General features: G+C 70.0%; 47 protein-coding genes. 20 read left to right on the forward strand and 27 right to left on the reverse strand.

From position 1 onward, the window contains the following. Positions 1 to 69: 69 nt before the first annotated feature. A complete protein-coding gene (locus tag E1202_RS21345) occupies positions 70 to 2,100 on the forward strand; it encodes a PhoX family protein (protein WP_132684925.1) in 2,031 nt (676 codons plus the stop codon). A gap of 103 nt (positions 2,101 to 2,203) precedes the next feature. Here E1202_RS21345 and E1202_RS21350 read toward each other — a convergent pair whose 3' ends face one another. Next, positions 2,204 to 2,938, reverse strand: coding sequence for a ribosomal RNA small subunit methyltransferase A (locus E1202_RS21350; protein ID WP_132684926.1), 735 nt, complete (start codon positions 2,936 to 2,938; stop codon positions 2,204 to 2,206). A gap of 505 nt (positions 2,939 to 3,443) precedes the next feature. Between E1202_RS21350 and E1202_RS21355 the strand changes: the two genes are divergently transcribed. Further along, the gene (locus tag E1202_RS21355) at positions 3,444 to 5,501 is read left to right on the forward strand and encodes a PhoX family protein (RefSeq protein ID WP_235878808.1); all 2,058 of its coding nucleotides are present in this window, start codon (positions 3,444 to 3,446) and stop codon (positions 5,499 to 5,501) included. A 193-nt stretch (positions 5,502 to 5,694) separates the two neighbouring features. Here E1202_RS21355 and E1202_RS21360 read toward each other — a convergent pair whose 3' ends face one another. Further along, positions 5,695 to 6,996, reverse strand: a complete 1,302-nt coding sequence (locus E1202_RS21360; RefSeq protein ID WP_207918847.1) for an MFS transporter — start codon at positions 6,994 to 6,996, stop codon at positions 5,695 to 5,697. Positions 6,997 to 7,127: 131 nt separating this feature from the next. Here E1202_RS21360 and E1202_RS21365 point away from each other — a divergent pair, with 131 nt between their 5' ends. Beyond that, complete coding sequence (locus E1202_RS21365; protein ID WP_132684929.1) at positions 7,128 to 7,820, forward strand: SDR family oxidoreductase; 693 nt, start codon at positions 7,128 to 7,130, stop codon at positions 7,818 to 7,820. Positions 7,821 to 7,868: 48 nt separating this feature from the next. Here E1202_RS21365 and E1202_RS21370 read toward each other — a convergent pair whose 3' ends face one another. The 4 genes from E1202_RS21370 to E1202_RS21385 form a co-directional block, all read right to left on the reverse strand. Further along, on the reverse strand, positions 7,869 to 9,200 hold the full coding sequence (locus E1202_RS21370; protein WP_132684930.1) for an amidohydrolase family protein: 1,332 nt from the start codon (positions 9,198 to 9,200) through the stop codon (positions 7,869 to 7,871). Between the two features lie 449 nt (positions 9,201 to 9,649). Then, positions 9,650 to 10,858 (reverse strand): nitric oxide synthase oxygenase, encoded by a 1,209-nt coding sequence (locus E1202_RS21375; protein ID WP_132684931.1) that lies wholly within the window; start codon positions 10,856 to 10,858, stop codon positions 9,650 to 9,652. A gap of 186 nt (positions 10,859 to 11,044) precedes the next feature. Next, entirely contained in the window at positions 11,045 to 11,689 is a 645-nt protein-coding gene (gene trmB, locus E1202_RS21380; RefSeq protein ID WP_408007017.1) for a tRNA (guanosine(46)-N7)-methyltransferase TrmB, read from the reverse strand. 128 nt (positions 11,690 to 11,817) lie between these two features. Continuing rightward, positions 11,818 to 12,411 carry a hypothetical protein gene (locus tag E1202_RS21385; protein ID WP_235878810.1) on the reverse strand — a complete coding sequence of 198 codons (594 nt, stop codon included), beginning with the start codon at positions 12,409 to 12,411 and terminating at the stop codon, positions 11,818 to 11,820. A gap of 233 nt (positions 12,412 to 12,644) precedes the next feature. Here E1202_RS21385 and E1202_RS21390 point away from each other — a divergent pair, with 233 nt between their 5' ends. Next, positions 12,645 to 13,112, forward strand: a complete 468-nt coding sequence (locus tag E1202_RS21390) for a universal stress protein (RefSeq protein WP_235878812.1) — start codon at positions 12,645 to 12,647, stop codon at positions 13,110 to 13,112. Between the two features lie 590 nt (positions 13,113 to 13,702). Here the strand turns inward: E1202_RS21390 and E1202_RS21395 are convergent. From E1202_RS21395 to E1202_RS21405, 3 genes are all read right to left on the reverse strand, one after another. Further along, on the reverse strand, positions 13,703 to 14,428 hold the full coding sequence (locus tag E1202_RS21395; protein ID WP_132684933.1) for an ABC transporter permease: 726 nt from the start codon (positions 14,426 to 14,428) through the stop codon (positions 13,703 to 13,705). Next, positions 14,425 to 15,369 (reverse strand): ABC transporter ATP-binding protein, encoded by a 945-nt coding sequence (locus E1202_RS21400; protein ID WP_132684934.1) that lies wholly within the window; start codon positions 15,367 to 15,369, stop codon positions 14,425 to 14,427. The genes E1202_RS21395 and E1202_RS21400 overlap by 4 nt, the downstream gene beginning before the upstream one ends. A 174-nt stretch (positions 15,370 to 15,543) precedes the next feature. Continuing rightward, positions 15,544 to 16,341 carry an HAD hydrolase family protein gene (locus E1202_RS21405; RefSeq protein ID WP_132684935.1) on the reverse strand — a complete coding sequence of 266 codons (798 nt, stop codon included), beginning with the start codon at positions 16,339 to 16,341 and terminating at the stop codon, positions 15,544 to 15,546. A 320-nt stretch (positions 16,342 to 16,661) separates the two neighbouring features. Between E1202_RS21405 and E1202_RS21410 the strand changes: the two genes are divergently transcribed. The 6 genes from E1202_RS21410 (at position 16,662) to E1202_RS31525 (ending at position 24,351) form a co-directional block, all read left to right on the forward strand. Next, positions 16,662 to 18,185 carry a dynamin family protein gene (locus E1202_RS21410; RefSeq protein WP_132684936.1) on the forward strand — a complete coding sequence of 508 codons (1,524 nt, stop codon included), beginning with the start codon at positions 16,662 to 16,664 and terminating at the stop codon, positions 18,183 to 18,185. After that, positions 18,185 to 18,649 (forward strand): nucleotide exchange factor GrpE, encoded by a 465-nt coding sequence (locus tag E1202_RS33015; RefSeq protein ID WP_408007019.1) that lies wholly within the window; start codon positions 18,185 to 18,187, stop codon positions 18,647 to 18,649. Before E1202_RS21410 ends, E1202_RS33015 begins: the two co-directional genes overlap by 1 nt. A gap of 77 nt (positions 18,650 to 18,726) precedes the next feature. Then, complete coding sequence (locus E1202_RS21420; RefSeq protein ID WP_132684937.1) at positions 18,727 to 20,580, forward strand: dynamin family protein; 1,854 nt, start codon at positions 18,727 to 18,729, stop codon at positions 20,578 to 20,580. Positions 20,581 to 20,997: 417 nt separating this feature from the next. After that, positions 20,998 to 21,738: a DUF6802 family protein gene (locus E1202_RS21425; RefSeq protein ID WP_207918842.1), complete on the forward strand. Its 741-nt coding sequence runs from the start codon at positions 20,998 to 21,000 to the stop codon at positions 21,736 to 21,738. 434 nt (positions 21,739 to 22,172) lie between these two features. Beyond that, positions 22,173 to 23,990: a phosphoenolpyruvate carboxykinase (GTP) gene (locus E1202_RS21430; RefSeq protein ID WP_132684938.1), complete on the forward strand. Its 1,818-nt coding sequence runs from the start codon at positions 22,173 to 22,175 to the stop codon at positions 23,988 to 23,990. A gap of 223 nt (positions 23,991 to 24,213) precedes the next feature. Then, a complete protein-coding gene (locus E1202_RS31525) occupies positions 24,214 to 24,351 on the forward strand; it encodes a hypothetical protein (RefSeq protein WP_165943930.1) in 138 nt (45 codons plus the stop codon). A gap of 51 nt (positions 24,352 to 24,402) precedes the next feature. Here the strand turns inward: E1202_RS31525 and E1202_RS21435 are convergent, their stop codons facing one another. The 3 genes from E1202_RS21435 to E1202_RS21445 are packed head-to-tail and all read right to left on the reverse strand — an operon-like array spanning position 24,403 to position 27,454. Next, positions 24,403 to 25,242: a carbohydrate ABC transporter permease gene (locus E1202_RS21435; protein ID WP_132684939.1), complete on the reverse strand. Its 840-nt coding sequence runs from the start codon at positions 25,240 to 25,242 to the stop codon at positions 24,403 to 24,405. Next, positions 25,242 to 26,108, reverse strand: a complete 867-nt coding sequence (locus tag E1202_RS21440; protein ID WP_235878814.1) for a carbohydrate ABC transporter permease — start codon at positions 26,106 to 26,108, stop codon at positions 25,242 to 25,244. The genes E1202_RS21435 and E1202_RS21440 overlap by 1 nt, the downstream gene beginning before the upstream one ends. 11 nt (positions 26,109 to 26,119) lie before the next feature. Then, positions 26,120 to 27,454, reverse strand: a complete 1,335-nt coding sequence (locus E1202_RS21445; protein WP_132684940.1) for an extracellular solute-binding protein — start codon at positions 27,452 to 27,454, stop codon at positions 26,120 to 26,122. A gap of 121 nt (positions 27,455 to 27,575) precedes the next feature. On the opposite strand from E1202_RS21445, the gene E1202_RS21450 reads away from it, so the two are divergent. Continuing rightward, the gene (locus E1202_RS21450) at positions 27,576 to 28,790 is read left to right on the forward strand and encodes an ROK family transcriptional regulator (protein ID WP_132684941.1); all 1,215 of its coding nucleotides are present in this window, start codon (positions 27,576 to 27,578) and stop codon (positions 28,788 to 28,790) included. A 22-nt stretch (positions 28,791 to 28,812) separates the two neighbouring features. On the opposite strand, the gene E1202_RS21455 is transcribed toward E1202_RS21450, so the two are convergent. The 8 genes from E1202_RS21455 to E1202_RS21490 all read right to left on the reverse strand — a co-directional run bounded on the left by E1202_RS21455 (position 28,813) and on the right by E1202_RS21490 (position 40,145). After that, positions 28,813 to 29,691 (reverse strand): SGNH/GDSL hydrolase family protein, encoded by an 879-nt coding sequence (locus E1202_RS21455; RefSeq protein WP_235878816.1) that lies wholly within the window; start codon positions 29,689 to 29,691, stop codon positions 28,813 to 28,815. Positions 29,692 to 29,857: 166 nt separating this feature from the next. Then, complete coding sequence (locus E1202_RS21460; protein WP_132684942.1) at positions 29,858 to 32,134, reverse strand: translocation/assembly module TamB domain-containing protein; 2,277 nt, start codon at positions 32,132 to 32,134, stop codon at positions 29,858 to 29,860. 388 nt (positions 32,135 to 32,522) lie between these two features. Further along, positions 32,523 to 33,275 (reverse strand): amino acid ABC transporter ATP-binding protein, encoded by a 753-nt coding sequence (locus E1202_RS21465; RefSeq protein ID WP_132684943.1) that lies wholly within the window; start codon positions 33,273 to 33,275, stop codon positions 32,523 to 32,525. Further along, entirely contained in the window at positions 33,272 to 34,102 is an 831-nt protein-coding gene (locus tag E1202_RS21470) for an amino acid ABC transporter permease (protein WP_235878818.1), read from the reverse strand. Before E1202_RS21470 ends, E1202_RS21465 begins: the two co-directional genes overlap by 4 nt. 111 nt (positions 34,103 to 34,213) lie before the next feature. Beyond that, positions 34,214 to 35,032 (reverse strand): basic amino acid ABC transporter substrate-binding protein, encoded by an 819-nt coding sequence (locus tag E1202_RS21475; RefSeq protein WP_132684944.1) that lies wholly within the window; start codon positions 35,030 to 35,032, stop codon positions 34,214 to 34,216. 518 nt (positions 35,033 to 35,550) lie between these two features. Then, a complete protein-coding gene (locus tag E1202_RS21480) occupies positions 35,551 to 37,638 on the reverse strand; it encodes a VanW family protein (RefSeq protein WP_132684945.1) in 2,088 nt (695 codons plus the stop codon). 88 nt (positions 37,639 to 37,726) lie between these two features. Further along, the gene (locus E1202_RS21485; protein ID WP_132672051.1) at positions 37,727 to 38,047 is read right to left on the reverse strand and encodes a GroES family chaperonin; all 321 of its coding nucleotides are present in this window, start codon (positions 38,045 to 38,047) and stop codon (positions 37,727 to 37,729) included. A gap of 205 nt (positions 38,048 to 38,252) precedes the next feature. Then, positions 38,253 to 40,145, reverse strand: coding sequence for an NHL domain-containing thioredoxin family protein (locus E1202_RS21490; RefSeq protein ID WP_207918844.1), 1,893 nt, complete (start codon positions 40,143 to 40,145; stop codon positions 38,253 to 38,255). Positions 40,146 to 40,275: 130 nt separating this feature from the next. On the opposite strand from E1202_RS21490, the gene E1202_RS21495 reads away from it, so the two are divergent. Beyond that, complete coding sequence (locus E1202_RS21495) at positions 40,276 to 42,150, forward strand: arabinofuranosyltransferase (RefSeq protein ID WP_165943931.1); 1,875 nt, start codon at positions 40,276 to 40,278, stop codon at positions 42,148 to 42,150. A 2-nt stretch (positions 42,151 to 42,152) separates the two neighbouring features. Here E1202_RS21495 and E1202_RS21500 read toward each other — a convergent pair whose 3' ends face one another. After that, positions 42,153 to 43,064, reverse strand: coding sequence for a LysR family transcriptional regulator (locus E1202_RS21500; protein ID WP_132684948.1), 912 nt, complete (start codon positions 43,062 to 43,064; stop codon positions 42,153 to 42,155). Positions 43,065 to 43,136: 72 nt separating this feature from the next. Between E1202_RS21500 and E1202_RS21505 the strand changes: the two genes are divergently transcribed. The 3 genes from E1202_RS21505 to E1202_RS21515 all read left to right on the forward strand — a co-directional run bounded on the left by E1202_RS21505 (position 43,137) and on the right by E1202_RS21515 (position 45,706). After that, on the forward strand, positions 43,137 to 44,570 hold the full coding sequence (locus E1202_RS21505; protein ID WP_328591006.1) for an MFS transporter: 1,434 nt from the start codon (positions 43,137 to 43,139) through the stop codon (positions 44,568 to 44,570). Then, the gene (locus E1202_RS21510) at positions 44,567 to 45,244 is read left to right on the forward strand and encodes a phosphotransferase family protein (protein WP_328591007.1); all 678 of its coding nucleotides are present in this window, start codon (positions 44,567 to 44,569) and stop codon (positions 45,242 to 45,244) included. Before E1202_RS21505 ends, E1202_RS21510 begins: the two co-directional genes overlap by 4 nt. Before the next feature lie 141 nt (positions 45,245 to 45,385). Continuing rightward, positions 45,386 to 45,706, forward strand: coding sequence for a hypothetical protein (locus E1202_RS21515; RefSeq protein ID WP_132684949.1), 321 nt, complete (start codon positions 45,386 to 45,388; stop codon positions 45,704 to 45,706). Positions 45,707 to 46,098: 392 nt separating this feature from the next. Here E1202_RS21515 and E1202_RS21520 read toward each other — a convergent pair whose 3' ends face one another. Together E1202_RS21520 and E1202_RS21525 are read right to left on the reverse strand one after the other, a co-directional pair. Then, on the reverse strand, positions 46,099 to 47,289 hold the full coding sequence (locus E1202_RS21520) for an ATP-binding protein (protein WP_132684950.1): 1,191 nt from the start codon (positions 47,287 to 47,289) through the stop codon (positions 46,099 to 46,101). Between the two features lie 314 nt (positions 47,290 to 47,603). After that, a complete protein-coding gene (locus tag E1202_RS21525; RefSeq protein WP_132684951.1) occupies positions 47,604 to 48,881 on the reverse strand; it encodes an acetyl-CoA C-acetyltransferase in 1,278 nt (425 codons plus the stop codon). Between the two features lie 126 nt (positions 48,882 to 49,007). On the opposite strand from E1202_RS21525, the gene E1202_RS21530 reads away from it, so the two are divergent. Both E1202_RS21530 and E1202_RS21535 read left to right on the forward strand, forming a co-directional pair. Beyond that, positions 49,008 to 50,339: a 3-oxoacyl-ACP reductase gene (locus E1202_RS21530; RefSeq protein ID WP_132684952.1), complete on the forward strand. Its 1,332-nt coding sequence runs from the start codon at positions 49,008 to 49,010 to the stop codon at positions 50,337 to 50,339. A 14-nt stretch (positions 50,340 to 50,353) separates the two neighbouring features. Beyond that, positions 50,354 to 51,190 carry a MaoC/PaaZ C-terminal domain-containing protein gene (locus E1202_RS21535; protein ID WP_132684953.1) on the forward strand — a complete coding sequence of 279 codons (837 nt, stop codon included), beginning with the start codon at positions 50,354 to 50,356 and terminating at the stop codon, positions 51,188 to 51,190. Between the two features lie 48 nt (positions 51,191 to 51,238). Here E1202_RS21535 and E1202_RS21540 read toward each other — a convergent pair whose 3' ends face one another. Then, positions 51,239 to 51,916 carry a TetR/AcrR family transcriptional regulator gene (locus E1202_RS21540; RefSeq protein ID WP_132684954.1) on the reverse strand — a complete coding sequence of 226 codons (678 nt, stop codon included), beginning with the start codon at positions 51,914 to 51,916 and terminating at the stop codon, positions 51,239 to 51,241. A 119-nt stretch (positions 51,917 to 52,035) separates the two neighbouring features. On the opposite strand from E1202_RS21540, the gene E1202_RS21545 reads away from it, so the two are divergent. The 3 genes from E1202_RS21545 to E1202_RS21555 all read left to right on the forward strand — a co-directional run bounded on the left by E1202_RS21545 (position 52,036) and on the right by E1202_RS21555 (position 53,917). Next, complete coding sequence (locus E1202_RS21545; RefSeq protein ID WP_132684955.1) at positions 52,036 to 52,590, forward strand: SCP2 sterol-binding domain-containing protein; 555 nt, start codon at positions 52,036 to 52,038, stop codon at positions 52,588 to 52,590. Between the two features lie 474 nt (positions 52,591 to 53,064). After that, positions 53,065 to 53,346 carry a hypothetical protein gene (locus tag E1202_RS21550; protein WP_207918846.1) on the forward strand — a complete coding sequence of 94 codons (282 nt, stop codon included), beginning with the start codon at positions 53,065 to 53,067 and terminating at the stop codon, positions 53,344 to 53,346. 100 nt (positions 53,347 to 53,446) lie between these two features. Beyond that, a complete protein-coding gene (locus E1202_RS21555) occupies positions 53,447 to 53,917 on the forward strand; it encodes a pyridoxamine 5'-phosphate oxidase family protein (protein ID WP_132684956.1) in 471 nt (156 codons plus the stop codon). A 43-nt stretch (positions 53,918 to 53,960) separates the two neighbouring features. Here the strand turns inward: E1202_RS21555 and E1202_RS21560 are convergent, their stop codons facing one another. The 3 genes from E1202_RS21560 to pdhA are packed head-to-tail and all read right to left on the reverse strand — an operon-like array spanning position 53,961 to position 57,575. Beyond that, positions 53,961 to 55,304 (reverse strand): dihydrolipoamide acetyltransferase family protein, encoded by a 1,344-nt coding sequence (locus E1202_RS21560; RefSeq protein ID WP_132684957.1) that lies wholly within the window; start codon positions 55,302 to 55,304, stop codon positions 53,961 to 53,963. Between the two features lie 13 nt (positions 55,305 to 55,317). Further along, positions 55,318 to 56,334, reverse strand: coding sequence for an alpha-ketoacid dehydrogenase subunit beta (locus E1202_RS21565; protein WP_132684958.1), 1,017 nt, complete (start codon positions 56,332 to 56,334; stop codon positions 55,318 to 55,320). Then, positions 56,334 to 57,575: a pyruvate dehydrogenase (acetyl-transferring) E1 component subunit alpha gene (pdhA, locus tag E1202_RS21570; protein ID WP_132684959.1), complete on the reverse strand. Its 1,242-nt coding sequence runs from the start codon at positions 57,573 to 57,575 to the stop codon at positions 56,334 to 56,336. The genes E1202_RS21565 and pdhA overlap by 1 nt, the downstream gene beginning before the upstream one ends. Positions 57,576 to 57,671: the final 96 nt, after the last annotated feature.

The following is a 57,671-nucleotide window of genomic DNA, read 5'->3' on the forward strand; positions in this document are numbered from 1 at the left end:
GGTCTGATCGAACGACTACGGAGGGGCGCGCGGATCTAGATCCGCGCGCCCCTCCGTAGTCGTCGCCCAATGTTCGCCAAGCCCTTGCACAACGTTGACGTTCGCTTACGCTCCAAGCCGTTCTCGAACAGCTTGGAGGTCCCGGTGGCTCCCGAACGTCGACTCCTGCCGCTGCTCACGGGCGGACGTGCCCGCGTCACGTGCCGCTACCGATGCGGCGACCAGTGCTCCCAACACCCGCCGAACACCTCGGACAACGCCTACTTCGGGCAGGTCCTGGACCAGGTGCTCAGCCGCCGCGGCCTGCTCAAGGCCGGAGCGGTGGCCACGGCCGCGCTCGCGGTTCCCGCGCTCGCCTCCCGCGAAGCGGCCGCCGCGACCGGTCTGGACTTCGTGCCGATCCGGCCCAACACCGAGGACGCGGTGGTGATCCCGGACGGCTTCCAGCAGCAGATCGTGATCCGCTGGGGCGACCCGATCCTGCCCGGCGCACCGGAGTTCGACTTCGACGCCCAGTCACCCGAGGCACAAGAAGGCCAGTTCGGCTACAACAACGACTTCTGCGCGCTGCTGCCGCTGCCCGACGGCCGCAGGCTGATGGTCAACAACCACGAGTACGTCACCGAGGAGTTCGTCTTCCGCGGCTACGACTCGGAGAACCCCACCGAGCAGCAGGCCCGCATCTCCTGGGCGGCCCACGGGCTTTCGGTCGTGGTGCTGGAGGACAAGAAGCCGGTGATCGACCCGCTGAACCGGCGCATCACCCTCACCACCCCCTTCGAGCTGCGCGGACCCGCAGCAGGCAGCGAGTGGCTGAAAACCCCTGCCGATCCGACGGGAACGCGCTCGCTGGGCACCATGAACAACTGCTCCGGCGGTGTCACACCGTGGGGCACGATCCTGTCCGGCGAGGAGAACTTCCACCAGTACTTCGCCAACGCCGACACCGTCACCGACCCGGTCGCCGCGGAACGCCTTGCGCGCTACGGGATCTCCGGCGGGGCGACCGACCGCAAGTGGGAGCGCTTCGACTCCCGCTGGGACCTCGCCCAGCAGCCCAACGAACCCAACCGGTTCGGCTGGATCATCGAGCTGGACCCGAACGACCCGTCCTCCACCCCGATCAAGCACACCGCGCTCGGCCGCCTCAAGCACGAAGGCGCCAACATCCGCGTCCTCGACGACGGCCGCGTCGCCGCCTACATGGGCGATGACGAGAAGTTCGAGTACATGTACCGGTTCGTCTCCGACGGGAAGATGAAGCCGGGCAGCAGCGGGCACGCCCGCAGGCACAACACGTCGCTGCTGGACTCGGGCACCCTCTACGTCGCGAAGTTCACCGGCGACAACCCCGCCGAGATCGACGGCACCGGGACACTGCCCTCCGACGGGGAGTTCGACGGCGTCGGCGAGTGGATCCCGCTGGCGCACAACGACACCAGCTTCGTCGACGGCATGAGCGCCGACGAGGTCTACGTCTTCACCCGCCAGGCCGCCGACAAGGCCGACGCCACCAAGATGGACCGGCCCGAGGACGTCCAGCCGCACCCCGACACGGGACGCGTCTACGCGGCGCTGACCAACAACTCCGATCGCGGCACCGACGGCAAGGCACCCGCCGACGAGCCGAACCCGCGCGACACCAACAAGCACGGCCAGGTCATGGAGCTCGACGACGACCCGGCGGGCATCCTGTTCACCTGGCGACTGCTGCTGGTCTGCGGCGACCCGGCCGACCCGTCGACCTACTTCGCCGGATACGACAAGTCGCAGGTCAGCCCGATCACCTGCCCGGACAACGTCGCCTTCGACAGCCGGGGCAACCTGTGGATCACCACCGACTCCAGCGGCGCGCTCGGCTTCAACGACGGCCTCTACGCCGTCCCGCTGGAAGGCCCGGAACGCGGCCACGTCAAGGCGTTCCTCAGCGTCCCGCGCGGCGCCGAAGCCTGCGGTCCGGTCATCGAGGACGACCTCGTCCTCGTCTCCGCCCAGCACCCGGGCGAGCTGGACGGCGCCGACGCCGACAACCCCGCCAGCCACTGGCCCGACGGCGGCACCGCCCAGCCCCGGCCCTCGGTGGTCGCGGTCTGGCGCTGATCAGCTCTCGAAGGGTGAAGTTCAGGCACCGCGAGACCGGCACTCGGCCATGCCGGTCTCGCGGTGGCCGGTGTCCCGGATCCGCCGAACCCACGCCTCCCGATCAGCTCCTGATCCGCCGGTAGAGCCGCACCCACGCCTGCGGTGTCAGGTCTTTCGGCAACGGCGGTAGGCCGTGGTGGCGGTGGCCGGTGACGTTGCGGATCATCTCCGCGAGCGATCGGCCCCTCGCCTGGTAGACGGCTTGGACGAAGGCCTGGTAGTCGTTCCTGCGCTCCACCGGGAGGAGCTGCCGCCTGGTGATGTGGAGGATTCCGCCGCTGCACGCCGGGATCGGCCGGAAGTCCTGCGCCGGAATCTCGCCCAGCAGCCGGAATTCGAACCAGGGCGCCCACTGGGCGTTGAGCTGGCTGCCGCCCCTCGCCCGCTTGCCCGCCACCTCGTGCTGGATCAGCAGCACCGCTTCGGTCCAGTTCTGGGTGGTGAGCAGGGTGCGGGTCATCGTCGTGGTGATGCCGAACGGCAGGTTGCCGACCACGGCGTGCGGCCTGGCCGGGAACCGGAACTCGCGCATGTCGCCGTGGTGGAGGCGCACCTGCGGGAGTTCGGCGCTCAGGCGCTCGACGCAGCGCCGGTCGAGCTCGACCGCGATCAGCGGGCGGCCGAGGTGGACGAGCTCCCGGGTCAGCGCGCCGCGGCCCGCTCCGAGTTCGACGACGGGGTCCTGCGACTGCGTCAGGGCGCGGGCCATGCGGCGGGCCGCGCGGGGGTTGATCAGGAAGTTCTGGCCGAGTTCGCGGCGCGCGCGATCGCGCGCCGTCCTGCGGCGGAAAGACATGGGGACTGCTCCTGCACTCGCGAGCCGGATGGGAACCGGGTCTCGCGCGCACAGGCCGGCGGGTGAACGTCCGCAGCATCGACCGCGCGTCGGGGAACGAGACCCGGACGCGAACGGCGACGCGATCTACCGGCCGCGCCGCCTAGGCGGAACGCAGCCGGATGAAGAAGGCAGCGGAACAAAGTCCCATGTCGACAAAGCTACAAGCCTCCACCCCGGCCCGAAACCGATTTTTCGCAGCGCCCGGCTCCGGCACCCGGCTCGGCGTCGAGGGGGGACAGGGGAGTTCTGGTCCGAACCGACCAGATGAAAGGGATGTCGATCACGGGCGGTTCGGGCCAGAACTCCCCCCGTGGTGACGCCGGACACTCGGCGGAAGAGCAGGGGAGCGCGGTGTCGGCGACTCTGCGTCGCTTGTTTGGCTTCTGTTCACCCAGATGTACCGAGTACATCGCCCGATCTGTCTAACGTTCGGGTGTTCCAAACCAATCCCATGGAGGTCCGCTTGTCTTCCCGACCGGACAGCGGGCGGGTCATCCCGCTCCCTCTCATCTCCCACCACAGCGCCAGCCGTTCCTCGGTCACCTGCAAGTACCGCTGCGGCAACGCCTGCCAGCACGAGGCGCCGAACACCTCCGGCAACGCCTACTTCGGTGACATCGTCGAGGCCGTGCTCAGCCGTCGTGGCGCTCTGAAGGCCACCGGCGCGCTCGCGCTGACCGTCGGCGGCGCCGCCGTGCTCAACGGCACCGCCGCTGCCGCGCCCCAGCCCGCCCCGGCCCGAGGCGCCGTGCCCGGCACCGACTTCGCGCCGGTCGCGCCGAACACGCAGGACGCCGTGGTCGTCGCGGACGGCTACCAGCAGGGCGTCGTGATCCGCTGGGGTGACCCGGTCGTCGAAGGCGCGCCCGAGTTCGACTTCGCCAACCAGAGCGCCGCCGCGCAGGAGAAGCAGTTCGGCTACAACAACGACTTCGCCGAGCTCATCGCGCTCGACCGGACCGGTGCCGAAAGCCTCCTGGTGTGCAACCACGAGTACACCACCGAGGAGCACATGTTCCTCGACTACGACGAGAACAACCCCACCGAGGAGCAGGCCCGCATCGCCTGGGCCGCCCACGGTCTGTCCGTGGTGATGGTCAAGCGCCAAGACGACGGCAGCCTCAAGCCGGCGCCGAGCCGCTACAACCGGCGCATCACGCTCAACACCCCGTTCGAGCTGCGCGGACCCGCAGCGGGCAGCGACCTGCTGAAGACCTCCGCCGACCCGACCGGCACGACCGTCTTCGGCACCCAGAACAACTGCGCGGGCAGCCTCACCCCGTGGGGCACGATCCTGTCCGGCGAGGAGAACTTCAACCAGTACTTCGCCAACGCCGACAGCGTCACCGACCCGGTCGCCAAGGAGCGCCTCGGCCGCTACGGCTTCGAAGGGACCGCCAGCACCCGCAAGTGGGAGCGGTTCGACAAGCGCTGGGACCTCGCGCAGGAGCCCAACGAGGCCAACCGCTTCGGCTGGACCGTCGAGATCGACCCGAACGACCCGTCCTCGACCCCGGTCAAGCACACCGCGCTGGGCCGCTTCAAGCACGAGGGCGCCGCGGTCCAGATCGCCGACGACGGCCGCGTCGTGGCCTACAGCGGTGACGACGAGCGCTTCGACTACATCTACAAGTTCGTCTCCAACGGCAAGGTCAAGCAGGGCACCAGCGCGCTGGCCCGCCGGCACAACATGACCCTGCTCGACGACGGCACGCTCTACGTCGCGAAGTTCACCGGCAACAGCCCCGCCGACGAGATCGACGGCACCGGGAAGCTGCCCGCCGACGGCAAGTTCGACGGCATCGGCGAGTGGATCGCGCTGGCCAGCGGCAAGGAGTCCTTCGTCCCCGGCTTCACCGCCGAGGAGGTCTACGTCTTCACGCGCCTGGCCGCCGACGCGGTGGGCGCCACCAAGATGGACCGGCCCGAGGACATCCAGCCCAACACGGTCAACGGCAAGGTCTACTGCGCGCTGACCAACAACAGCAACCGCGGCAGCGAGGGCAACGCGGCTCCGGACGAGGCCAACCCGCGCGTCGGCAACAAGCACGGTCACGTGCTGGAGATCGACGACGACACCACGGGCACCCGCTTCGGCTGGAACCTGCTGCTGGTGTGCGGCGACCCGAACGACGCGGGCACCTACTTCGGCGGGTTCGACAAGAGCAAGGTCAGCCCGATCTCGTGCCCCGACAACGTGGCCTTCGACCGCCACGGCAACCTGTGGATCTCCACCGACGGCAACGCCCTGGACTCCAACGACGGCCTGTTCGCGGTGCCCGTCGAGGGACCGGAGCGCGGCTTCGTCAAGCAGTTCCTGACCGTGCCCAACGGTGCTGAGACCTGCGGTCCCGTGGTGCGCGACAAGCTGGTGACCGTGTCGGTGCAGCACCCGGGCGAGATCGACGGCCACAACGCGGGCAACCCGGCATCGCACTGGCCGGACGGCGGCACCTCGCAGCCGCGTCCGTCGGTCGTGGCGATCTGGCGTGAAGACGGCGGTGAGATCGGCCGCGGCTGATCCACCTTGCGAGCGCGGGGGTCCCCGGCCGAAAGGCCAGGGACCCTCGTTGCGTCTTCACCCCCGGCCCGAGCTCCGGCCATCCCGAGCAGCCGCTCCCCTCACATGACCGGATTTCCACTGAAACCGGGTTCCCGACTTCCACTGAAATCGAGGGTCTGAGTTCCACTGAGATCCGGTCGGGTGGACGGGGTCAGTCTTGGGAGGTGGGGGATTCCTTGGGGACTGCGCGGAGGGCGATGACCGTGAAGGCCGCAGCGATCATGATCACGCCCACTACCCAGAGGCCGGAGCGTTGGGAGCCCGTGACGTCGGCGAGGGCTCCGGTGATGTAGGGCGCCGCGAAACCGCTGATGTTGCCCAGCGAGTTGATCAGCGCGATGCCGCCCGCCGCTGCGGCACCGGCGAGGAAGTTGCTGGGGAGCGCCCAGAACGTGGGCAGGGCGGCGCAGACGCCGACCGCGCAGATCGTCACCGCGACCATGGCCATGAACGGGTTGCCCAGGTACAGCGCGACCGGGATGGACACGCCGCCGATCAGCATCGGCAGCGCCACGTGCCAGACCCGCTCGCGGGTGCGGTCGCCGTGCGCGGCCCAGAGGACCATCGCCACCGCGCCGATCACGTACGGAACCGCCGTCACCAGGCCGGCTTCCATCGTGGACAGCTCCGTGCCGTACTGCTGCTCGAAGCCCTTGACGATCGTGGGCAGGAAGAAGCCCAGCGCGTACAGGCCGTAGGCGATGCCGAAGTAGACGAAAGCCAGCGCCAGGATCCGCGGATGCGTCAGGGCCTTGCGCAGCGGCCACGCGTGCGCGGCCTCGGTTTCGGCGCGCTCGGCCTCCAGCTGACCGGACAGCCACTCGCGTTCCTCGTCTTCGAGCCACTTGGCCTGCTCGGGCCGGTCGGTCAGGTAGAACCAGGTCGCCACCGCCAGCAGGATCGCCGGCACGCCTTCCACCAGGAACATGAACCGCCAGCCGGACAGGCCGAAAACGCCGTGCCCGCTGCTGATCAGCGCGCTCGACACGGTCGCGCCGATGGCGCTGGAGACCGGGACCGCGGCCATGAACAGCGCGACCGCCTTGGCCCGCTGCACCGCCGGGAACCAGTACGTCAGGTACAGGATGATGCCCGGGAAGAACCCTGCCTCGGCGACGCCCAGCAGGAACCGCAGCACCACCAGCGTCGTCGCGTTCGGCACGAACGCCATCACGGTCGCGACGATGCCCCAGGTGATCATGATCCGGGCCAGCCACTTGCGGGCGCCGAAGCGGTGCAGGGCGAGGTTGCTCGGCACCTCCAGCACCAGGTAGCCGAGGAAGAAGATGCCCGAGGCGAACCCGAAGACCGTTGCGGTCATGCCCAGTTCGTCGTTCATCCCGTTCGGGCCGGCGAAGCCGATGTTGACCCGGTCCAGGTAGTTGACGAAGTACAGGAGGCACAGGAAGGGCATCAACCGGATCGCGACCTTGCGCAGGATCCGGTTCTGCATCTCCGCAGAAGCTACGTTGGCGCTGCTCACCGGATGGGCATACGCGCAGCCCGCCCACCAGGTCAAGACCCGACCGGAGGATGGGACGGCCGGTAGCTCCGGTGAAATATGCCACCTGTAGCGTGACAGACATGCCCGAACGCCCGATTGCCCTGGTCACCGGCGCCTCACGAGGCATCGGTGCCGCGGTCGCGCGTGAGCTGTCCAACACTCATGACCTGTTGTTGGGCGGCCGCGACACCGACGCCATCCGGACCCTGATCGACGAACTGCCCGGCGCCGCCCGCGAGTGGCCGGTGGAACTCACCGACCACGCCGCGCTGGCCGACGCCGCGACCGACATCGAGCGAGTCGACGTCCTGGTGCACTGCGCCGGACTCGTCGAGCTCGGCACCATCGCCGACGCCACCGGCGATTCCTGGCGGCGCACCTTCGAGGTCAACCTCTTCGCCGTCACCGAGCTCACCCGCCTGCTGCTGCCCCAGCTCCGCGCCGCGCAGGGCCACGTCGTGCTGGTCAACTCGGGCGCGGGCCTGAGCGCCAAGCCGAACTGGGGTGCCTACGCGGCCAGCAAGTTCGCGCTGCGCGCGTTCGCCGACGTGCTGCGCGCCGAGGAAGCCGCCAACGGCGTGCGCGTGACCTCGGTGTTCCCCGGCCGGACCGCGACGGACATGCAGCGTTCCGTCCGCGAGCAGGAAGGCGGGACCTTCGAGGCCGACCGCTACCTGCGTCCCGAGTCCGTGGCCAAGCCGATCATCTCGGCCGTCAACGCCACGCCGGACTCGCACCTCACCGAGATCATCGTGCGCCCCGCCGCTGCTTGATCTCCCACATCGAGCCCCGGGCCCGCGCGGTCCGGGGCTCCGTCGTGCTCAGCCCCGGACGTGCTGGGCGGCGGTGCGGGCCGCGGCCTGGACCGTGCGGCGGTCGACCCGGGTGGGTTCGCGGTCGTTGAGGACCTCCTCGCCGGCGACCCACACGTCGCGCACGCTGCGCGAACCGGCCGCCCACACCACGTTCGACATCACCTGCTCGTCGGGTGCGTCCAGGCCCGTTGCGAAAGCGGGGTTGTCGACGTCGAGGTGCACGATGTCGGCCCAGCGGCCCGGTTCCAGCGCACCGATGTCGTCGCGGTGCAGCGCCTCGGCACCACCGCGGGTCGCGGCCAGCAGCGCGGCCCGCGCGCTCAGCGCCGTCGCGTCGCCGGTGACCGTGCGCGCGAACAGGCCCGCGAGCTGCACCTCTTCCCACAGGTCGAGGTCGTCGTTGCTGGAGGGCCCGTCGGTGCCCAGCCCCACCGGGACGCCCGCCGCCAGCAGCTCGACCAGCCGAGCGGTGCCGGAGGCGAGCTTGGCGTTGGAGCCCGGGCAGTGCGCGACACCGACACCGCGCCGCGCGAACAGCTCGATGTCCTCGTCGCTGAGGTGCACGCCGTGCGCCGCGACGACCCGGCCTTCGAGCACGCCGAGCTTGTCCAGCAGCGCCGGGACCGAGCCGTACTCCTCCCGCTGGGCGGTGTCCTCGGCGAGGGTTTCCGCGACGTGGGTGTGGACCAGGGCGTTGCGCTGCTGCGCGGACTCACCGATCGTCTGCAGCGCTTCCGGCGGCAGCAGGTAGGCCGAGTGCGGGCCGTAGGCCAGCTCGATGCGCTCACCGGGACCGAAGCGCAGGCCGTCGGCGTCGATCCAGCGGTCGATGACCTCGACCGCGCCGCGCCACCCCCCGAGCGCCTCCAGTGCCGGGGTGTCGATCACGGCGGAGGCCAGCACCGCGCGGGAACCGACCGCCAGCGTCGCCTCGACCATGGACTCTGCGATGAAGTACATCTCCGCGCTGGTGGTGATGCCCGCTCGCAGCATCTCCACGCATCCCAGCTCCATGCCCGCGCGCACGTCGGACGGGCGGAGCCTGGCCTCGGCCGGGAAGATCACCTCGTTGAGCCAGCGCAGCAGCGGCAGGTCCGCGCCCATGCCGCGCAGCAGCGTCATCGGGCTGTGGGCGTGGGCGTTGATGAGGCCGGGCAGCAGGATTCCGCCGCATTCGCGGACGATCACGTCGTTGGGCCGTTCCGGTGCGCCCTGGCGAGGCCCGCAGTAGCTGATGCGGCCGGTGTCGTCGACGTCCACGACCGCGTCCCGGACGACCGAGCAGGTCGCGTCGCAGGGCAGGGCCATCGGTGCGTGCAGGCGGAGTGCGGTCGGCATGACCGCATTCTGCCGCACCGCGATCCGCAACCGGACGGCCTCGTTCCCCGGCGGGCGCGACCTTGGCCGAAAGGTCAACACGACCTGGCCGATCGGCCGACCTGAGCGGCTCGATCCCTGGCCTGCAGGCCGATACCGGTTTTCGCGCCGATGCCCGAATCTTGAACCAGGCCGCACCGAGGACCCGCCCTTAGGGGCAGAGCCCTGATGGGCCAACCGAATGATCAGGGAAAACATCCCCAGCTGGCCGATCCGCACGAGGCATCGCAGGAGCCACGCTGGGAGCGACGAACCCGAGTCGGGGAGGTTCACCATGTTCGAGACCACGATGACCGCCATCGCCGCCGCCATCGCGATGATCGCGCTGCTGCTGATGGCGCTGAGCTCCGTGCTGCAGGACCTGCTGGAGAGCTACGGCGGTGGCGAGCGCAAGCGCCGCGAGAACGGCTTCACTCCTGGGGCAGGTCCGTGCCCAGACAACGGCGGCTCATCCGGGCAAGAACGTCGTAGCGGGGGCGATTTCGCTCTTCTGGAGACGCGTCCCGCTCAGCTGCGGCCGGTTCCCGGCGGCCGGTTACCCGCGCCTCCGGCGCTGGTCGATCGTCCGATCCGCTTCTGGCTCGGCGGGCCGCGGCCTTGCTGACCGTGAACGCCGGTGCCGATCCGCCGGGACGGCGTCCCGAGCGCAGCCATTCGAGCCGGTGCAGCGCTTCGCTGTGGTGATCGGTGATGGTGACGCGAGCGGCGTCGAAGGAGTGCAGCACGGCGCGGTTGATCTCGACGATCGCCCGATCCCGCCACAGGCTGCGCTCGGTGGAGGTGTCCATGCCCAGCCGTTCGGCGATCTGGCGGGTCAGGCCGTAGGCCTGGTCGTCGGCGAGACCGCGGGTGCCGATCTCGGTGCCCACGAACCAGGTGTTGAACGGCGCGGCCGGGTAGCGGATCCCGCCGATGAGCAGCTCCATGTTGCTGATCAGCGGGACGCTGTGCCAGCGCAGCCCGAGTTCGCCGAACCAGCGGTGGTCGGGGTGCTCCAGCGGGACTTCCTGGACGACGTCGCGCGGCACCGCGGCGAGCGTGACGCCCTCGTGCTCGGTCTCGACGACCAGCGGTAAGTGGTCGAAGCGGCCTCGCTCCGGCGGGGGTTGCCAGCCGAGGTTCTGCGCTGTGGCGGTGAAGCCCTGGTAGCGGGCGTCGCCGAGGACACCGCCGTCGGCCAGCGAGTACCCGGCGTAGCGGACGACCTGCTCGTTCCAGATCCGGGGGCCGGACGACTCGGGGGAGTCCGGGGCGAGAACGGTGATCAACGGCTGGATGCGGCCGGCGTTGGTGGCCAGCCGCAGGTGCTCGAAGCACTCGCCGGCGATGGCCGAGGCGTTGCGCAGGCCGCGCAGGTCGCGCACCTTGAGGCGGCGCCAGGGCAGGCCGCTGGTGCACCAGCCGCTGTCGCGGAGCGCGACGCGGGCTCCGTAGGAGAGTTCGGCGGTGGTGTGCCGGTAGGTGCCGGTCTCGGCGATGCTGCGCCGCACTTCGGCGAGCCGTTCGCGCAGGGAACCGGCTTCGGGGTGGGCGGAGTGGAAGGAGCGCAGGAAGTCCTCGGCGGCGGTTTCCGACGGGCTCGTCTGGCTCGGGATGAGTTCCTCGCGAATAGCCGTCACGCCGTGCGAACGTAGTCGCGAAACCTGCTGCCTGGGCAGCTCAGAGCCGTTCTCTTTCCGGTGATCTTGAGCCGCCACGAACAGGTCGCCGTTAACGCGATGTAACTAGTTTCGACGCGTTTGACGGAACCCTTGATCGACCATTCGAGTGAACATCTCGGCCGATCAAGGATCGCCCATCAGGAGTCAGACCCGCTCGTAGATCAAGTCGTGGATCTCGCGGCCCTCGTCGTGCGCGCGGTTCTCGAACTTCGTGACCGGACGCCAGTCGGGACGCGGAGCCCAGCCGCCGGGCTCGTCGGCGCAGCGGTTGCGCAGCTGCGACTGGGCCTCGCAGACCTCGCGCATCTGCTCGGCGTAGTTCTCCCAGTCGGTGGCCAGGTGCAGCACGCCCCCGGGACGCAACCGCGAGGTGATCAGCTCGACCGACTCCGGCTGGACCAGGCGGCGCTTGTGGTGGCGCTTCTTCGGCCACGGGTCCGGGAAGTAAATCCGCACCTCGTCCAGCGATCCCGGCTCGACGTGCTCGCGCAGGAGCACGATCGCGTCGCCGCGCAGCAGGCGGAGGTTGGAGACCTCCAGCTTCTCCGCGCGCAGCATCAGCTGGGCCAGACCGGGCTTGTAGACCTCGACCGCCAGGTAGTTGACGTCCGGCTGCGCCGCGACGAGCTGCGCGGTCGTCTCGCCCATGCCCGAGCCGATCTCCAGCACCACCGGCGCGGAACGGCCGAACCAGGACTCCACGTCCAACGGGCCCTCGGGCAGCTCGGTGACGTCGGAGCCGAGCTCCGCCCAGTGGCGATCCCAGGCCCGCTGCTGGCCCACGGTCATCCGCTCGCCTCGCTGGACGTAGCTGACGACGGTGCGGCGGAACGGAACCTGCTGGTCAGAGGAATTCACGAGGAAGAATTATCGCAAACCGACTGCGGCCCCCGAGCACCGCGTGTTCGGCTACCGGCTCACCACACCTCGACCTGCGGGAGCAGGGAGAGCAGCTTGGTCGTGCTGGTCGGCACGGGCAGCGGTTCCTCGTCGCCGTAGGCGGGGACGACGTTGACCCAGCCCTCGTGCTCGTCGGTCAGGACGACGGTGGTGGGCATCTTCACCGAGCCGCGGTCGGACGGGGCGTACTCCCAGTACCCGGCCTCGCTGATGCCGACCCAGGGGACGAAGACCCAGCCGGGTCGGGCCGAGAGCGCGGCGTGCACCTCGTCCTCGATCTGGAACGCCTCGGCGCGGGAGGCGAGGTCGCCGCGGTCCAGCGCGCGCAGCCACCAGGGCGCGGGCAGCCGGCGCTTGGCGCCGTGGAGCTTGCGGAAGAGTTCCAGGACCTGCCGCTCGGAAGCGGTGTGGATCCAGCTGCGCCGGAGCGATGCGGGTGTCGCGGCTTCGGTGGCCGGCGGGTGGGCTTCGGTCGCCAGCGACCACTCGAGCCGCGGAACCGGCTCCAGCTGGACGTCGTTGCCGATGTGCTTGGCGCGCACGCCACCGCGCGGTGCGTCGATCAGCGCACGCTCTTGTGAAGACAGTGCACGCTCCTGCGAAGACAGCATGTGGCCCACTCCTCTTGTGGTGGAGATAGACGCGAGCTGAAGTACTCGCCCACGGCCAGCGCATGCCCCCAAGCGACGCTGGTTGCGGGACACCTCTACTTATGCCTTACCACAGCCAAACCGACGAATGGGACAAGCGTGTAAAATGTGATTGCAATCACAGACAGAACTCGTTCGGTTGACCTAATGGGTGCTGGCTCGACAACGGGAGCCGTGGCGGTTGGAGTAGAGGCGTGCCGGATCAGACGTTCCAACGCGTGGAGATCAACAACGGTGTCGTCGTGGGCCTCGACATCTCGGCCTCGTCGCTGCGAGCCCTCGTCGTGGCCGGGGAGGAGGCCGAGCGCCGCAACGCCGTGCTGCACGTCGTGCGGGCCTGGAGCATGCGCACGGCACCGCGCCCCGCCGACTGCCCGCCCAACGCCGTCCCGAGCACCGAAGCGTTCCAGCAGGAAGTGGAGCGGGAGACGGCGAAGATCGTCGCCGACAACCTCGGCGACCCGCCGAAGGTCACCGTGGAGATCCACGTGGTCCACTCGCCCTCGCCGCAAGCCCTGCTCTCGGCGTCCAAGGGCGCGGACCTCCTGGTCGTCGGCCACCGTGGCCGAGGCGGGTTCTCCGGCCTGATGCTCGGATCCGTCGCGGAGCAGTGCGTCCGCCACGCGGCCTGCCCGGTCCTGGTCGTCCGCCCGATGGTCTAGCGGCTGTCAGCTGCTGGGAAGTGCGGCGGCAGCCGCCGTTTCAGGTGTGGGACTCAACCGGCACCGCCGCGGGTTCTGAGGTGGTTCTCCTGCGAGGACGTGTCGACGCTGTGCATTGGTCGTACACGAGTCGGCGCGCCCGGAGCAGGAGGACCGCCTCAGGTTCCGCCACTCGCACCGCCAAGCAAAGCGACCCCAAGAGTTCGCAGCGCCGAGAAATACTGAACGAACCACGCTGCGCCGGACGTGGAAAGCGCAGAAAGCACAGGGCCCCGGGCCATCCCCCGAATGACAGCCCGGGGCCCTCCCCCGTCCCGACCGCCGGCGCCCCCGAGCGCTACTGCAGTCGGTCGTCTTTGGTTGTGCTTCAGCGTTCTCGAACCACTGGGTGATCCGCCGCTGACGCACCGTGCCCAATGTGACCCGGTGCGATCGGCGTGCCGATGACGACCGCTCGATCTTGCAAGTCGATCCTATCGGTCGGCGTGATCAGACTCTCGGCCGGGCTCGGTAACGTTTTGCTATCCCGGGCCCAGCTGGGGATTCCCGATTTGATCAAGGTCTTTCGGAGTCATGATCAAATCCGCTGGTCAGGCATCGCGGCGGTGCGTCACGGCCAATCCGATCGACCAGACACCCACCGTGACCGCCGCGAAGTACGCGAGTGCTCCCCACGGCCCCAGCGGCATGTCGATGGCCATGTTCCCGCCGCCCTTGAGGAAGTGGTCGGCCATCACGAAGGGCATCCACTGCTGGACGTCCTGCCCGACCTCGGGCACCAGCGCGATGAGGCTTTCCACCATGAGCGACCACAGCAGCAGGATGGTCACCGCGCCCGCGGTCTGCCGCACCAGCATCCCGACGCCGACCGCCAAGATCGCGGAGAACGCGAACACCGGCCCGACACCGGCGATCTCGCGCCACTGCTCGGCGGTGGTGATCGCCAGGTCCGAGCTGGGCTGCAGCACCGTGGAGATCGCCCACGAGCCGAACGCGCCGATCTCGCCGATGATCAGCGCCAGCACCGCGACGACCGCGGTCTTGGCCAGCAGCACCGCGGTTCGGTTCGGCACCGCCTGGAAGGTCGCGCGGATGGTGCCGAACCGGTACTCGGTGGTGATCGCCAGCGCGGCCAGCACCAGCGTGACCATCAGCCCGAACTGGTAGCCGAACTGCGTCGTGCTCAGCGACATCCCGTCGGAGACTGCGGCGATCAGGGCGGTGAACCCGATCGGCAGCGCGAGGGCGAGGAACATGCACCACCACGGGGAACGGGTGGAGAACAGCTTCATGCGCTCGACGGCGAGCAACGTCATCGGGCCACCCCCTGGGCGGTCAGCTCGGTCGCCTCGCCGAGCGTGGTCTGGTATTCCACGGAGTCGCTGGTCATCTGCATGAACGCGTCCTCCAGCGAACCGCGCTGCGCGGTGAGCTCGTGCAGCACGATCCGGTGCTGCGCGGCCAGCTCACCGATCTGCTCGGTGGTCGCGCCGTCGATGACCAAGCGGTCGGCCTCCGAGGAGCGGACGGTGATCTGCTCGTCGCCGAGCAGCCGTTGCAGCTGCGAGGCTTCCGGCGAGCGCACCAGCACCGAGCTGCTGCCCGCGTTGTCGACGAACTCGGCGGTGCTGCACTGCGCGATCAGCTTGCCGCGGCCGATGACGACGAGTTCTTCGGCCGTCAGCGCCATTTCCGACAGCAGGTGGCTGGAGACGAAGACGGTGCGCCCCTCGGCGGCCAGGCCCTGCATGAACCGGCGGATCCAGTGGATGCCCTCCGGGTCGAGGCCGTTGACGGGCTCGTCGAACAGCAGCACCTCGGGGTCGCCGAGCAGCGCGGTCGCCAGCCCCAGGCGCTGCGACATGCCCAGCGAGAACCCGCCCGCGTTGCGCCGGGCGACGTCGGTGAGGCCGACCTGCTCCAGGACCTCCTCGACGCGCTGCATCGGGATCCCGTTGGAGCGCGCCATCCACCGCAGGTGCGCGCGGGCCGAGCGGTTGGGGTGCACCCACTTGGCGTCCAGCAGCGCGCCGACGGTGCGCAGCGGGTTGCGGAGCTCGCCGTAGCGCTTGCCGTTGATGCGCACTTCGCCGGAGGTGGGGTTGTCCAGCCCGAGCATCATCCGCATCGTGGTGGACTTGCCCGCGCCGTTGGGGCCGAGGAACCCGGTGACGTGACCGGGTTTGACCGTGAACGACAGGTCGTCCACCGCCACCTTCTGGCCGTAGCGCTTGGTGAGGCCGCTCGCCTCGATCATGATCACTCCTGTTGCTGGGACGCGGAGCCGTGCCGGTAGTAGTGAATCGACTCCGAGGATGACGCACCTCAGGGTTCTCCCGGAGCGGCACCCCGGTCCCCGCTTCTCCGATCCACAGTGGACTTCCAGGGCGATTCGCGGATCGCGGAGCCGCGAGCTGCGAGAACGGGCCGCTCAGGCGAAGAGGCGGTTGAGCTCGACGGCGAGACCGTCCTCGGCGACCGTGCCGATCGTGTCGTCGGCCGTGGCGCGCAGGTCCAGGGGCGCCTGGCCCATCGCGACGCCGCGGGCCGCCCAGCTCAGCATCTCGAAGTCGTTGGTGCCGTCGCCCGCCGCGAACGTGCGACCCGCGGCGATGCCGAGCTCGGTGCGCAGCTTCTCCAACGCCGCCCCCTTGGACAGCCCCTCCGGGACCACGGTGACCCACGGCTCGTAGGTGTCGACGGAGATCGTGCAGTTCGGCAGCCGCACGCCGGCGAGCGTCTCGGCGAGCTCGGCCGGGTCGTGCTCGGTCCACTCCGCGATCAGCCGGGGTACCGGGTGGGCGGTCAGCTCGTCGATCGGGGTGATCCGCTGCGGGCCGTGCAGCTTGTCCGGGTCGAAGGGGTCGGACACGAGGTTGCCGACCCCGACGTCCTCGGCGGCGAAGATCGCGCCGGGCAGGTGCTCCTGCAGCGCCCGCAGCACCGGCGTGGCGTCGAACGAGGCCACCGAGACCGGCTCGCGCCGGGCCACGTCCACCAGCACGGAACCGTTGGAGCACAGCGCGAACCCGCTGGTCAGGCCGAGTTCGTCGAGCACGGGCGCCGTGCCGAGGAAGGCGCGCCCGGTGGCCAGCACCAGCTGCGCGCCGGAGTCCACGGCGCGGCGCACGGCGGCCTTGACGGCGTCGGAGATGGTGTCGGTGTCCGGGTTCAGCAGGGTTCCGTCGATGTCGAGGGCGACGAGGTCGGGTTTGAAGTCAACGCTCACGCCCGCAGGTTAGGGCCTGGTGAGAAAGTGCTTTGCTCGGCGGTGCGGGTGGCAGGACCTGGAGCGGTTCCGCGGACTCCGTGCGCCACTCCTGATGTACGCCAATACACGGCGTCGCGGCGCACTCGCCACGAAACCGCTGAAGAACCTGCGGCGGTGCGAGCTGAGTCCCACACCTGAACAGCGGCTCCGCAGCGTTAGGTGAACCGGTCGTTCCTCGTCCTTTGTGGACTTCGACCGGCGGGGCGGTGGGACGTGGCAGGATGGTGCGGGCGGATTCCCGGGAAGTCCGGAATGTCTGACTCCATCGAGAGGGCACCTTGAACACGGCACCCGAGCAGCAGAGCTGGGCAGGTCCGTTGTCGGCCGCCGTCGCCCGGCTGTGCGCGGGGCTGCAACCGCAGCTGTCCGACAAGACCTCCGAAGGCTTCGACGAGGTGCTGCGCAGGCTCGGCGCCCCGCTGCAGGTCGCCGTCGCCGGCCGGATCAAGTCCGGCAAGTCCACGCTGGTCAACGCCATGATCGGACGACGGGTCGCGCCCACCGACGTCGGCGAGTGCACCCGGCTGGTGACCCGCTTCCAGTACGGCACGGTCGACCGCGTCGAGGTCGTGTTCCACGACGGCCGCAAGCAGGCGATCCCGTTCGACCCCGGCGGCGGCATCCCCGCCGACCTGGGCGTGGACTTCGACGAGGTCTCCCACCTGGAGGCCTACCTGACCAACGCGGTGCTGCGCGATCTGACCGTGATCGACACCCCGGGACTGGGTTCGCTGGACTCGGCCTCGGTAGCGCGCACCGAGCAGGCGCTGGGCACCCAGCAGCTCGACCCGGTCTCCCGCGACGCCGTGATCGGCGCGGAAGCCGTGCTCTACGTCGTCACCCAGGGCGTTCGCGCCGACGACGAGCAGGCGCTGGCCGCCTTCACCGCCGCGACCGCGAGTCGCGAAGCCGGGCCGGTCAACGCGATCGCGCTGCTCAACAAAGCCGACATGATCGAGGCCGACACCGTCGACGGCGCCGACGACGACGTGTGGAAGGCCGCCGAGATCCTGGCCGCCAAGCAGTCGGAACTGCTCAAGCCCAAGGTCGCCGACGTGCTGCCGGTGATCGGGCTGCTCGCCGAGACCTCCGAGACCGGCGGCTTCACCGCCCCGGACGCCGAAGCGCTGCGATCGCTGGCCAAGCTCGACGAGTCGACGCGGGAGACCCTGCTGCTGTCGGCGGACCTGTTCACCAGCTGGGAGTGCGACGTCCCGGCGGGCACCCGCACCCAGCTGCTGGAGCGGATGGACCTGCACGGCGTGCGCTGCGCGCTGGACGCGCTCGACGCCCAGCCCGACATCACCGCCGGTGAGCTGCGGCGGCGGATCCGCGACGCCTCCGGGCTGGCATCGGTGCTGGGACGGTTGGACTCGGTGTTCCGGGCGCGCGCCGACGGCATCAAGGCCGCGGCCGCGCTGGCGTCGATCACCGCGCTCGCGCAGTCCTCCGGCGACCGCGACGAGCGCCAGAAGGTGCACGACGCGATCGAAGGGCTGCTGGCCAGGCCGGAAGCCCACCAGCTGCGCGTGCTGGAGGCGTTGACGCTGGTCGCCGCCGGGTCGGTGGAGATGCCGCCGGACCTGGCCGAAGAGGTCATGCAGGTGGGCGGCAGCACCGACCCCGGCGAGCAGCTCGGCCGACCGGAACTGCCGCAGGCCGAGCTGACCGAGCTCGCGCTGGAGCGGGCCAACTGGTGGCGCTCCTTCTCCTCCTTCGGTGCCACGCCCGCGCAGAGCCGGGTCGCGCACGTGGTGCACCGGGCCTACTTCCTGATCTGGCAGCAACTGCGAACCAGGTGATCACCGTGCGGGGCTGGCGACGACCGAAGAAGTCACTCGAAAGCGGAACCGAGCACCGTTCGAGTTCGTCTGTTCTCCCAGAAGCCGGTGATCCGGCTTCCGACGCTGCCGCCGATCAGGGGACGGACATGACCGCCGTGACCAGCGAAACCGTCATCGATCCGCTGGAGCAGGCGCTGACCGACCGCGCCGCGCTCATCCAGCTGTGCGTGTACGCGGTCGACCGCGCCCGCAGCGCGGGAGTCGCCGAACGGCTCGCCGACGGGCTCACGAGCATCGGCGTCGCGCCGCTGCGGCCCGACGGGCAGCGCTTCGACCCCGCCTTCCACGAGGCCGGCGGCACCCTGCCCACCGACGACCCCGCTCTCGACGGCGTCATCGCCGAAACCGAGCTCCTCGGCTTCGCCGACCACGACCGCGTCCTGCGCGCCCCGGTCGTCACCGTCTACCAACTCCGCACCTGATCCGGGTACCTTCGACGCTCGTGGTGAGCTCCTCCACCACCTGCGAGATCCGGCCCGCGAGAACGGAGAGGACGCGCATGACGGCACCTGGTGTTGCGGTCGCCGCTGCGCTTCCCCAGCAGGTCAAGCAGACCCGCGACAAGCTCCTGGGGTTCCTGCGCGAGGCCGACCCCGCAGCGTGGGAATGGGTCGAGCAGGTCCGCCGCAACCGGCCGGCCACGCCCAGCGTGGTGGTCGTCGGCGAGACCAACCGGGGCAAGAGCTCCCTGGTCAACGCGCTGATGGAGCACCCCGGGCTCTCGCCCGTGGACGCCGACGTCGCCACCGCCACCTACCTGCAGTTCGAGCACGACGAGCAGTGGACCGCCCACGCCTGCTACCCCGGCCAGCAGGACCCCGTGCCCTTCGAGCTCGACGAGCTGCCGAACTGGACCAGCGCGGGCCGCGAGCTGCCCGAGGGACAGCTGCCGCCGCGCTACGTGCGCGTCACCGCACCGCTGGACGCGCTGGCCGAGCTGACCGTCGTCGACACGCCCGGCGTCGGCGGGCTGGAGGAGCTGCACGGCGAGCTCGCCCGCGAGGCGGCCGTGTCGGCGACCGCGCTGCTGTTCGTCGTCGACGCCTCCTCCCCGTTCACCCGCGGCGAGCTGGAGTTCCTGCAGCAGGTCGGCGAACGCGTGGAAACCGTGCTGTTCGCGCTGGCCAAGACCGATCAGCACCGCGGATGGCGGCAGGTGCTGGCCGAGGACCGCAAGCTGCTGGCCGAGCACGCACCCCGGTTCGCCGAGGTGCCGATCTACCCGGTCTCGGCCCGCATGCACCTGCGCGCCGCGCAAGCACCCGAATCCGCCAACGCCGCGCTGCTGCGCGAGAAGTCCGGCGTGGTCGAACTGCGCGACGAGCTCGAACGGCTCATCGCCGGCCGGTCGGCGATGCTCGGCGAGGCCAACACGATGCGCGCCCTGTCCAGCGTGCTGGGCGAGCTGACCGCGAACCTGGAAGCCGAGAAGCGCGCGCTGACCGTCGGCGAGGACGAGGCCGAGTCGCTGCGCGCCCGCCGCGACGAGCTGAGCACCGCCCGCCGCTCGTCGACCCGCGGCTGGCAGGTCAAGCTGCGCGGCGAGATCCAGCGCACCCGCGTGGAGACCAGCCACGAGGTCAGCCGCCAGGTGCGCGACGTGCAGAACTGGTTCCGCCGGTCCATCGACAACGCCGGGCGCAAGGACATCAACGACCTGCCTCGACAAGTCGACATCGCGCTGCAGATGGCCTCCACCCGCATCGCGACCATGCTCTCGACCAGGCTCGCGGCGGTGGCCGAGCAGGCGCTCAACGACCTGTTCTCCGCCGAGGAGCTCGACGTCATCCGCTCCCAGTTCGCGCGGGGCGTGCAGGCTCCGATCGCACTGCGCCCGCCGGACAAGCGGCCGCCCACCGCCGAGGACAAGCTGCTGGTGTTCATGGGCGTCTCCGGCGGGTTGGGCGTGGGCCGCGCGGCGGCGATGCCGCTGGCCGGTCTCGGGGTCGCGGCGCTGAACCCGGTGGTGCTGCCGGTGACGATCGTGCTCGGGCTGGGCGCGGGCTGGTGGATGGCCCGCACCCGCAAGCACGCCGCCGACAAGCAGCACCTCAAGCAGTGGCTCACCGACGCGATCGCCGACGCCCGGTCGGCCCTCGACCAGCTCGTCGCCGAGCAGCTCATCGAAGCCGAGCAGCAACTCTCGCTGGCTCTCGACGACGCGCTGACCAGGCGGATCGAGGCGATCGAGGGCGAACTCCGCGACGTCGACAAGGCGCTGAAGATGGACGCCGCCGAGCGCAGCCGCCGCCTGCAGACCGTCGACCGCCGCCTCACCGAATCCACCACCGGCCGGGAGCGCGCCGAACACCTCCTCGCCGGCATCAGGAACCTCCGCGACACGGTGTCCTGACCCGCCGGAGGCCACCCGGGCGACCCGGAACACGTCCGCCCCTGATCGCGGACGCATTCCGTCGACGGAGTGCGGACGCATTCGGTTCGGGCAGCTCGTCCTCCTCGTGGGCCAGCGGGCACGGCTCAACTCCCGATCGCCCGGAGACCTCCGCCGATCACCTCCAGTCGTTCGTTCCAGGGATGCCGCTTTCGACCTCGTACACGGCTCTGACGTCGGACGACCGGTCGTTCTTTCGGATTTCAACTGAAATTCGGGAACCGAATTTCAGTGGAGATCAGGCGTCGGACTTTCACTGAAATCCGGTTTCCGGGCGGCGGAACGGGGGTTCTGAGCGATGGGTGGTTCCTGGAGGGAACCCCGGGGCTCTACGCTGCGTCCAACGGCTTGCAGGTGAAGGCGGCGGAGGGTGCCGACGTGTACATCGAGGAGACCGGCGCTGGGGACGGGGACATCAAGGTCACCGTTGACGGCGAGGAGTACACCGCCGAGGCCAACTACGACCTCGACGGCGACGGCTTGGACGAGACGGTCGCGGTGATGACCGACGACGGCTACGTCGCCTACATCGACGAGAACGCCGACGGCCACGCGGACCTGATGCAGTCGATCAGCAACGAGGGCCAGGTCCGCGACCAGGCGCGCTTCCACGCCGACACCGGCGAGTGGACCGCCGAGGCCCCGCACCAGCACCCGGGCGGTGCCGGTGACGGACGCCCCGACGACGGCAAGCAGATGGTCATGGACACCCCGCAGGGCGACGTGCAGGTCGGGCCGGCGACCGAGGACACCAACTCCGACGGCATCGCCGACACGGCGGTCGTGCAGTCCGACAACGGCAACACCGTGCTGGTCACCGACGTCGACGGCGACGGGTCCGCGGACCAGGTCGTCGAAATCACCCAGACCGGCGACGTGACCATCTCGCACCACACCGGCGACGGCGAGTGGACGGTCGTCGAGCAGGGCCAGATCGGCGACAACGGCCAGTACGCCCCGAACGAGTTCGCCCCCGCGACCGACGACGCGACCTGGACCTTCGACGAGCCCGAGCACCAGCCGAAACCGGCGGCCCCGAACCCGGCCGCGGAACCCGGTCTTCAGGCGAAGTGCGAGGGCGAACCGTCCAGCCCCGCGAAGGACGACTCCTGGGTGTGACGCGGCGTCGCAGAATTCGCGACGGAATGTGATTCCACCACCCGCCCGTGGCCTCATTCTCAGGCCATCGGGCGGTTTTTCATGTCAGGGCTCTGCATCCGGCAACCGCCATTCGGCGGCTATCCCCGGTTCACCGGTCGTTCGCACTCGTGTCCGCTTCGCCGGAAAATCTGGCACCCCAGGCAGAACCGGCGATGAGATTTCCGGGAGCACCCGGAAGGAAATGCGAACTGAATCGATTCCCTTATCGTTCCTGTGAGAGAACCGACAACCCCGATCTTCATTGCGCGCCGTTATCCCCGTTAGCCTCGTTGCATCCCTTTTCCACTTCGCCCGGCTCTCCGGGCCGGGCGAAGCTTTCCCTGCAAACGTCGGCGGGCGGGCCCGTCGGCGAACAATCCGGGCTGTGGCGCCCAGTCAGGAGACACGTCGCGATGACCGCAGTGACCATCCCCGGTCTCGACCAGGCCCCGACCAAGCACGAGCGCCTGTTGTCGTGGGTGCGTGAGGTCGCGGAGCTGACCACACCCGATCGCGTGGTGTGGTGTGACGGTTCGCAGGACGAATGGACGCGGCTGACCGGCCGCCTCGTGGAGGCCGGCACCTTCAAGCGTCTCGACAAGAAGCCGAACTCGTTCTACGCGGCGTCCGACCCGTCCGACGTGGCGCGCGTCGAGGAGCGGACCTACATCTGCTCGGTCGAGGAGAAGGACGCCGGGGTCACCAACAACTGGATGGACCCGGCCAAGATGAAGGCCACCATGACCGAGCTCTACCGGGGCTCCATGCGTGGTCGCACGATGTACGTCATCCCGTTCTGCATGGGCCCGCTGGGCGCCGAAGAGCCGAAGCTGGGCGTGGAGATCACCGACTCCGAGTACGTCGTGGTCTCGATGCACATCATGACGCGGATGGGCGCGAAGGTGCTGGAGCGCCTGGGCACCGACGCCAAGTTCGTCCCCGCCCTGCACTCCGTGGGCGCACCGCTGGAGCCGGGCCAGGAAGACGTGCCGTGGCCGTGCAACGACACCAAGTACATCACCCACTTCCCCGAGGAGCGGATGATCTGGAGCTACGGCTCCGGCTACGGCGGCAACGCGCTGCTGGGCAAGAAGTGCTACTCGCTGCGCATCGCCTCGGCGATGGCGCGCGACGAGGGCTGGCTCGCCGAGCACATGCTGATCCTCAAGCTGATCTCCCCGGAGAACAAGGTCCACTACATCGCGGCCGCGTTCCCCTCCTCGTGCGGCAAGACCAACCTGGCGATGCTCCAGCCGACCATCCCGGGCTGGAAGGTCGAAACCCTCGGTGACGACATCGCCTGGATGCGCTTCGGCGAGGACGGCCGCCTGTACGCGGTCAACCCCGAGGCCGGCTTCTTCGGCGTCGCGCCCGGCACCGATGAGCACACCAACCCGAACGCGATGCGCACCATCGAGAAGGGCAACTCGCTGTTCACCAACGTCGCGCTGACCGACGACGGTGACGTCTGGTGGGAGGGCATGGGCGGCGAGACGCCCGCGCACCTGACCGACTGGAAGGGCAACGACTGGACCCCGGACAGCGACGTCAAGGCCGCGCACCCGAACTCCCGCTACTGCACGCCGATGTCGCAGTGCCCGATCCTGGCGCCGGAGTGGGACGACCCGCAGGGCGTGCCGATCTCGGCGATCCTGTTCGGCGGGCGCCGCAAGACCACGGTTCCGCTGGTCAACGAGTCGTTCAACTGGCAGCACGGCGTGTTCATGGGCGCCACCATGTCCTCGGAGACGACCGCCGCGGCGTCCGGGCAGGTCGGCGTCGTGCGTCGCGACCCGATGGCGATGCTGCCCTTCATCGGCTACAACGTCGGCGACTACCTGCAGCACTGGGTGAACACCGGCAAGGACGCTGACGCCTCCAAACTGCCGAAGATCTACTACGTCAACTGGTTCCGCCGCGACGAGTCCGGCAAGAAGATCGTGTGGCCGGGCTTCGGCGAGAACTCGCGCGTGCTCAAGTGGATCGTCGAGCGGATCGAGGGCAACGCCGCCGCCGTGGACACCCCGATCGGCCGCGTACCCTCCGCCTCCGAGATCGACGTCACCGGCCTGGACACCCCGGCCGAGGACATCGAGACCGCGCTCAACGTCGACGTCGACGAGTGGAAGGCGGAGCTGCCGCTGATCCAGGAGTGGTTCGACACCATCGGTGACGACCTGCCCACCTCGATGCGCGACGAGTTCGAAGCCCTCAAGCAGCGTCTGGGCTGAGACCTGGGCGGGCGGCGGTACCGGGTCGTCGTGGGAAGCTCCGGTACCCCACCCGCCTGACGCGGACGTCCATCGTGCGCGTTCCCGAAGCGGCGCCTCCTCTCTCGCGAGCGGAGGCGCCGCTTTCGCGTTGTCGACAGCGGCCGAGCAACCCACCACCCCTCGTGCGCGTCTGATGGACGACTGCGATGGCGCAGCGGCCCATCGGACGAGGGGGTGTCTCATGGCCGGCTTGGCATTTCTGGTGCTGTTCCTGATCGCCGCGGCAGCGGTGCACGTCTCGCTGCGGCTCGACGGAGACGGTGCGACCGTCCCGATCGAGACCGACGACCGCGATCGAGCGGCGTCCGTCGAGCGATGACCGGCGAGGGCGGGTGGTGCGAGAACGACTGCGCGCCACCCGTCCTCCCGCCTAGTTCTTGATGGCCCCGGCCAGGTTGAAGGCTCCGCCGAGGTAGCGGGAGACGACCAGGTAGAGGGCGATGACCGGTGCGGTGTAGAGGATCGAGTAGGCGGCGAGCTGCCCGTAGGCGATGAGCCCGCCCTGGCCGAAGAAGGCGAAGACCCCCACCGAGGCGGGCTGCTTCGCCGGGTCGAGCAGCAGGATGAAGGGGACGAAGAAGTTCCCCCAGGCGTTGATGAACGTGAAGATCGCGACCACGCCCATGCCGGGGACGATCAGCGGCAGCACCACCGAGCGCAACGCCTGCATCGCCGATGCGCCGTCGACCCACGCGGCCTCCTCGAGGCTGATCGGGACGCCGTCCATGAAGTTCTTCGTCATCCAGATCGCGATCGGCAACGAGGTGGCCGCCAGGAACAGCGTCGTGCCGAACATCGAATCCACCAGCTCCACCTGCACGAACATGCTGTAGACCGGCACCATCACCGCGGTCATCGGCAGCCCGGAGGCGAACAGCACGAGGTAGAGGAACGGTCGGCGGAACCGCAGCTGGTAGCGCGACAGCGGGTAGGCGCACAGCACCGCCGAGACCACCGAGACCAGCGCCGCGCCACCGCACATCAGCAGGCCGTTCCACAGTGGACGGAGGCTGGTCTCCCAGGTGAGCACCTGGGCGAAGTTGTCCAGGGTGAACGCGCTCGGCAGCCGCGCCGACAGCGGCGCCTCGGCGTCGAAGGACGCGGTGAGCAGCCACAGCAGCGGTGCGAGGAACGCCAACGCGACCACCGCCAGGACCAGGTGCACCACCACCGACACCGAGCGCCGCCTCGCGACGCTGACTCCGGCCATCACGCCCCCTCCTCGTCCGGATCACCGAGGCTGACGGCGTAGAGCACGGCGAACAGGCCGCCGATCGTCAGCAGGACCAGGGAGATCGTGGCGCCGTAGCCGATCTCGTCGAACTCGAACGCCGAGTCGTACATCAGCAGCGGCAACGTCTGCGTCGCCGCGTTCGGCCCGCCCGCCGTGAGCACGTAGATCAGCGTGAACACGCCGATGGTCTGCAGCGTGATCAGCATCAGGTTGGTGGCGATCGTCCGGCGGATCACCGGTAGCGTGACGTGCCAGAACCTGCGCAGCATCCCGGCGCCGTCGACCTCCGCGGCCTCGGTGAGATCGCTGGGCACCTCGGCGAGCGCGGCCTGGTAGACCAGCATCGAGAACGCCGTGCCGCGCCAGACGTTTCCGAGCACCACCGCCAGCACCGGCGCGTGGTACAGCCAGTCCACGCCTTCCAACCCCACCGCGACCAGCAGGTTGTTCAGGGTGCCCTCGGAGTTGAGGAACGCGTAGATCGCGAACGCCGCGACCAGCTCCGGCAGCACCCACGCGGACACGACCGCGATGCCGACGGCGTTGCGCAGCCAGCGGTTGCGGTGCCGGGTCAGCAGCGCGATGAACATGCCCAGGCAGTTCTGCCCGATCACCGCCGATCCCACGGTGAACACCACGGTCACCCAGACCGCGTGCCACAGCGCCGGATCGGCGAACATCCGCCGGTAGTTGTCCAGCCCGACGAACTCCGGATCGCCGGCCGCCGCACCGGTCAGGGCCGCGTCGGTGAACGAGACGTAGCCGCTCCACAGGATCGGCCCGATCACGAACAGCCCGAGCAGGAGCACGGCCGGGGCCATCGGCGCCAGCCACCGCCCCACCGCCGACATCGTCAGCCGGCCCGGGTGTTGGCCGGTTCCACGATCCGCGAGACCTGCTGCGACCACTGGTCGGACACCTCGGCGGGCGGTCGCCCCGCGACGACGTCGAGCACGGATTTCTGGATCTCCTCGGAGACCTTCGGGTACTCCGGCAGCGCCGGCCGGTAGTGGGTGTTGGCCAGCAGGCCGATCCAGAACTGGTTGAGCGGGTTGGCCTCGGTCACCCGGGGATCGGCCGCGGCGTCGGCCCGCGCGGGCAGGTTGCCGGTGGCCGCCGAGTACTGCACGACGTTGTCCGCGCTCAACGCCTGCGTGATGAACGCGAAGGCGTCGTCGGGCTTGTCGCTGGCCGCGCTGACCGCCAGCGTCCAGCCGCCCGAGAGCGTCACGGTTCCCGGCGCCTGGCCGAACTGGGTCGGCATGGGTGTCGCGGACATGGTCTTCGTCCAGTCCGTCCAGCCGGAGTCCCGCCAGTTGCCGGAGGCGAAGCTGCCGTCGAGCCGGATGCCGACCTTGCCCTCGCGGGCCAGCTGGTCGCGCTGGTTCTTGTCGTACTGGGCGTCGGCGATCTGCGGCTTGCTCTGCGTCAGGTTCTCGCCGACCGCGGTGGAGATGAAGGCCATCGCGTCGGTGAACCCCTTGCTGGGCACCACCCACTTGCGCTGCTGCTCGTCGTAGAGGGTGCCGGTCTCGGTTCCGTAGAGCAGCATCTCGACGGTCTGCATGCTCACCGACTCGCCCTCGGCCTTGCCCAGCGGCATGTCGATGCCGATCGCATCGGGGCGCTTCTGCTTGATCTGGCGGGCGGCGGCGAGGATGTCGTCCCAGCTGCGCGGTTTCCACTCCTCCGGCAGTCCGACCTCGGCGAACAGCTTCCGGTCGTACCAGAGCCCTCGGGTGTCGGTGTCGAGCGGAACGCCGTAGATCCGGCCGTCGGCGGCCTTGCCCGCCTGCTTGGTGGTGCCGATGTAGGAGGAGTTCCAGTCCGGCCACCGGGCGAGCCGGTCGTCCAGCGGCAGCAGGTATCCCGCCTCGACGTCGGAGTTGACGTTGAAGCTGTCCTCGTAGAGCACGTCGGGCGCGGTGGATTCCGACCGCATCCGCAGCTGGAGCTTGGACAGGTACTCGCTCTCGGGTGCCACGACCGGATCGAGCTTGACGAACTTCCCGGGATTGGCCTGCTCGTACTGCTGCTTGACGCGCTGCATCAGCGCGTCGACCTGCAGCGTGTTGCCGTAGCGGTGGTAGGCGACGGTGATCGTGTTCGGGTCCTCGGCGGATCCGCCGCAGGCGGAAAGGCCCAGGGCTGCGGTGAGGATGGCGGCTAACGCGGTTCTCCGGCGCATCTGGCTCCTCCGGCCTGTGACGCTTGCGACTAACCTGAGATCCGGATCACACTCGTGGGCAACATAAGTCCAAACGTTTGTACAAGTCAATGATCTTGCGGGTCTCAACGAGGAGCGCTGCATGACCAATCCGTCGTGGCAAGGCACAAACCTGCCCCGAGTCGGTGGGTTCAACCGCGCGGTCGTGCTGGACACGATCCGCCGCCACGGCGAGATCAGCCGCGTGGAACTCGCCCAGCGCACGGGGCTGACGGCGCAGACCATGTCCAACATCGTGCGAGCCCTGATGGACGACGGGCTCGTCACCGAGAACGGCCACGCCCCCTCCACCGGCGGGAAGCGCCGCGTCCTGCTCAAGGTCGTGCCCGACGCCTACTCCGCCGTCGGGCTGCACCTCGACCCCGAGCGCATCACCGGAGTGCTCGTCGACCTCGCCGGCGGCGTCCGGCTGCGCACCACCCGCAGGCTGCCCGCCGACGCCACGCCCGCCTCGGTCGCCGCCGCCCTGACCCGCATCGGGCAGCAGCTGGTGCGCCGCTCCGGGCTCGAACCCGACCGCGTGCTCGGCGCGGGGCTCGCCGTTCCCGGGCCGCTGGATCCCGCGCACCGCAAGGTCCTCGACCCGCCCAACCTCGACGGCTGGACGGAGGTTCCGCTCGCCGACCTCGTCGAGGAGCGGTTCGGGCTGCCGGTGGTGATGGACAACGACGCCACGGCCGCCGCGATCGGCGAGCGCTGGTCCGGCTGCGCGCAGCGCTCCGGCTCGTTCGTCTACGTCTACCTGGGAACCGGCGTGGGCATCGGCGTCGTGCTCGGCGACCAGGTGCACCGCGGGGTCAGCAACAACGCGGGCGAGATCGGGCACGTGCACAGCGGGGGCTCCCGGGAGTGCCACTGCGGCAAGCGCGGCTGCCTGGAGGCGTACTGCTCGATGCGCTCCATCGTCGCCGACTGGCGGACCGCCATCGGCCGGCCCGCGCCCACCTCCGTCGCCGCCGCCTACGACCAGTTGTGCCGGGACGCGGTGGCCGGGGAGGTCGCGGCCCGCAAGGTGCTGCGGCAGACCGCGACCCGTCTCGGCCAAGCGCTCGCCTCGGTGGTCAGCGTCCTCGACGTGGACCGCGTGGTGCTCGGCGGACCCGCGCTGCGGCAGGTCTCCGACCTGGTCCGCAACCGGGTTTCGAAGGTGATCACCGCGCAGGTGTGGGCACCGCAGGTGCGCCCGGTGCGCGTGGAGAACGCGCTGATCGGCGAGGACGCCGCAGCGGTCGGCGCGGCGTCACTGGTGTTCGACCACGCCTACTCACCCCGCCTGAACACGCTGCTGGGGTCGTGAGGACCTGTTCTCACCCAGCCGATCAGTTGGCCTGCGCCGCTCGCACGCGGGTCGGCAGCTCTTCGGACACCGCGTCGGCGACGGCGTTGCCGAAGGCCGTCATGCCGTTGGCGTTGGGGTGCAGGGGAGCGGCCCACGAGGTCGGCACGACGCCCTCGAAGTACTTGTCCTGCGGCGCCTGGCAGACGTCGTGCCCCTCGCTGACCGGGCCGAGGTCGACGAACGTCGCGCCGTGCGCGCGAGCCCGGTCACCGAGCCTGGCGCTGAGTTGGTCCACAGTGGACTGGATGTAGTCGGCGTCGCGCGCCCACATCGGCTGCTTCGGGTAGCAGCCGCCCGGAGGCAGGTAGGTGCCGTAGCCGACCACGACGACCCGCGCGTGCGGCGCCCGGTCGGTGATCTCCTCCAGCGCCTCGTCGAAGTCCGGGGTGAACTCGTCGATGCGCTCGGCCAACTCGTCGCCGTTGGCGGTGAAACCGTCCGCGCAGGACGAGCCGACCGGCTCCGGGAACGCGTTCAGGCACGACACCGCCGCCTGGACGAGGGCGATGTCGTTGCCGCCGATGGTCACCGTGACCAGATCGGTGGTCTCGCTCAACGCGTGGTACTGCGGAAGGAGCACGTGGTGCTGGCGACCGGAGAAGTCCTCGGTCTCCGCGCCGGAGCACGTCACGTCCTTGAGCTGCGCGCCCAACCGGGCCGCCGCGACCTGCGGGTAGTTGTTCGCCGAGCGGAAGCACAGCAGGTGCGGGTCCGGGCCCGGCACCAGCGGGCCGGCCGCCGCCGAATCACCCATCGCCACGTACTCGAACGCGTCCTCCTGCGCCGCGGCGGGAACTCCCGCCGACAGCAACGCCATCACGCCGACACCGGCGAGCACCGGCAACCGCAACCCCGCCACGAAGACCTCCCGAGCCGATCAAGGCGACCAAACCCCTCGATCTGAGCACGAGATCAGCTCGCGACAACCGGATTCCACCCGCACGGAGGGCAGGAATCCCCCGAAGGGGCGGGCCTTTTCGAACTTCGCGCGAAGTTCGAATCCAGCCGCCTCGGCGGGTGCGGGGTCACTGGATGTCGCGGCGGAGAGCTCTGGTGATGCCCGCCGCGACCGTGGTGGCGAGGATCCAGCCCGCGGCGATGAGCGCGACGGTGATCCACTGCGACGGACCTTGCGTCCGCCACATGACGTCGTGGCCGAGGTTGATGATCGGGACCAGCTGGTCGACGGTGTAGAGCAGCGGGCTCCAGTGCGGGTGGTCCTCGTCGTTGACCGGTTGCAGCGGTCCGTGCACCGAGAACCACGTGGTGCCGGCGGCCGTGAGCAGCACCAGCCAGATCAGCGCGCGCAGCGGCCGGTAGCCGTAGCTGACCGTCGCCAGTTGCAGCAGGCTCCACAACCGGACCGGCGGGCGGAACGCGGGCCGGGTCGAGGCCGCGATCGCCTTGTAGCGGTGGCGCTGCTTCTCGATCAGCACCGTGACCGCGTGCTCCTCGTTGCCGTTGCCGCTGAAGACGTGCGCGAGCTGGTCGTAGGACCCGGGCTGGTAGCGGTCGCCGGAGTTGGCGCGCAGCCAGGCCAGCCGCTCCTTGACCTTGTCCACGTCGGTGGGTTCGACGCTGTCGGTGAAGTTGTCGTAGCTGAAGTCCTCGACGTCGACCCCGCCGCTGGCCTCCCACAGCCGCGCGTTGTCGGCGAGCAGCTCGCACTGGGCCTGCCGCAGCAGGATCCGGCCCTTCGGCGGGTCCTCGACGCTGAGCGTCAGCTCCTGGGCGACCAGGCCGAACCCGTTGATGGCGTTGCGGCTCAACCCGTCTCCGAGCCGGGCTCCCCAGAAGTTGGCCTGCCTGCCGATCTCGCTCCGGCGCAGCTGCACCTCGCCTTCGGCCAGGAACGGCCGGACGCCCGAGGCGCACACCAGGTCCCGCGCGATCCGCGCTCCGCGCAGGTCCACCGAGGGCTTGTAGGCGAGCTTGTGGCGGTGCCAGGCGGGTTTGGTGAGCTCGCTGGCCCGCAGGTCGAGGTTGGCGCCGATCGAGGCGCCCTGCAGCTGGATCGACCCGCTGATGTCGGCTTCCCGGCAGTCGAAGTTGCTGCCGACGGTCATCCGGCTCGCCTGCAGCACGTCGGTGCGCGCACCGGTCAGCCGAGCCCGGTTGAGCTGGAAGCTGCCGTGCACCTGGACGTCGGTCATCCGCCACTCGCCCCAGACGTTGACCCGGCCCGCCGCGAGGTTGCCGCGGATCTCGGTGCCGTCGATGTGCAGGGCGCGCAGCGAGCGGTCCACCGCTGCCCGCGCGGACTGCGCCCACGTCAGGTCGATCTGCGCGCCGGACAACCGCAGGTCTCCCTCTATGCGGGCGCTGACCATGCGGATCGTCCCGCCGCTGCGGAAGTTCTCGTCCATCTCGACGTCGCCGTGCACGTGGCTGCGGTCGGCGATGAGCGTGCTGGTCGGGTCGTCGTAGGGCGACTCGCCGCGCCTGGGCGGGCTCATCCCGGGTTCCAGCACGGCGTCCCGCATCCGCAGATCACCGGCGATGTTCGCGCTCGGGATGAACACCAGCCCGGCCACGGTGAAGGACTTGCCGGTGTTCGGGTCGGCGTCGCAGCGCAGCGAACCGCCGAGCTGGATGCCGTTGGCGTTGAGCGCCAACCGGCCCCGGTTCCGCAGCGTGGCACCGGCCAGCGTCAGGTTGCCGCCGATCTTGGCTCCGGGGATGCGGATCTCGCCCGCGACGGTGATCCCCATCGCCAGCATCGCCCCGGCCACGGTCAGCCGGTCGGCGTAGATGGCGCGGCGGCCGGGGTTGTTCAGGTCGCTGCCGTTGAGCAGCAGCGAACCGCCGAGCTCGGCGTCGGCGAGGTCGATGACGCCGTCGCGGCTGGTGCAGTGCAGCAGGTGGGTGTCGCTGGTGGTGCGCAGGTTCCGCGCCTGCATCCCCGGCAGCAGGCAGTTCCGCAGCACCAGTCCGGCCAACGACGCCTGCCGGACGTCGGGCGCTTCGAGGAACCGGCAGCGGACGAACTCCAGCAGGTAGGGCAGTTCGGCGGCGCGCAGGTCCAGGCAGCCGCTGATCACCGCGTCCTCGATGAGGATCACCGGCTGCTGCCGGGCCCTCCTGGTGAAGGGCCGCCAGCTCGCCTCGTCCGGCGAGTCGACCAGCCGCCGCGTGAGGAACTCGCCGCGGACCTCCTTGTCCGGCTCGAACTCCTCGGCCAGCACGTCGAGCGGTTCGCCTTCCGGCGTCTCCGGTCTGCCCTGCCGCAGCAACTCGTCCACTCGCCGCTCGGCCGCGGTCAGCGGACCGTTGCCGTTCTCCCTCACCTTGCCGCTAGGCACCCGTAGCCCCCGAAACCGCGTGACGCGTCGTCGATCATCTACCTATTAGGACGTCTCACCACGACAACAGGTTTCGTCCCGCGCCGGAAAACACCGGGATGGCGTACTTGACTCCCGTTCCACGTGAAACGACCCCGGCGTGTCGCAAACCAACACGCCGGGGCCGCCCGCAGCTCAACGCAGATCAACTTCAAGCCATCCCACGTCAGGCAAGCACCGAAGGTGCTTTCTCCTTGCCCCACCTCAGCAACCGGCACCGCCGGGGGTTCTCAGACGTTCGCTGGGGAGGACAGCCGCAGCGCCGCGTATTCGACATACTCAAGTCGCGGATCCCGGAGCCAGAGGACGTCCGAGGTTCCCCACCCGCACCGCCACGCAAAGCAGCCACCTAATCCGTATGAATCGGATCCAGGACCCGGGCCAGGAAGGTGCGGGTGCGCTCCTCCTTCGGATTGCCGATGACCTCGGCCGGCGGGCCCTGCTCGACGATGCCGCCGCCGTCCATGAACAGGACGCGGTCGGCGACCTCCCGGGCGAACTGCATCTCGTGGGTCACCACCAGCATCGTCATGCCCTCGTCGGCGAGCTGGCGCATCACGCCGAGCACGTCGCCGACCAGCTCCGGGTCCAGCGCCGAGGTCGGCTCGTCGAAGAGCATCACGTGCGGGTTCATCGACAGCGCCCGCGCGATCGCGACCCGCTGCTGCTGACCGCCGGAGAGCTGCGCGGGCATCGAGCCGGCCTTCTCGGAGAGCCCGACCTTGGCCAGGTTCTCCTCGGCGACCTTCTCCGCCTCCTCCTTCGAGCGCCCCAGCACCTTGCGCTGCGCCACCGTCAGGTTCTCCAGCACCGACAGGTGGGAGAAGAGGTTGAACTGCTGGAAGACCATGCCGACGTGACGCCGGGAGCCGTCGAGGTCGGTGTCCGGGTCGGTCAGCTCGGTGCCGTCGACCGAAACCGTGCCCGCCGACGGCTCTTCCAGCAGGTTCACGCAGCGCAGCAGGGTCGACTTGCCGGACCCGGACGGTCCGATGACGCACACGACCTCGCCGCGCTGGACCTGCAGGTCGATGTCGCGCAGCACTTCCAGCGAGCCGAAGGACTTGCTCAGCCCGGAGAGCTCGATCATCACGTCGCTCACTTGGTGGCCCCCTTGGTCCGGACGCCGCCGAACTTGCGCTCCAGCAGGTCGGAAACGCGAGACAGCGGAATCGTGATGATCAGATAGCACAGACCGGCGATCAGGATCGGCGTCAGCGACTGGTACTGGTTCAGCGCGCCGCGCCCGAACTTGGCGAGCTCGTACTGGCCGACCGACAGACCCAGCAGGTAGATCAGCGAGGAGTCCTTGGTCAGCAGGATCAGCTCGTTGGTCAGCGGCGGGAGGATGATCCGGAAGGCCTGCGGCAGCACGACGGTCACCATCGTGCGGCTCGAGGACATGCCCAGCGAGCGGGCCGCCTCGACCTGCCCCTTCGGCACGGCCTGGATGCCCGCCCGGATCGTCTCGGCCATGTAGGCGGCGCCGACCAGGCCGAGGCTGAGCATCACGGTCGAGAGGTTGTTGAACTTCAGCCCGAAGGCGATCGGCATGCCGTAGCCGAACGCGATGAACACCAGCAGCGCGGGAAGTCCGCGGAACAGCTCGATGTAGCCGGTGGCGATCCACCGGTAGGGGGCGACCGGCGACATCTTCATCAGCGCCAGCACGATCGCCAGGGCGAGGCCGAACGCGAAGCCCACCGCGGTGTAGATGATGGTGTTGAGCAGGGCGGTGGTGATCACGTCGGGGAACTGGGCCTGGGCGACCTCGACGTTGAAGAACGCCCGGCCGATCGAACCCCAGTCCGCGATGAAGATCACCAGCAGGGCGAGCACGACCAGCACCGCGTACTGGATGCCGAGGTTGAGCCGCGCCCGCTGTCGTCGGCCCATGCCTACCTTGGGCCGCTCGATCTCGGTTGTCATCGACTTCTCTCCATGTGTCCGGCGGGCTACCGCGACGGTGTTCGCGGCCCCGCTGCACCGCTCGGGGCCGGCGTGTTCGACGCCGGCCCCGAGGTGCCACGTATCAGCGGGTCACTCCGGCTTCTTGCCGAACCACTTCTCGTAGATGCGGTCGTACTCTCCGGACTGCTTGGCCTTGGCGAGAGCCTCGTTGACCTTGGTCAGCAGCGCGGTGTTGCCCTTGCGGACACCGATTCCGTACTTGTCGCCGGTCACGAACTCCTTGGTGACCTCGGTGTCCGGGTTGTTCTTGGCGAAGTTGTAGAGCACGCCGTTGTCGTTGATCGCGGCGTCGACCTGACCGGTCTTGACGGCGGTCTGCTGCAGCGCGAGGTCGTCGAAGTCCACGACCTCGTAGCCGAACTCGGCCTTGTGCGCCTCGGCGTAGTCCTTGCCGGTGGTGCCGACCTGCACGCCCAGCTTCTTGCCGCGCAGCTGGGACAGGTCGGTGAATCCCGAACCCTTCTTGACCATCAGGGCCTGCTCCGCGTCGAAGTACGGGTCGGAGAAGTCCAGGTTCTGCTTGCGGGAGTCGGTGATGGTCATCGCGGCGGCGGCCACGTCGCACTGACCGCTGTTGAGCGACTCACCCGACTGGATGCCCTCGTCGAATGGCGCGTCGACGATCTTCTGCTGCACACCGAGGTCGCGCGCGACCAGGTCGACCAGCTCGACGTCGAAGCCGACGATCTTGCCGCCTTCGCCGGGGAACTGGAACGGCTCGTAGGGGAGGTGGGTGCAGGTGGTCAGCGAACCGGGAGCGATGAGGCTCAGTTCGCCGCCGCCCTGGGCACCGCCGCTCGTCGTGGATTCGACACAACCTGTCACTGCCACAGCCAGGGTCAGCGCGGGCAGCACTGCCAGCGCACGGAGGGTTCTGCGACGCGCCACGATGTAACTCCTAGTAGGTGAGAACGCGGGTGCTCGAATGGTGCCACTCGATCGGACGTAAACCCAATACCTCGTGTTGCGAATCCATCAAGTTCGTCGAAAACCGCGATCAACCCGTCGGCCACCGCGCGGCAAACCTGCCTCACCAGGACCGGCCGAGCGAAAGGATTTTCGGCGCTCGCGCCGCTTTCGCACCAGAACCACAGCCTCCTCACCAGCCCGAACCCCGCAGGTCTGTGTCCACCACCACGGTCCGAGCCCCACCGATCACCACGCACAGTGGCCGAATCGGAACCCTGCCGACCGATATGTCGACATCCCGCCACCCTCGGCACCGGGGGCGGTTGCGGCCCGAGCTGTCCGAACTGTCCGGACGAAAGGGGACTTCGATCACGGGCGGTTCGGACCGGGGCCGCCCGCTCGCACCCATCTCGACAAGTGCCCCGCCGGGGATGTCGACTTGTCCCCATGACGACGAGGGCCCCTCCCGGAGCGGGAGAGGCCCTCGTCGTCACTGATCAGCGCGGCGGTGGCGGTGGCGGTGGGCAGTGGATGATCGGCTGCGGGTTGTACTTGACCTTCTGGTTCTCCGTGCGGACCTCGCCGGTCGTGATGTCCCGGATGGTGCGGGTGTCGACGACGGTGAAGCCCGGCGCGCCCTTGCTCGGGCTGCACGGACCGGTGGCCGGACCGGGCTTCTCGGTCGGCGGCGTCGGTTCGGTGCGCGGGCCCGTCGACGACTGCACGTCGAACTGCTTGGTGCCCCACAGCTTCACCTTGATCGACGACGGAGTCCACTCCGTGGTGATCATGATGCCGCTCTTGGAGACGTTCTTGAACTTCACGTCGATGATGCTCTTGCCGTTCGGGCTCTGGAACACCGTGGCCTCGCGACCGGCCGGGTAGCGGCTGATGTAGTAGCTGTGCGCCTTGTGCTCGACGTCCTTCATGCCCGCGAAGTACGAGGCGTTGTACAGCGTGGTCGCGAACTGCGAGATGCCGCCGCCGACGGCCTTGCCCGGGTGACCGTCCTCGATGATCCCCGACTCCACGTAGCCCTGCGGAACACCGCGCGGTCCCGTGTAGCCGTTGAGGCTGAACGTCTCGCCCGGGCGCAGCACCGCGCCGTTGACCTGCTCGGCGACCCGGCGGATGTTGACGCCGGAAGCCGGTTCGAAACCGCCGGTCTGGAACTCGCCGACGACCTCGCGGATGCCGAGCTGGTTGGCCTGGTCGGTGGTGAACTGCGCCGGAGCCGGCACGTAGACCGCCTGGATCGCGCGCTGCTGCGGCTTGCGCAGGGTGTCCAGCAGCGGTGCGAGGCTCTTCTCCCAGTCGACGCCGACGCCGTCCTCCGACGGGTGCACGACCGGAGCGCCGCTCTCCAGCTTGATCTCGGCGTTCTTGCCGGGCTTCATGGTGTCGCGCAGCTGCGGTTCGATGGCGCCCACCAGCGCGGGACCGTCGAGGCTCGCCTTCAGGCCGCCGTGACCGTCGGGGGTGAAGCGCAGCGCCTCGGCGATCACCTCCGGAGCCAGCGTCGCGTTCTTGCCCTGACCGCGAACGGTCACCGGCGAGGCCACGGCGGGCTCGGCGATCTCGTGCAGCGCCTTCTGCACGCCCTCCCTGGTGGTGCTCACCGGGAGCTGGGTGACCGGCAGCGAGATCGGCCGGCCTTCAGCCCACTCGGCCTGCACCGCGTCGGCCGCGTGCTGGATGTCGAGGTTCTGTCCGGGCACCGGGTTCACCGGGATCGGCGTGGTGCCCTCGAAGCGGATGTTGCCGTCCGTGGGCTCCAGGCCCAGCTGCGGGCTTACCTCCTGCAGCGCGGCCACCAGCTGCTCGCGGTCGCTGCGGCTGACCGGGGTCACGTCGTGGGTGCTGAACAGCGAGCCGATCCGGGTGAAGGGGTTCAGCGGCTGGTCGTCGGCCTTCTTGACGGTCTCGGCCCAGTCCATCTGCAACCCGACCTCGTCGGGCTTGACGGTGGCGCCGCGGTCACCGACCTGCAGCCGCACGGGCTTGCTCAGGCCGGGTTCGAGCTCGTCGCGGAGCCTGCTCTCGGCGGCGGCCGGGTCGAGGGTGCCGACGTCGACACCGGCGACGACGGTGCCGCGCGGCAGCGATCCGCTGGTGAACAGCAGGTCGCCGACGTAGAGCAGCACCAGCGCAGCGGCGGCGGCACCGGCGATCAGACCGCCCTTGAGCAGCTTCTGCCGCTTCTCGTCGGCGGGCGTGGGTTCGTCGGAGGTGTTCCAGCCCAGCTGGCTGCCCCCGACGCCGCCCTGCTGGCCGCCGAACATCTGCGTCGCACCGGGATTGGTCTGCTCGGCACCGTGGTAGCCCGTGGGCTCATCGGAGCCGACGGCAGCGATGGTCTGCGTGGCGCCGATGGGGAAGCCGCTGAAGTCCGCGGGCAGCGCGGCGATCTGCTGGGTGCGCTCGCTGTCCGACTCCGGCGCGGGTGCTCCGCCCTGGGCTTGGGGGTCCTGGACGGGCCAGGCCTGCGTGGTCTCGGCGTCGGACGCGTTCCGCTGGTCCGAGTCGGTGCGCAGCCGTTCGGTGGACGGGTCCGCACCAGGGCGGTTGTCGTGGTTTTCCGGCACCGCTTCCCCTTCTCCTGTCGGTCGTGCGGTGGGGGCGTGGAAGTGCTCGCTCGCCCGCGCTCGCCGGGATCCCGGCGCGGGGCGCCGACTACAGGTACAGGCCCGTGCCCTGCTCGGTCTGTTCCGTGGCCACGGCGTGCAGATCCCGCTCCCGCATCACCAGGTACGCCTGCCCCTGGACCTCGACCTCGAACTGCTCGTCGGGGTTGAACAGGACCTGGTCGCCGACCTTGACGGTCCGCACGTGACTTCCCACGCCGAAGACCTCTCCCCAGATCAGCCGCTTGGCCATCTGCGCGGTCGCCGGAATCACGATGCCGCCGCTGCTGCGGCGTTCTCCGGATTCAGCGGCGATGCGCACCATGACCCTGTCGTGCAGCATCTGGATTTCGAGCTTGGCATCGGTCACCCGAAAAGTTTACTTGCCACCACCGGGTGACCCGGGGGCCAGGGGGCCCTCAAAACACGGCCTTGACCACGCGATTCGCGATTCTCCTGGGCAGCGCGCGACGACGGGGCCGCCCCCAACCGAGAGCGACCCCGTCCACATCCCCATGACCAGGGGTTTCGAGCTCGAATACCAGATAGGTCTCAATTCACCCCGGCAGCGCCGATCAGGCGTCGAGACCGCCCATCACCAGCGGCAGCCGGTCCGGGCCGCCGACCGAGATCGTGACCGGCACGCCCCAGTCCTGCCGCGTCAACCGGCACGCCGGGTGCTCGACCTCATCGTCGTCGTCGCAGCTGGCGGCCTGGGCGACCACGTGCAGGACGCCGTGCTCGATCCCGTCGGCCAGCACGAGGCGACGCGTCAGGTCGGTGCCCACGCCCGCGCCCTCGACCAGCAGGTCCTCGGGCGTGGAGGTGATCTCCAGGCGGGTGGAGGGCCCGTAGCGCTCGTCGAGCTTGGTGCCCGGCGGCGGCGTGAACACCACCGCGAGCTCCACCTCACCCGGGGCGATCTCGGTCGCGGGCCGCTTGACCTGCTGCGACGCGCCGCTGATCAGCTTCGCGGCCAGGCCGGGCGGGACCGGGCGCTCCAGCCGGTGGGCGGCGGAGGCGACCACGACCAGCTCGCCGTCGACGACGGCCGCGCCGGAGGGCTCGGAGACGTCGGTGGCCAGCGTCGTCACCTCGTCGGTGGCGGGCTCGTAGCGGCGGATCGCGCCGTTGTAGGTGTCGCAGACCGCGACCGAACCGTCCGGCAGCACGGCGACGCCCAGCGGGTGCTGGAGCAGCGCCTCGCCCGCCGGACCGTCGGCGTGGCCGAAGTCGAACAGGCCGGTGCCCACGGCGGTGCGGATCGCGAAGCCGTCGCCGTCGACCTCCACCCAGCGCAGCGCGGAGGTCTCCGAGTCGGCCATCCACAGCCGGTCGCCGCCGTCGGCGAGACCGGAGGTCTGCGCGAAGAACGCCTGGTCAGCTGCACCATCGCGCAGCCCTTCGACGGTGGTGCCCGCGAACCGGCGGACCTCGCCGGTGCTCGGGTCGAACAAGCCGAGCGTGTGGTTGCCCGCCATGGCGATCACCACGCCCCCGGCGGGCTCCCACCACGCGAGGTCCCACGGGCTGGTCAGCGGTGTCTCCAGCGCCGGGCCGCTGTCGGACCCGTCCCGCCACTGCTCGCCGGTGCCGGCCAGGGTCGTCACGGTGCCGTCGGAGAGCCGCAGACCGCGCAGCAGGTGGTTCACGGTGTCGGCGACGACCACGTCGTAGCCGACCGCCGCCGCGACCTCGTCCGGCAGCGCCGCGAGCCCGGCGGGCTCGGCGAAGGTCGGCTGCACGCCGTCGGCGCGTCCGCGCTCACCGGTGCCGATGCGGCGCACCACGGTCTCGCCGTCGGGCTCGAACTCCACCAGCGAGTGGTTCGCCGAGTCCGAGACCAGCAGGTTCCCGCTGTTCAGCGCGATGACCTTGCCGGGGAACCGCAGCGTGGTCTCCGGCGCGGGCGGTGGCACGTACGGGCCGTCGCCGCGGTGCAGGGTGCCCTTGGCCTCGTGCTCGGCGACGACCTCGGTGATCACGCTGCGCAGCGCCTCGACGTGCCCCTCACCGGCCGCGACGTGCACGACGTAGCCCTCGGGGTCGATGACGACCAGCGTCGGCCAGGCCTTGACGGCGTAGTTCTGCCAGGTGGTCAGCTCGGGGTCGTCGAGCACGGGGTGGTGCACGGCGTAGCGCTCGACGGCGGCGATCAGGGCGTCCGGATCGGCCTCGTGCTCGAACTTCGGCGAGTGCACGCCGACGGTCACGACCACGTCGGCGAACTCGGCTTCGAGCGGGCGGAGCTCGTCGATCACGTGCAGGCAGTTGATGCAGCAGAACGTCCAGAAGTCCAGGACGACGACCTTGCCCCGGAAGTCCTGGAGCTGGAGCTCCTTGCCCCCGGTGTTCAACCACTGCCGCCCCACCAGCTCGGCGGCACGAACCCGACCCCGACGTTTCTGCTGCTCAACACTCACAACCGGAGTCAACAACACCCCTGCGACGACTGTTCCCAGGGGCATGTTTTGTTGAGTCGCGCCTCACTGCTGATCGCGGGCGGCAAGGGGTGCGGGCCGCTGGGTCGATCGGGCGGATGAGGGACTCCGTTTGCGCGCTCGGCGTGCGGGTGTGACCACCTAAGGTCACTTGATCGTGGAACATTCGGCTGCGCAGGGGTGTCTTCGGTCGCGGTCGGCGGTGCTGCTGATCGGTGAGCTGGGGGCGGCGGTCGTCGTCGCGGCCGTCACGAGCCTGGCGGTGCAGCTGCCGATCGCGCGGTTCGGGCTCAGCGAGCCGACCGCCCTGCCGGAGGTCGCGGCCACCGCCGGCGCGGCCGTCCTGCTCGCGCTGCTGCTCGGCGGCGCGCTGCTCGGCGCGGCGAGCCGCACGCCAGTCCCCGCGGTGTGGGTGGCGCTGTCCGCGCTGGTCACCTCCGTGCTGGCGTGGCCGCTGGAGCCGACCCGGCTCTACTACGGCGGCACCTCGATCGACCAGATGTTCCGGACGCAGTACCTGACGCGGCTGGCGGACTCGCCGGTGCTCGCGGACATGAACTACGCGGATCTGCCGCCGTACTACCCGGCGGGCTGGTTCTGGCTCGGCGGGCGTTTCGCCGAGCTGACCGGCATGCCCGCCTGGGCGGCGTTCAAACCGTTCGCGCTGATGACCGTCGCGGTCACCGCGGTCGTCGCCTTCGTGCTGTGGAGCGCGGTCCTGCGTCGGCGGATCGCGGTGCTCGCCGCCGTCGCCACCGGTCTGTCGGGGCTGCTGCACGGGTTCGACGAGCCGTACGCGTGGATGGCGGCGGCCTGGCTCCCGCCGGTCGCCGTCGTGGCCTGGCACCTGCTGCGCTGCCGGGCGCACCGGCACGTCGGGGCCGTCATCGGCGTGGGGGTGTTCCTCGGCTTCGCGGGACTGACCTACGCCCTGCACCTGGCGTTCGCGACAGCCGTGGTGGTGACGATGGCGGTCGTGCTCGCCGCGCGGCGGATCCGTCCCGCCCGCGAACTCGCGCCCCGCGTGCTCGGGATCGGCGCGGTCGCCGGGCTGGTGGCGCTGATCAGCTGGGGACCGTTCCTGGTGGCGCGGCTGGGCGGGGCGCCGTCGGCGGGAGCGGCGAACAACTACCTGCCACCGGAATCGGTGCCGCCGCTGCCGTTCCTGGAACCCTCGCTGCTCGGGATGCTGTGCCTGGCCGGTTTCTGCTGGTCGGTGCTGGCCTTCCGGCACAGCGAGGTGGCCGCGGCGCTGCTGGTGCTCACCGGCGTGGTCTACCTGTGGTTCGGGCTGTCGACGGTGGCCGTCGCAGCGCACACGACGCTGCTGGCGTTCCGCGTGACGGTGGTGCTCGAGGTGGCGCTGGCCGTCGCCGGTGTGCTGGGGCTGCTGGAACTGCGGCGGCGGATCCTGCCGCTGGTGCCGGAGCGCGTGCGGGTCCAGGCCGCGGCGCTGGCGTTCCTGCTGGGACTGGCCGGTTCGGTCGGCGTCGTGGAAACGGCGTTGACCTCCGAGATCGCCGAGGCCGCCCAGCCCGCCTACACTGACTACTACCCGACGGGCAGCAACGCGCAGCGCCAGGACGACCCCGCCGTGGACGGCGCCTGGCACGACGACCTGCTGCGCGCGGTGCGCGAGACGACCGGCCGCGAGCCCTCGGACACCGTGCTGCTGACGGCTCACTACCCGCTGCTGTCGTTCGCGCCGTTCTGGGGCTTCCAGCAGGAGACGCCGCACTACGCCAACCCGCTGTCCCGGTACGAGGACCGCTCCGCCGCGATCTCCCGGTGGGCCCAAGCCGGCGATCCGGGCAGGCTGCGGGAGCTGCTGCGGCGCGGCGAGTTCGCGGCGCCGAACGCGTTCGTGCTGCGGCGGCAACCGGACGGCCTGCACATCAGGCTGTCCCACGACGCGTTCCCGCACCAGCCCAACGTGCAGGTCTACGACGTGCGGTTCGACCCCGCCCTGTTCGACTCGCCCGGGTTCGTCCGGCAGGACGTGGGCCCGTTCGCGGTGATCGGGGTGCGCTGAGCTCAGGGCGTGGGCAGCAGGGTCTTCGCCGTGGTGGTGATCGCGGCGAGCGCCGTTTCGGCGAGCGGGTGGCTGCTGCCGCCGAGCCGCGTGGCGGCGAGGATCCTGCGGGCCGGGGCGGGTTCGCCGTGCAGGGGGACGCGCACGACCGGCCAGTCGTGCAGGCGGGCCAGGCGAGGGACCAGGATGATGCCGAAGTGGTGCGCGACCAGAGCCGTTCCGGTGTCCCACTCGTCGGCGTAGTGCGCGACGTTCGGGCTGAACCCCGCCGACATGCAGGCGGCGCGCACCAGCTGGTGGTAGGTGCTGCCGGGGCGTCCGACGATCCACTGCTCGTCGGCGACGTCGGCCAGCGACACCCGGGAGCGCTCGGCCAGCCGATGACCGACCGGCACCACCAGGTCCAGCGGGTCGTCGAGGAGTTGTTGCTGCTCGAAGCGCTCATCCGCGGACGGCGGCAGGTCCGCGATGTTGATCACCAGAGCGAGGTCGGCGTCGCCGGAGAGCAGCAGGTCGAAGCAGCGCGCCGGTTCGGCCTCGATCACCCGGACCTGGACCTGCGGGTAGTGCTCGCGCAGCGCCGCCGCGGCCGGCGGCAGCAGGCGGGTGGCGGCGGTGGAGAAGCCGCACAGCGCGAACGAGCCGCTGGGCTGTTCGGCCGTGGCGGCGAGCTCGGCGTAGGCGCGCTCGACCTGGGCGTGCAGCACCTCGGCGTGGCGCAGCACGGTGCGGGCGGCGGCGGTGAGCCTGATGCCGCGGCCGGACTGGATCACCAGCTCCGTTCCGAGCTCGTCGGCGAGCTGGCGGAGCTGGTACGACACCGCCGAGGGCGTGTAGTTCAGCGCGCCCGCGGCGGCCGTGACGGTGCCGTGGTGGGAGACCATCTGCAGCACCTTGAGCCGAGGATCGATCATACGGCCATTTTGCACGGTCTTGGCGAGAAACGTTTGGTTTTCCTCAGCATTCTTCCTCGGCAAGCTGGCACCGTGACGCTCACAGCTCCCGCCCCGTCCCGCTCGACCCACACCGGCCTCTACGTCCTCGTCGTGCTCACCATCGGCGCCTACCTCCCGAGCCCGCTGCTGCCCGGGTACCAGCACGACTTCGGGTTCGGCGACCTGTCCATGACGCTGATCTACGCCACGTTCGCACTGGTCAGCGCACCTGCTCTGCTGCTCCTGGGACCGGCGACCGACGTCGTGGGCCCGCGGTCGGTGCTGCGCGCGAGCCTCATCGCGGGAGCCGTCGCCTCGCTGTGCTTCGCTCTCGCCTCCGGTCCGCTGTGGCTGGTGGCCGGGCGTGCCGCGCAGGGCATCGCGCTGGGCACGGCGACCGGCGCCGCGAGCGTGCTGATCAGCCAGAACGCCCGTGAGCGGGGTGCGCTGCTGGCCAGCACGGCGTTCGTGGCCGGCACCGCCGCCGGGCCGATCGTGGGCGGCGTGCTCGCCGAGCACGCCCCGGCGCCGTTCATGCTGCCCTTCGTCCTGCACCTGGTGGCGCTGGGGTACGGCTGGTCCCGCGTCTCCGCCCTGCCCGTCTCCGCGCCGAGCGGCCGGTGGCGGCCGACCCGGCCGCGGATCCCGGCGGGCGTGCGGTCGGTGTTCGGCGTCTCCGCCGCGACCGGGTTCCTCGCCTGGACCGCGGTCGGCCTGTTCCTCTCCCTGATCCCCGCCCTGCTCGACCGCGCAGGTCACACCGATCTGGCGGTGTCCGGCTCCGTGCTCGGCGCGGTCCTGATCTGCTCGGTGCTGACCCAGCCGCTCGTGAGCCGCTGGGGAGCGCACCGCGCGCAGCTGCACGGGCTGCGCGCGCTGTTCGTCAGCCTCGTGCTGCTGGCACTGGCCGGTGGCGGTTCCCCGCTGGTCACGCTGGTCGCAGCCGTCACGGCAGGCGCCGGGCACGGACTGGCCTACGGGGGCGCCGCCGCCGCCGTCGAGCGGACGGCACCTCCGGCGCAGCGCGGCGCGATCACCGGAGCGCTCTACCTCGCCTTCTACCTGGGTGCGGGGTGCCCGGCGATCGCGGTCGGCATCATCGCGCTCGGAGAACCGCTGAGCACGGCGACGTCCTGGGTCGCGGTCGCGGCGGCCGCGCTCGCGCTGCTGACGCTGCTGATCGCAAAATCGCTCGCGCCGGGTCGCTCCGCGCGGCAACATCAGCGGGATGCGAGCGGACGATCGACAACGCACTTCACGAGCGGTGAGCGCGGCGGTGACCGCCGGCCGGGAGCTCGGCCTCGACGTGAGCGGGGCGCGTGCTGCACGACCTGTTCTCCGTCGTCGTGCACCTCGCACCGGCTCCGGTGGTCGTCCGGGCGCCGGTGGTGCTGCCCCGGTCCAGCGGCATCGCGGTCCAGACGACGCGGCAGCGCACCGAGCTCGACGTGGTGGCGTGGCTGGCTGAGCAGGGGCACCCCGTGATCCCGCCGAGTCCGCTGGTGCCCGCCGAACCCGTCCAGCGCGACGGGTTCTCGATGACGTTCTGGCGGTTCACCGAGATCCTCGACGCCGCCGAACCCGATTGCGCGCGCAACGCCGGGCTGGTCGCCGACCTGCACCAGGCGCTGCGCGGGTACCCCGGCGAGCTGCCGTTCCTGTCGGCCGCCGAACCCCGGATGATCAGCGATGCCCTCGTCGACCTCGAAGCGCGGCGAGATCTGCTGGACCCGGCCGATCTCGACCGCGCCCGGCGGGAGTGGGCGGTGCTGGAACCGCTGGTGAGCTCCCGCGAGGCGTTCGAGGCGGAGTTCGGAGCGGAGCTGCAGCCGATCCACGGAGACGCGCCGCCGTTCAACATCGTCCGCACTCCCGACGGCGAGCTCTACGCGGACTTCGAGCTGGTCACGCTCGGCCCGGTCGAGTGGGACCTGGCGGCCTTCGGTCCCGAGTGCGAGGCGGCCTACGACGCCCGCGCCCGGTCGCTGGGCCTGCGGCGGCTCGACCAGCGCGTGCTGCGGTTCGTCAACGCCGTCGGGGCGCTGCGGTCGGTGGCGTGCCTGGCTCTCGTGCCGCAACTGCCGATGCTCGCCGACGCCGTGCGGCCCGCCATCGAGCAGTGGCGGACCACTCCGCCGGCCGGGGGTCTGAGCGGCTGAACCGGTGACCCCCTCGCGCTCGGGCCGGGATCGGCGATCGGAGCAGTCCGCGGCGAATACCCGCCAACGCCGTTCCCCGTGGTGGAACTGGAACGTCAAGGACTCCGGCATCACCGGGCTGCGGGACTACTTGGCCCGGCGATGACCGGGGTGGACGTCGCCAGCATCGACATCTGGGAGAAGGCGACGCCGTCGCAGGCCGACTACGACGCGATGCGGCAGGCGGCCGCCGGTCGTCCGATCGCGCTCGGCGAGGTCGGTGCGGTTCCCGCGCCCGAGCTGCTCGACGCCCAGCCGGACTGGTCGTACTTCATGCTCTGGGCGGAGCACCTCGACCAGAACGACCCGCCGAGTCGAGCGCACCTACTGGGACGACCGAGTCCTCGTCCTCGACGAGATGCAGGGCTGAGAGCGGCGAAGTGCTCGCGGCGTTCACCGCGCACGAGACCGGATCCAGGATGAACGCGCTGCTCACGGCGGTGGAGGCGGGGATCTGCCCGAGCTTCGGGGCCGGGTTGAAGGACCCCGGAAATTGGAAAGCCCCGCGATGCTGCCAGGTCGGGGGTCCGACAGCACCGCGGGGTCATCATGAATATCGACACCCACCCTGGGTTCGTTACACGCGTTGCACGATGTGTTTCAGGTCACTGTTATTCACCCGCCCCGGCGGCGGAGGGTCGTCGAACCCGCACGGCTCGTGTCGATGTTGGCCGTCCATCGCCCCGTATTCGGCGATCTAGCGTTGTTCCTATACGGGGTTAGAGATCGCGATGGGCCACCAGGAGCGGCGGAGCCGCTGCTTCAGGTGTGGGACTCAGCCCGCTCCGCTGCGCTAAGCGATTCCTCAACAGCTCCTAGTCCTGGGTCAGCAGGTAGCGGCCGAAGTGGGGGACCGTGAAGGCGATCTGCCCGCGCTCCCCGGAGTAGACGAGGCCCTTCTTGATCAGCGCGTCGCGGGCCGGCGACAGCGACGACGGCCGTCGCTCCAGGTACTCGGCGATCTTGGCCGTGGGCGCGGGCTCGTCCTTGCCCTCGACGAGCTCCGCCATGGCGCGCAGGTACTCCCGCTCCGCCGGGGTCGCCCGCTCGTAGCGGGAGCCGAAGAAGCCGACCGCCAGCTCCGACTCCGCCTCCGGGGCGGCCAGCCGGACGTCCTCCTCGGCGATCTCGGTGCGCACGGCCGCGTCCCACGTCGCCTTGCCGTAGGCCTGCACGAAGTACGGGTACCCGCCCGAGACGCTGAACAGCGTGTCCAGCGCGGCCGGGGTGATCTCGGCTTCCTCGCGCTCGATCGGCGCGATCACGGCGCGGTCGGCGTCGGAGCGGTCCAGCCGGTCGATGCGGACGTAGCGGAACAGCCGCTCGGAGTAGGACTTGCTGGCCGACAGCACGGCGGGCACGTGCGGCAGTCCGGCACCGACGACGACCAGCGGCGCACCGGACTGGGACAGCTCGTGGCACGCCGCGCACAGCGCCGAGACGTCCTCGGCCTGCACGTCCTGCATCTCGTCGAGCAGCAGCGCGATGCCGGTGCCCACATCGGCGGCCAGGTCGGCGACCTCGGTGAACAGCTCGACGAGGTCGATCTCGATGTCGCCGGAATCCGCCCGGCCCACCGCGGCGGGCACGTCGATGCCCGGCTGCCAGCGGTCCCGCAGCTTCGCGTCGGCCGGGTTGGCCTTCAGCGCGAACGCCTTCAGCACCGCCAGGACCTCCTCGACGCGGTCCGGGGCGCGGTGGCGGACGGCCAGGTCGCGGATCGCGCGGTGCAGCGCGGCCGACAGCGGCCGGCGCAGACCGGCTTCCGGACGCGCCTCGACCTTGCCCGCACCCCAGCCGCGGCGGACCGCCATCGAGCGCAGTTCGCCGAGCAGCACGGTCTTGCCGACGCCGCGGAGTCCGGTCAGCACCAGGCTCCGCTCCGGACGACCGCGGGCGACTCGTTCCAGCACGACGTCGAAGGCGTCCAGCTCGCGAGCGCGTCCGGCCAGTTCAGGCGGTCGCTGTCCGGCGCCGGGGGCGAAGGGGTTGCGGACCGGGTCCATAACCGTCGGACTGTATCCGCGTTTCTAGCTCAGATTCGATACTTGACGAGATTCCGGTACAGGCGTGTTCGCCCCCCCGCCCGGTCCCGGATCTCAGTGGAGATCGGAGACCGGACTTCAGTGGAAACCCGGTCCCCGACTTCCACTGAAATCGGAACCCCGGTTTCCGCTGAAATGTCCAGGCTCCGGATCGGGACGTTCGGGACGTATCCGGTTGTGTAGGGATTTTCCTAGAGATCGGTATACGACCCGATGGACATGCGAAGGCCCCGGTGATCGGGGTGCACCGGGGCTTTCGCGTCAGGCCAGGAGCGTCAGCGTTCGACGATCGCCGTGAGGCCCTGACCGCCTGCGGCGCAGATGGAGATCAGGCCCTTGCCCTCGCCCTTCTCCGCCAGCAGCTTGGCCAGGGTGGCGACGATGCGGCCACCGGTCGCGGCGAACGGGTGCCCCGCGGCCAGCGAGGAACCGTTGACGTTGAGCTTCGCGGTGTCGATCTCACCCAGGACCTTGTCCCGGCCGAGGCGGTTCTTGCAGAAGTCCGGGTCCTCCCAGGCCTTCAGCGTCGACAGCACTTGCGAGGCGAACGCCTCGTGGATCTCGTAGAAGTCGAAGTCGCCGAGCTGCAGCTCGTTGCGGTCGAGCAGCTTCGGAACCGCGTAAGCCGGGGCCATCAGCAGGCCCTCGTCGCCGCTGACGTGGTCGACGGCGGCCGGCGCGATGTCCGACAGGTAGGCCAGCACCGGGATGTTGTTGGCCTTGGCCCACTCCTCGCTGGCCAGCAGCACCGTGGAGGCGCCGTCGGTCAGCGGGGTCGAGTTGCCCGCGGTCATCGTGGCGCCCTCACCCTTGCCGAACACCGGCTGGAGCTTCGCGAGCTTGTCCACCGAGCTGTCCGGGCGCAGGTTCTGGTCCTTGGCCACGCCCTGGAACGAGGTGATCAGGTCGTCGAAGAAGCCGCGGTCGTAGGCGGCGGCGAGCCGGTGGTGGCTGCGCGCGGCCAGCTCGTCCTGCGCCTCGCGGGTAATCTCCCAGGCCAGCGCGGTCTTCGCCGCGTGCTCACCCATGGACAAGCCGGTGCGCGGCTCGGAGTTCTGCGGGATCTCCGGCACCACGTGCTGCGGCCGGGCGCCGGCCAGCGCCTTGATCTTGGCGCCGGTGGTCTTGGCGTGGTTTGCCTTGAGCAGCACCCGGCGGAAGTCGTCGTTGACCGCGATGGGGGCGTCGCTGGCGGAGTCCACACCGCCGCCGATGCCGACCTCGATCTGACCGAGCGCGATCTTGTTCGCGACCGAGACGACCGCTTCCAGCCCGGTCGCGCACGCCATCTGCACGTCGTGGGCGGGCGTGCGAGGGTCGAGCTTGGAGCCCAGCACGGTTTCGCGGGCGAGGTTGAAGTCGCGGCTGTGCTTGAGCACGGCACCGGCGACGAACTCGTCGACGGTCTTGTCCGCAAGGCCGAAGCGCGCGACCAGCCCGTCGAGCGCGGCGGTGAGCATGTCTTGGTTGGACGCGCGAGCGAAGGGACCGCCGGATCGCGCGAACGGGATCCGATTGCCGCCGAGGATCGCGACTCGCCGAACGGTGGTCATGCCTACTCCCTCGTTGCTGGTTCGTTCCTGGCCAATCTAATCTACTCGCGGGTAGGTTAGCCGTCGAGTGACCGCGCGACTTCGTGTCCGAACCCTCATGAACCGCCTCCTCGGGAGTGTCCAGAGATGTCCGATCGATACCAGCAGTTCACCCAGTCCGCGTTCGGGCGCCAGTTCGTCAAGAAGCTTGGCCTGCCCGACCCGACCCCGCTGCGCCGCTTCACGCCCGGCGAGCCCCTGATCACCGGGCCGGTGCTGCTCGGCGGTTCGGGCCGGCTCGCCGACTCGCTGAGCGCGACGTTGCAGGAGGTCGGTGCCGACGTCCGCAAGGAGCGCGCCGACGACGAGCGCTACGCCGCCCTGGTCTTCGACGCCACCGGGATCACCTCCAGCGAGGGCCTGCGCGCCCTGTACGACTTCTTCGCGCCCGCGATCCGGCAGATCGACCGCTGCGGGCGGCTGATCGTCCTCGGCACGCCACCGGAAACCCTGTCCGACCCGCGCGCGGCGACCGCTCAGCGCGCGCTGGAGGGCTTCACCCGCACCGCGGGCAAGGAGCTCAAGCGCGGCGCCACCTCCCAGCTGGTCCACGTCGCCGACGGCGCCGAGAAGGCCACCGACTCCACGCTGCGCTTCCTGCTGTCCGGCAAGTCCGCCTACGTGTCCGGCCAAGTCGTCCGCATCGGCAAGGCCGACGTGCCGGAGATCGCCCAGGACCGCCCGTTGCAGGACAAGATCGCGCTGGTCACCGGCGCGTCCCGCGGCATCGGCGCGGCCATCGCCGAGACCCTGGCGCGCGACGGCGCCCACGTGGTCTGCCTGGACGTGCCCGCGCAGGGCGGCGACCTCAGCGAGGTCGCCAACCGCATCGGCGGCTCGGCGCTCCAGCTCGACATCACCGCCGAGGACGCCCCCGCCAAGCTCGCCGAGCACTTCAGCCAGCGGCACGACGGCCTGGACATCGTGGTGCACAACGCCGGCATCACCCGGGACAAGACGATCGGCCGGATGAGCGAGGCCCAGTGGGACTCGGTGCTCGCGGTCAACCTGACCTCGCAGGAGCGCATCAACGAGAAGCTGCTCGGCGAGGGCTCCCCGCTGCGCGCCGGGGGCCGGATCATCTGCGTGTCGTCGATGAGCGGCATCGCGGGCAACGTCGGCCAGGGCAACTACGCCGCGTCGAAGGCCGGCGTGATCGGGCACGTGCAGTCCACCGCGCCGCTGGCCGCGAAGAAGGACGCCACCATCAACGCGGTCGCGCCGGGCTTCATCGAGACCAAGATGACCGCCGCGATCCCGCTGTTCGTGCGGGAGGCCGGTCGCCGGATGAACAGCATGTCGCAGGGCGGCCAGCCGGTCGACGTCGCCGAGACCATCGCCTGGTACGCCAACCCCGCGTCGGCCGGTGTCAACGGCAACGTGGTCCGGGTCTGCGGCCAGAGCCTGCTCGGCGCCTGAGGTCTGGAGAGGACATGCCGGAACTTTCCACCGCTCCGAACCTGGGGTCGCTGTACCTCAAGGCCGCCGCGACGGGCCCGACCCGCCGGGGCGGCGAGCTGCCCGACACCGAGTACGTGCGGCGCGGCATCACCATCGATCCCGCGGAGCTCGCCGAGTACAACCGGGTCTGCGGATTCCGGCTGCGCGACGAGCTGCCGATCACCTACCCGCACATCCTGTCGTTCCCGGCGTCGGTGCAGCTGATGACCGACAAGGGCTTCCCGTTCCCGCTGGTCGGCCTGGTGCACGTGGCCAACCGGATCCAGCAGGACCGGCCGCTGCTGGTCACCGACGAGCTGACGCAAACGGTCCGGGTCGCCGACCTGCGCCCGCACCCGAAGGGCAAGCAGTTCGACGTGGTCACCGAGACCAGCGTCGACGACGAGGTCGTGTGGCGGGAGACCAGCACCTACCTGCGGGTGGGCAAGCGGGACGAGAACGCCCCGCAGCAGCGGCGCCGGGAGATCGAGCCCGGCGCGGCCTCGGGCACGTGGCGGGTGCCCGCCGACATCGGCCGCGAGTACGCGGCGGTGTCCGGTGACCGCAACCCGATCCACCTGCACCCGCTGACCGCGAAGGTCTTCGGCTTCCCGAAGGCGATCGCGCACGGCATGTGGTCCAAGGCCCGCTGCCTGGCGGCGCTGGAGGGCCGACTCCCCGGGGCGTTCACGGTGGACGTCGACTTCGCCAAGCCGCTGCTGCTGCCGTCGAAGGCCGACTTCACGATGCGCCCGACGGGCTCCGGCTGGGACTTCGCCCTGCACTCGCGCTCCGGAAAGCCGCACCTCACGGGCTCGATCACGAGCTGATCCGACCGCGCCCCCGCGACGCGCAGCGCCGTCGCGGGGGCGCTGCGGTCAGGAGCCGGTGGAGTTCTGGGTCTGGGAGGCCGGGAACCAGGAGCGGCCCTCGACGAGCTCGCCGAAGCCGAGCCAGAGCATGTTCATCAGGCGCATGGCCATGCCCTCGGCGGTGAACTCGGGGTGCTGGAACCACCACTCGACGAGCGCTTCACCCGCGCCGACCAGGGCCGCGGCGAACGGTTCGGTCTGCTCGGGCTGCATCGGCTGCGGCTGATCGGTGGTGGCCTCGGCGAGCAGCGCCGCGATCAGCTCGGTGGCGCGCTCCCGCCATTCGGAGAGCTCCTGGACGTAGGGCTCGCCGGGAACGTCTCCCTGGCGGTGCAGCAGCTGCCAGCCCGCCTTGTTGACGTGCACGTACTCGAAGAACATGTGCAGGCGGTGCCAGAGCTGGTCGGCCGGGGCCAGGCCGGTCCCGATGTCGGCGCCGATGGCTTCGACCAGCTTCGCGGCCTCGCGGCGGACGCAGGCGACGAACAGCTCGTCCTTGGCACCGAGGTAGGCGTAGAGCATCGGTTTCGAGATGCTCGCGGTCTCGGCGATCTCGTCCATCGACGCGTTGTGGAAACCGTGCTTGGCGAACACCTCCACAGCGGCGTCGAGGATCTGCCGCTCGCGAACAGCCCTCGGCAAACGCCGGGAACGCGGGCGCTCGCTGTCCCGATGATCTTCCATCTCACCTCATACCCTGGTAATCCGCCTCAGGCTAGTGGAGCGACTCCACTCCGGTGCCTTGCCCGCCAACCTACTCGTGCGTAGTCTTACTCTCCGGTAGGTAATGGAGGTGGGCAGCGATGCCGCAATCCCCGTCGGACCCCATCGCGACCCTCGCCCACGTCGACCCGCGCGAGATCGACAAGGCCGAGCTGGTCCAGCTGCTGCGCGCCGCCTCCGAATCCGCCGCCGAGGACGGGCTCGACCTCAGCGAACTGACCCCCGACCAGTTCGCCCGGCTGATCTCGCGCGCCTCGGACGACCAGCTCAACGCCGTGCTCGCCAGGCCCGAACTGCGCGAGAGCATCATCGACGAGATCTTCCGGCGCATGAGCGAGCACTACCAGCCCGAACACGCCAAGCGCAGTCACGCGGTGGTCAACTGGCGGATCGGCAAGGGCGAGGACCTGCTGCACTACGAGTGCGCGCTCAGCGACGGCCGCTGCCAGGTGACCAAGGACTCCCAGCACGACGCCGCGACGGTCACCATCACCATGGTCCCGCTGGACTTCCTGCAGCTGACCTCCGGCAACACCACCGCGCCGAAGCTGGTCATGGCGCGGCGGGTCCGGATCGCCGGCGACATCGGATTCGCCGTCAACCTGCCCAAGCTCTTCCAGATACCGAAGGCGTGACCCTCCCCCTCGGACACCGGGTCGGCGGAAAAGCCCCCCACGGCGACCCGGCACCCAGCGAACGGACCGCGCTCCCCACCCCAAAGCGGAGCCGGTCCGTTCGCGTTCTCCCGATCGCGCCCCCTTTAGCAGATCAACTTGTTCACGAGGTTAACCGCAGGTCAGTGGCATATGACACGGTGCGGAATTGCACAAGGGGTACCGATGTTGACGAGGTAGAGGGCAGTATGCGGCCTGGCGGATGTGTGAGATCGATTCATCCGGCCGGATCGTGATCGCTGTTGCACCATGTGCGTGGGCAGGTGCGAGGGCACTGATCCGATTGGATGAACCGCGTGCCGCCGCGTCAGGATGAGCGGCGGCACGCGTCCCACCGGTGAGCGAAGGACCGCGAGGTCCCGAGCTCATCGAACGAGCTCCGCGGGGAGAGCTCGGCTCGGCCAACGCTTCGATGACGAACGGGAGGGCGAAGCGGTGAAGAAGTTGACGACCCCTGAGGTGGAAACGCCGATCTTCAAGCAGCTCAACAACGAGCTCGGCGAACTGCCGGAGATCGACATCCACGACTTCGACAAGCACGCGTTCGACTTTCTCCGCGAGTACGACGAGCAGAAGTCCCAGGAGCCCGAGCAGGAGACCTCGGCGGAGGCGGGAGAACCCGTCGCCGTGTCGGCAGGCTCCGCTTCCGGTTCCGGATCTTCGAGCTCCGGTAACTCCGGATCCCGCCGCGGCGGACGCCGTCGCAAGGGGAACTGACCAGACTTGGCTGAACGGCCCGCACCGCATCCGGGGGATGGCGGGAGCGGGCCGTTCGTCTGCCCTGGCTCTGTCGGTGCCACCTGCCACTCTGATCGGCATGACCGGATGGCAGGAGTTCGCTGAACGCGCACCTGAGCTGGCCTCGGCCGCTCGGGCTCGGTTGGAGTCGATGCGGCACCACGTGCTGGCGACGCTGCGCGAGGACGGCTCGCCGCGCGTGAGCGGCACGGAGGCCGGCTGGTACCGGGGAGACCTGACGTTCGGGTCGATGCCCGGCGCCCGCAAAGCCCGCGACCTGCAGCGCGACGGGCGCTTCGCGCTCCACACCAACCCCGGAGACGGGACGATGTCCCAACCGGACGTCAAGATCTCCGGCGTGGCCGTCGAGGTCACCGGCGACGAGCAGGCCGCGTGGGTGGCCGAGGTTCAGCCGCCGCAGGCCGACGCCCACCTCTTCCGCTGCGCGATCACCGAGGTCGTCACCACCGAGCTCTCCGACGACCAGACCCACCTGGTGATCACCTCGTGGTCCCCGGACCAGGGGGTTCGGGTCTTCAAACGCACGTGAGGGGCGCCCCCGGGCGAGCCCGGGAACGCCCCTGCGCGGTGCTTCAGTAGGTGAACGCCATGCTCGGGTTCGCCAGCAGCGCGCCCACGTCGGCGAGGTACTGGGAGCCCTGCTGACCGTCGACCACGCGGTGGTCGAAGCTCAGCGCCAGCTGGCACACCTTGCGCGGCACCACCTGGCCGTCGACCACCCACGGCATGTCGCGGATCGCGCCGAACGCGAAGATCGCGGACTCGCCGGGGTTGATGATCGGCGTGCCGGTGTCGACGCCGAAGACGCCGACGTTGGTGATGGTGATCGTGCCGCCGAGCATGTCCGCCGGGGTCGTCTTGCCCTCCCGAGCGGTGTTGGTCAGCTGCTCCAGTGCCTCGGCGAGCTCGCGCAGCGACATCCGGTCGGCGTCGCGGACCTTGGGCACCACCAGACCGCGAGGCGTGGCCGCCGCGACCCCGAGGTGCACGTAGTCCTTGTAGACGATCTCGCCCGCCGACTCGTCCCAGGTCGCGTTGACGTCCGGGGTCCGGCGGGCGGCCAGGCACATGGCCTTGGCCGCGAACGCCAGCGGCGTGATCTTCACACCGCGGAACGCCGGGTCCGACTTGAGCTGCTCGCGCAGCTCCATCATCGGCGTGACGTCGACGGTCAGGAACTCGGTGACGTGCGGAGCGGTGAACGCGCTGTCCACCATCGCCTGCGCGGTCGCCTTCCGGACGCCCTTGATCGGCACCCGCCGCTCGCGGTCACCGGACGCGGCGGCCGGCGGCTTGGCCGGAGCAGCGGTCGGAGCCGCTGCGGACTGGACGTCGTCGCGGGTGATCACGCCACCCGAGCCGGACCCGGCCAGCGAGCGCAGGTCGACGCCGAGGTCCTTGGCGAGCTTGCGGACCGGCGGCTTGGCCAGCGGCACGAACCCGCCGACCTCTTCGACCTGCGGTTCCGCCGGTTCTGGCGGTGCGGCGGCGGTGGCCGTCGCGGTGCCGTTGGTCGGCGTGCCGTTGGTGGCCGCGTGCCGGTCCTTGCGCGGACGCCGCTTGGCCGCCGAGGTCCGCGGGCCGTAGCCGACCAGCGTGGCGATCCGGCCGTTGGACTCCTCGCCGATCTTGCCCGAGCTCTCGTCCGGCTCCAGTTCCGGTTCGGGGTCCGCACCGGCCATCTCGATGCTGATGATCGGCGTGCCGACCTCGACGGTCTGGCCCGGCTCCACCAGCAGGTCGCGGATCGTGCCCGCCCACGGGCAGGGCAGCTCCACCGAGGCCTTGGCCGTCTCGATCTCCACGATCACCTGGTTGACGGTGACGTTCTCGCCCGGCTGCACCTTCCAGCCGACGATCTCCGCCTCGGTCAGCCCTTCGCCGACGTCGGGCAGCGGGAACTTCTTGAGCGCCATCGATGAACTCCCCTCAGTACGCCAGCGAACGGTCGACGACGTCCAGCACCCGGTCGAGGTCGGGCAGGAAGCCCTCCTCCAACTTCGACGGCGGGTAGGGCGTGTCGAACCCGGTCGCCCGCAGCACCGGGGCCTCCAGCGAGTAGAAGCACTCCTGCTGCACCCGGCTGGCGATCTCCGAGGTCACCGACGACTCCGACGGCGCCTCGCTGACCAGCACCAACCGGCCGGTGCGACGCACCGACTCGAACACCGGACCCAGGTCCAGCGGGGACAGCGCGCGCAGGTCGACGACCTCCAGGTCCAGCCCGTCCTCGGCCGCGGCGGTCGCCGCGTCCAGGCAGGTGCGCACCATCGGGCCGTAGGCCGCGACGGTCACCGCCGAGCCGGGCCGCACGACGCGGGAGCTCAGCAGCGGCAGCGGATCGATGGAGGTGTCGAGCTCCGCCTTCTCGTAGTAGCGGCGCTTGGGCTCGAAGAACAGCACCGGGTCGTCGCACTCGATGGCCTGCTGCAGCATCCAGTAGGCGTCCACCGGGTTCGAGCAGGACACCACCTTCAGCCCGGCGATGTGCGCGAACAGCGACTCCGGCGACTCCGAGTGGTGCTCGACGGCACCGATGCCGCCGCCGAAGGGAACCCGGATGACGATCGGGACCTTCACCTTGCCCTGGCTGCGGTAGTGCAGCTTGGCGAGCTGGCTGATGATCTGGTCGAAACCCGGGAAGATGAAGCCGTCGAACTGGATCTCGCACACCGGCCGGTAGCCGCGGATGGCCAGGCCGATCGCGGTGCCGATGATCCCGGACTCGGCCAGCGGGGTGTCGAGCACCCGGTGCTCGCCGAAGTCCTTCTGCAGGCCGTCGGTGATGCGGAAGACGCCGCCGAGCTTGCCGACGTCCTCACCCATGATCAGCACCTTCGGGTCGCGCTCCAGCGAAGCGCGCAACCCCATGTTCAGCGCCTTGGCGATGGTGACGGTCTGGGTCCCGGACGGGGTGGTCGGGCGTTCGAGAGCGGGCGCGGCCATCAGTGAACACCTCCCGCCACCGCGTTTCCGCTGGCAGCCTCGTCGGCGAATCCGGACAGGTAGCGCAGGTAGTCCTCGCGCTGCGCGGCGATCTGCGGGGTCTCCTCGGCGTAGACCTGCGAGAACGTCCGCTCCGGTGGTGGCTCGGGCATGTTGAAGCAGAACTCGCGGAACCGCGCGGCCAGCTGGTCCGCCTCGGCCTCGACGGAGTCGAAGAAGTCCGGGTCAGCGGCGTGCTCGCGGATCAGGTGCACCCGAAGTCGCTCGATCGGGTCCTTGAGCTTCCAGGCTTCCTGCTCGTCGGACATCCGGTAGCGGGTCGGGTCGTCGGAGGTGGTGTGGGCGTCCATCCGGTAGGTGAACGCCTCGATGAGCACCGGGCCGTTGCCGTTGCGGCACTCGTCCAGCGCCCACTTCGAGACGGCGAGGCTGGCCAGCACGTCGTTGCCGTCCACCCGGATGCCGGGGAAGCCGTAGCCGCTGGCGCGCTGGTAGAGCGGTACTCGGGTCTGGCGCTCCAGGGGCTCGGAGATCGCCCACTGGTTGTTCTGGCAGAAGAAGACGACCGGCGAGTCGTAGACGGCCGACCACACCATGGCCTCGTGCACGTCGCCCTGGCTGGTGGCGCCGTCGCCGAAGAACACCATCGTGGCTTCGCCGTCGGGGTCGCCGACCTTGCCGTCGAAGCGCTGGCCCATGGCGTAACCGGTGGCGTTGAGGCACTGGTTGCCGATGACGATCGTGTACAGGTGGAACCCGGTGCTCGTCGGGTCCCAGCTGCCGTGGTCGGTGCCGCGGAAGATGCCCAGCAGCTCGGTGGGGTCGATGCCCCTGGTCCAGGCCACGCCGTGCTCCCGGTAGCTCGGGAACGCCATGTCCCGCGGTTTCATCGCCCGGCCCGCCCCGATCTGGGCGGCCTCCTGGCCCAGCAGCGGCACCCAGATGCCCAGCTGGCCCTGGCGCTGCAAGGCGTTGCCCTCCCGGTCGGCGCGACGGACCAGCACCATGTCGCGGTACAGGTCGCGCAGCTGCTCGGGGGAGATGTCGATGTCGAAGTCCGGGTGCGAAACCCGCTGGCCTTCTGGCGTGAGGAGCTGAACGAGGTCAGCCCCACCTTCACTCGTCGCGCGCAAACCGGCGATCACCTGCTCCCGTGTGGGCTTGGCTGCGGTTGCGGCAGGGAGGTCGGTGCGCTTCGCGGGCGGATTACCTGAAGAGGACGTCCATTGCTCGGGGGACATGTGTGATCTCCTCGTGTCGCGCCGACGGCCACCGCTTGTGGCGGTGGAGACCGGCTTGCTCCGCCGACCTGCCGTTGACCTGGTGGGTCACCCGGC

The organism is Saccharopolyspora karakumensis (assembly GCF_004349225.1).
Taxonomy (GTDB): Bacteria; Actinomycetota; Actinomycetes; order Mycobacteriales; family Pseudonocardiaceae; genus Saccharopolyspora; species Saccharopolyspora endophytica.

What these genes read in the sequence shown, in the direction of transcription:
- E1202_RS21345 (WP_132684925.1), top strand. Translation starts at nt 70, where the DNA reads ATGTTCGCCAAGCCCTTGCACAACGTTGACGTTCGCTTACGCTCCAAG.
- E1202_RS21350 (WP_132684926.1), bottom strand. Translation starts at nt 2,938, where the DNA reads ATGTCTTTCCGCCGCAGGACGGCGCGCGATCGCGCGCGCCGCGAACTC.
- E1202_RS21360 (WP_207918847.1), bottom strand. Translation starts at nt 6,996, where the DNA reads ATGCAGAACCGGATCCTGCGCAAGGTCGCGATCCGGTTGATGCCCTTC.
- E1202_RS21365 (WP_132684929.1), top strand. Translation starts at nt 7,128, where the DNA reads ATGCCCGAACGCCCGATTGCCCTGGTCACCGGCGCCTCACGAGGCATC.
- E1202_RS21370 (WP_132684930.1), bottom strand. Translation starts at nt 9,200, where the DNA reads ATGCCGACCGCACTCCGCCTGCACGCACCGATGGCCCTGCCCTGCGAC.
- trmB (WP_408007017.1), bottom strand. Translation starts at nt 11,689, where the DNA reads ATGACCGTGGGCCAGCAGCGGGCCTGGGATCGCCACTGGGCGGAGCTC.
- E1202_RS21385 (WP_235878810.1), bottom strand. Translation starts at nt 12,411, where the DNA reads ATGCTGTCTTCGCAGGAGCGTGCACTGTCTTCACAAGAGCGTGCGCTG.
- E1202_RS21395 (WP_132684933.1), bottom strand. Translation starts at nt 14,428, where the DNA reads ATGACGTTGCTCGCCGTCGAGCGCATGAAGCTGTTCTCCACCCGTTCC.
- E1202_RS21400 (WP_132684934.1), bottom strand. Translation starts at nt 15,369, where the DNA reads ATGATCGAGGCGAGCGGCCTCACCAAGCGCTACGGCCAGAAGGTGGCG.
- E1202_RS21420 (WP_132684937.1), top strand. Translation starts at nt 18,727, where the DNA reads ATGACGGCACCTGGTGTTGCGGTCGCCGCTGCGCTTCCCCAGCAGGTC.
- E1202_RS21430 (WP_132684938.1), top strand. Translation starts at nt 22,173, where the DNA reads ATGACCGCAGTGACCATCCCCGGTCTCGACCAGGCCCCGACCAAGCAC.
- E1202_RS31525 (WP_165943930.1), top strand. Translation starts at nt 24,214, where the DNA reads ATGGCCGGCTTGGCATTTCTGGTGCTGTTCCTGATCGCCGCGGCAGCG.
- E1202_RS21435 (WP_132684939.1), bottom strand. Translation starts at nt 25,242, where the DNA reads ATGGCCGGAGTCAGCGTCGCGAGGCGGCGCTCGGTGTCGGTGGTGGTG.
- E1202_RS21445 (WP_132684940.1), bottom strand. Translation starts at nt 27,454, where the DNA reads ATGCGCCGGAGAACCGCGTTAGCCGCCATCCTCACCGCAGCCCTGGGC.
- E1202_RS21450 (WP_132684941.1), top strand. Translation starts at nt 27,576, where the DNA reads ATGACCAATCCGTCGTGGCAAGGCACAAACCTGCCCCGAGTCGGTGGG.
- E1202_RS21470 (WP_235878818.1), bottom strand. Translation starts at nt 34,102, where the DNA reads ATGACAACCGAGATCGAGCGGCCCAAGGTAGGCATGGGCCGACGACAG.
- E1202_RS21490 (WP_207918844.1), bottom strand. Translation starts at nt 40,145, where the DNA reads ATGCCCCTGGGAACAGTCGTCGCAGGGGTGTTGTTGACTCCGGTTGTG.
- E1202_RS21500 (WP_132684948.1), bottom strand. Translation starts at nt 43,064, where the DNA reads ATGATCGATCCTCGGCTCAAGGTGCTGCAGATGGTCTCCCACCACGGC.
- E1202_RS21515 (WP_132684949.1), top strand. Translation starts at nt 45,386, where the DNA reads ATGACCGGGGTGGACGTCGCCAGCATCGACATCTGGGAGAAGGCGACG.
- E1202_RS21520 (WP_132684950.1), bottom strand. Translation starts at nt 47,289, where the DNA reads ATGGACCCGGTCCGCAACCCCTTCGCCCCCGGCGCCGGACAGCGACCG.
- E1202_RS21525 (WP_132684951.1), bottom strand. Translation starts at nt 48,881, where the DNA reads ATGACCACCGTTCGGCGAGTCGCGATCCTCGGCGGCAATCGGATCCCG.
- E1202_RS21530 (WP_132684952.1), top strand. Translation starts at nt 49,008, where the DNA reads ATGTCCGATCGATACCAGCAGTTCACCCAGTCCGCGTTCGGGCGCCAG.
- E1202_RS21535 (WP_132684953.1), top strand. Translation starts at nt 50,354, where the DNA reads ATGCCGGAACTTTCCACCGCTCCGAACCTGGGGTCGCTGTACCTCAAG.
- E1202_RS21540 (WP_132684954.1), bottom strand. Translation starts at nt 51,916, where the DNA reads ATGGAAGATCATCGGGACAGCGAGCGCCCGCGTTCCCGGCGTTTGCCG.
- E1202_RS21545 (WP_132684955.1), top strand. Translation starts at nt 52,036, where the DNA reads ATGCCGCAATCCCCGTCGGACCCCATCGCGACCCTCGCCCACGTCGAC.
- E1202_RS21555 (WP_132684956.1), top strand. Translation starts at nt 53,447, where the DNA reads ATGACCGGATGGCAGGAGTTCGCTGAACGCGCACCTGAGCTGGCCTCG.
- E1202_RS21560 (WP_132684957.1), bottom strand. Translation starts at nt 55,304, where the DNA reads ATGGCGCTCAAGAAGTTCCCGCTGCCCGACGTCGGCGAAGGGCTGACC.
- E1202_RS21565 (WP_132684958.1), bottom strand. Translation starts at nt 56,334, where the DNA reads ATGGCCGCGCCCGCTCTCGAACGCCCGACCACCCCGTCCGGGACCCAG.
- pdhA (WP_132684959.1), bottom strand. Translation starts at nt 57,575, where the DNA reads ATGTCCCCCGAGCAATGGACGTCCTCTTCAGGTAATCCGCCCGCGAAG.